At 46.4% G+C, this 46930-nt stretch carries 39 protein-coding genes; 22 read left to right on the plus strand and 17 right to left on the minus strand.

Going from position 1 to position 46930, the window contains the following annotated elements:
• Positions 1-676: 676 nt before the first annotated feature.
• A complete protein-coding gene (locus ACYQ2C_RS15295; RefSeq protein WP_460048074.1) occupies positions 677-1423 on the plus strand; it encodes a DUF1963 domain-containing protein in 747 nt (248 codons plus the stop codon).
• 224 nt (positions 1424-1647) lie between these two features.
• Here the strand turns inward: ACYQ2C_RS15295 and ACYQ2C_RS15300 are convergent, their stop codons facing one another.
• From ACYQ2C_RS15300 to ACYQ2C_RS15315, 4 genes are all read right to left on the minus strand, one after another.
• Complete coding sequence (locus tag ACYQ2C_RS15300) at positions 1648-3402, minus strand: protein kinase domain-containing protein (RefSeq protein ID WP_460103984.1); 1755 nt, start codon at positions 3400-3402, stop codon at positions 1648-1650.
• Positions 3403-3446: 44 nt separating this feature from the next.
• Positions 3447-4922, minus strand: coding sequence for a NarK family nitrate/nitrite MFS transporter (locus ACYQ2C_RS15305; protein ID WP_460048076.1), 1476 nt, complete (start codon positions 4920-4922; stop codon positions 3447-3449).
• A gap of 479 nt (positions 4923-5401) precedes the next feature.
• Entirely contained in the window at positions 5402-6118 is a 717-nt protein-coding gene (locus ACYQ2C_RS15310) for a DJ-1/PfpI family protein (RefSeq protein ID WP_460103986.1), read from the minus strand.
• A gap of 266 nt (positions 6119-6384) precedes the next feature.
• Positions 6385-7344, minus strand: a complete 960-nt coding sequence (locus ACYQ2C_RS15315; RefSeq protein WP_460103987.1) for a GlxA family transcriptional regulator — start codon at positions 7342-7344, stop codon at positions 6385-6387.
• Positions 7345-7688: 344 nt separating this feature from the next.
• On the opposite strand from ACYQ2C_RS15315, the gene ACYQ2C_RS15320 reads away from it, so the two are divergent.
• The gene (locus tag ACYQ2C_RS15320; protein ID WP_460103988.1) at positions 7689-9689 is read left to right on the plus strand and encodes a TonB-dependent receptor; all 2001 of its coding nucleotides are present in this window, start codon (positions 7689-7691) and stop codon (positions 9687-9689) included.
• A 155-nt stretch (positions 9690-9844) separates the two neighbouring features.
• A complete protein-coding gene (locus ACYQ2C_RS15325) occupies positions 9845-11041 on the plus strand; it encodes a DUF1624 domain-containing protein (RefSeq protein ID WP_460048081.1) in 1197 nt (398 codons plus the stop codon).
• A gap of 9 nt (positions 11042-11050) precedes the next feature.
• Here ACYQ2C_RS15325 and ACYQ2C_RS15330 read toward each other — a convergent pair whose 3' ends face one another.
• Positions 11051-11875, minus strand: coding sequence for an AraC family transcriptional regulator (locus ACYQ2C_RS15330; protein WP_460103989.1), 825 nt, complete (start codon positions 11873-11875; stop codon positions 11051-11053).
• A gap of 119 nt (positions 11876-11994) precedes the next feature.
• Here ACYQ2C_RS15330 and ACYQ2C_RS15335 point away from each other — a divergent pair, with 119 nt between their 5' ends.
• Positions 11995-12423, plus strand: a complete 429-nt coding sequence (locus tag ACYQ2C_RS15335) for an organic hydroperoxide resistance protein (protein WP_460103990.1) — start codon at positions 11995-11997, stop codon at positions 12421-12423.
• 515 nt (positions 12424-12938) lie between these two features.
• On the opposite strand, the gene ACYQ2C_RS15340 is transcribed toward ACYQ2C_RS15335, so the two are convergent.
• Positions 12939-13406, minus strand: a complete 468-nt coding sequence (locus ACYQ2C_RS15340; protein WP_460103991.1) for a TolC family protein — start codon at positions 13404-13406, stop codon at positions 12939-12941.
• A gap of 53 nt (positions 13407-13459) precedes the next feature.
• Here ACYQ2C_RS15340 and ACYQ2C_RS15345 point away from each other — a divergent pair, with 53 nt between their 5' ends.
• From ACYQ2C_RS15345 to ACYQ2C_RS15355, 3 genes are all read left to right on the plus strand, one after another.
• A complete protein-coding gene (locus tag ACYQ2C_RS15345; RefSeq protein ID WP_460104007.1) occupies positions 13460-14398 on the plus strand; it encodes an FAD-binding oxidoreductase in 939 nt (312 codons plus the stop codon).
• Positions 14399-14881: 483 nt separating this feature from the next.
• The gene (locus ACYQ2C_RS15350; RefSeq protein WP_460103993.1) at positions 14882-16012 is read left to right on the plus strand and encodes a DUF2855 family protein; all 1131 of its coding nucleotides are present in this window, start codon (positions 14882-14884) and stop codon (positions 16010-16012) included.
• 202 nt (positions 16013-16214) lie between these two features.
• Positions 16215-17027 (plus strand): glutathione S-transferase family protein, encoded by an 813-nt coding sequence (locus ACYQ2C_RS15355; RefSeq protein WP_460103994.1) that lies wholly within the window; start codon positions 16215-16217, stop codon positions 17025-17027.
• A gap of 359 nt (positions 17028-17386) precedes the next feature.
• Here ACYQ2C_RS15355 and ACYQ2C_RS15360 read toward each other — a convergent pair whose 3' ends face one another.
• Positions 17387-18634, minus strand: coding sequence for a tyrosine-type recombinase/integrase (locus ACYQ2C_RS15360; RefSeq protein WP_460103995.1), 1248 nt, complete (start codon positions 18632-18634; stop codon positions 17387-17389).
• 260 nt (positions 18635-18894) lie between these two features.
• On the opposite strand from ACYQ2C_RS15360, the gene ACYQ2C_RS15365 reads away from it, so the two are divergent.
• Positions 18895-19380 (plus strand): hypothetical protein, encoded by a 486-nt coding sequence (locus ACYQ2C_RS15365; protein ID WP_460049341.1) that lies wholly within the window; start codon positions 18895-18897, stop codon positions 19378-19380.
• A gap of 236 nt (positions 19381-19616) precedes the next feature.
• On the opposite strand, the gene ACYQ2C_RS15370 is transcribed toward ACYQ2C_RS15365, so the two are convergent.
• From ACYQ2C_RS15370 to cadR, 4 genes are all read right to left on the minus strand, one after another.
• Entirely contained in the window at positions 19617-20723 is a 1107-nt protein-coding gene (locus ACYQ2C_RS15370) for a three-Cys-motif partner protein TcmP (protein WP_460049343.1), read from the minus strand.
• Between the two features lie 12 nt (positions 20724-20735).
• Positions 20736-22007 (minus strand): three-Cys-motif partner protein TcmP, encoded by a 1272-nt coding sequence (locus ACYQ2C_RS15375; RefSeq protein WP_460049345.1) that lies wholly within the window; start codon positions 22005-22007, stop codon positions 20736-20738.
• Between the two features lie 27 nt (positions 22008-22034).
• A complete protein-coding gene (locus ACYQ2C_RS15380; RefSeq protein ID WP_460049346.1) occupies positions 22035-22778 on the minus strand; it encodes a DUF5131 family protein in 744 nt (247 codons plus the stop codon).
• 195 nt (positions 22779-22973) lie between these two features.
• On the minus strand, positions 22974-23378 hold the full coding sequence (cadR, locus tag ACYQ2C_RS15385) for a Cd(II)/Pb(II)-responsive transcriptional regulator (RefSeq protein ID WP_460103998.1): 405 nt from the start codon (positions 23376-23378) through the stop codon (positions 22974-22976).
• Between the two features lie 73 nt (positions 23379-23451).
• On the opposite strand from cadR, the gene ACYQ2C_RS15390 reads away from it, so the two are divergent.
• The 11 genes from ACYQ2C_RS15390 (at position 23452) to ACYQ2C_RS15440 (ending at position 32614) form a co-directional block, all read left to right on the plus strand.
• On the plus strand, positions 23452-24363 hold the full coding sequence (locus tag ACYQ2C_RS15390; protein ID WP_460049350.1) for a cation transporter: 912 nt from the start codon (positions 23452-23454) through the stop codon (positions 24361-24363).
• Between the two features lie 121 nt (positions 24364-24484).
• Positions 24485-24769 carry a hypothetical protein gene (locus ACYQ2C_RS15395; RefSeq protein ID WP_460049352.1) on the plus strand — a complete coding sequence of 95 codons (285 nt, stop codon included), beginning with the start codon at positions 24485-24487 and terminating at the stop codon, positions 24767-24769.
• Between the two features lie 66 nt (positions 24770-24835).
• Positions 24836-26107 (plus strand): TolC family protein, encoded by a 1272-nt coding sequence (locus tag ACYQ2C_RS15400; RefSeq protein WP_460049354.1) that lies wholly within the window; start codon positions 24836-24838, stop codon positions 26105-26107.
• Between the two features lie 43 nt (positions 26108-26150).
• Positions 26151-27176, plus strand: a complete 1026-nt coding sequence (locus ACYQ2C_RS15405) for an efflux RND transporter periplasmic adaptor subunit (RefSeq protein ID WP_460103999.1) — start codon at positions 26151-26153, stop codon at positions 27174-27176.
• Positions 27177-27188: 12 nt separating this feature from the next.
• Positions 27189-30302, plus strand: a complete 3114-nt coding sequence (locus tag ACYQ2C_RS15410; RefSeq protein ID WP_460049357.1) for an efflux RND transporter permease subunit — start codon at positions 27189-27191, stop codon at positions 30300-30302.
• 35 nt (positions 30303-30337) lie between these two features.
• Positions 30338-30940, plus strand: a complete 603-nt coding sequence (locus ACYQ2C_RS15415) for a methyltransferase family protein (RefSeq protein WP_460049359.1) — start codon at positions 30338-30340, stop codon at positions 30938-30940.
• A gap of 21 nt (positions 30941-30961) precedes the next feature.
• The gene (locus tag ACYQ2C_RS15420; protein ID WP_460049360.1) at positions 30962-31252 is read left to right on the plus strand and encodes a TMEM165/GDT1 family protein; all 291 of its coding nucleotides are present in this window, start codon (positions 30962-30964) and stop codon (positions 31250-31252) included.
• A gap of 24 nt (positions 31253-31276) precedes the next feature.
• Positions 31277-31666: an Hg(II)-responsive transcriptional regulator gene (merR, locus tag ACYQ2C_RS15425; protein ID WP_460049361.1), complete on the plus strand. Its 390-nt coding sequence runs from the start codon at positions 31277-31279 to the stop codon at positions 31664-31666.
• Between the two features lie 73 nt (positions 31667-31739).
• Complete coding sequence (locus ACYQ2C_RS15430) at positions 31740-32093, plus strand: mercuric transporter MerT family protein (protein WP_460049362.1); 354 nt, start codon at positions 31740-31742, stop codon at positions 32091-32093.
• Positions 32094-32103: 10 nt separating this feature from the next.
• Positions 32104-32394: a mercury resistance system periplasmic binding protein MerP gene (gene merP / locus ACYQ2C_RS15435; RefSeq protein ID WP_460049364.1), complete on the plus strand. Its 291-nt coding sequence runs from the start codon at positions 32104-32106 to the stop codon at positions 32392-32394.
• Entirely contained in the window at positions 32387-32614 is a 228-nt protein-coding gene (locus ACYQ2C_RS15440; RefSeq protein ID WP_460049365.1) for a GDCCVxC domain-containing (seleno)protein, read from the plus strand. Before merP ends, ACYQ2C_RS15440 begins: the two co-directional genes overlap by 8 nt.
• A gap of 39 nt (positions 32615-32653) precedes the next feature.
• On the opposite strand, the gene ACYQ2C_RS15445 is transcribed toward ACYQ2C_RS15440, so the two are convergent.
• The 5 genes from ACYQ2C_RS15445 to ACYQ2C_RS15465 all read right to left on the minus strand — a co-directional run bounded on the left by ACYQ2C_RS15445 (position 32654) and on the right by ACYQ2C_RS15465 (position 39887).
• Positions 32654-35860 carry an efflux RND transporter permease subunit gene (locus tag ACYQ2C_RS15445; RefSeq protein ID WP_460049366.1) on the minus strand — a complete coding sequence of 1069 codons (3207 nt, stop codon included), beginning with the start codon at positions 35858-35860 and terminating at the stop codon, positions 32654-32656.
• Positions 35854-37458 carry a FixH family protein gene (locus ACYQ2C_RS15450; RefSeq protein ID WP_460104000.1) on the minus strand — a complete coding sequence of 535 codons (1605 nt, stop codon included), beginning with the start codon at positions 37456-37458 and terminating at the stop codon, positions 35854-35856. The genes ACYQ2C_RS15445 and ACYQ2C_RS15450 overlap by 7 nt, the downstream gene beginning before the upstream one ends.
• Positions 37451-38764 (minus strand): TolC family protein, encoded by a 1314-nt coding sequence (locus ACYQ2C_RS15455; protein ID WP_460049369.1) that lies wholly within the window; start codon positions 38762-38764, stop codon positions 37451-37453. Before ACYQ2C_RS15455 ends, ACYQ2C_RS15450 begins: the two co-directional genes overlap by 8 nt.
• A 108-nt stretch (positions 38765-38872) precedes the next feature.
• Positions 38873-39301, minus strand: coding sequence for a hypothetical protein (locus ACYQ2C_RS15460; protein WP_460049371.1), 429 nt, complete (start codon positions 39299-39301; stop codon positions 38873-38875).
• Between the two features lie 346 nt (positions 39302-39647).
• Positions 39648-39887 (minus strand): helix-turn-helix domain-containing protein, encoded by a 240-nt coding sequence (locus tag ACYQ2C_RS15465; RefSeq protein WP_460049372.1) that lies wholly within the window; start codon positions 39885-39887, stop codon positions 39648-39650.
• A 67-nt stretch (positions 39888-39954) separates the two neighbouring features.
• Here ACYQ2C_RS15465 and ACYQ2C_RS15470 point away from each other — a divergent pair, with 67 nt between their 5' ends.
• The 3 genes from ACYQ2C_RS15470 (at position 39955) to ACYQ2C_RS15480 (ending at position 43242) form a co-directional block, all read left to right on the plus strand.
• Entirely contained in the window at positions 39955-40512 is a 558-nt protein-coding gene (locus ACYQ2C_RS15470; RefSeq protein ID WP_460104002.1) for a hypothetical protein, read from the plus strand.
• Positions 40513-40514: 2 nt separating this feature from the next.
• A complete protein-coding gene (locus ACYQ2C_RS15475) occupies positions 40515-41948 on the plus strand; it encodes a DEAD/DEAH box helicase (RefSeq protein ID WP_460104003.1) in 1434 nt (477 codons plus the stop codon).
• Positions 41949-42444: 496 nt separating this feature from the next.
• Positions 42445-43242: a SprT-like domain-containing protein gene (locus ACYQ2C_RS15480; RefSeq protein ID WP_460104005.1), complete on the plus strand. Its 798-nt coding sequence runs from the start codon at positions 42445-42447 to the stop codon at positions 43240-43242.
• Positions 43243-43251: 9 nt separating this feature from the next.
• Here ACYQ2C_RS15480 and ACYQ2C_RS15485 read toward each other — a convergent pair whose 3' ends face one another.
• Positions 43252-46221 (minus strand): Tn3 family transposase, encoded by a 2970-nt coding sequence (locus ACYQ2C_RS15485; RefSeq protein ID WP_460104006.1) that lies wholly within the window; start codon positions 46219-46221, stop codon positions 43252-43254.
• Between the last annotated feature and the right edge of the window lie 709 nt (positions 46222-46930).

A 46930-nucleotide genomic window follows, 5' to 3' on the forward strand; every position in this document is an offset into this window, starting at 1 on the left:
TAATGAATTATTTATGGGACAGCGAGTTGATTTACTCGCTGCGTTATGAAATTGCAGTTATTACTTGAAACCGCGTATAATTAAACTTTCATAATTTCTAATTATTTTTATTTTTACATTATAAAAATCTATTTTTTTGAGCAATATAAAAAATTCTGTGGAGCAGGATTTTATTTCCTGTCTTAATGCTTGAAATAATCAAATAAAATGTGTTTGAAAAATTAGTCACAATTGAATTAATTTCTTGGCAAATTGTGCAAGAATGCTATCTGATATGGTTCAGAGCCTGATTTAATTTCACTATAGTTTTTATAAGCCTTTCTGGGGTTCTCTACAAGCCGCGCCATTTCTGGCTTTGTGTAATTCTTTGTGCGACATACTGCCAATCTGTGAGCCTTTTAGATAAATACAGTTTCGTAGTAGAATATTTAAAATTTATTTAAAAGTGTTTTTTGATAGCTAATAACTTTATTATCAGCTGTAAGATGGATCAGGTAAATCTTTCTGAGCTATCCCAATTAGAGCTGTAATAAACCTAGTGTTGGCGGCATTGTGTATGTTTGTCTAAAAGTTGCTACAGAAAACGGTCAGGTTTATTTGTTGATATTCAACCGTTTTTTACAGCATTGTGATGAAGCTGTTGGGTACATTAAGTTGTATTTAGGAATTTTTTATCATGGTCAATATTTTTAATATTTTTAGAAAAAAAACCAAAGATCCATCTGAGCTTTGGCAAGAAACCGAAATGTTGTTAAAGCCTTACGAGAAACCAATGTGGGCGCCGAAAGTTGGCAATAGTGAGGTGAGTTATCTCTTTTCTAAGTTTTCGGGTAAAGCCGCTTTGGTTGCTAAAGAAACTTGGCCTGCCTGTAAACGCTGTAAATCACCTATGCAGTTGTTGGTACAGCTAAATGCAAAACAATTTCCTGCTGAGATGAAATCACCATTTGGCGAGGGCATTTTGCAATTATTCTGTTGTGATCAATGTTCTAAAAGTTTAGAAGACATTAAAGAACTCCCTGAGATCAGTTTGGTGCGCGTGCTTGATCCGAAAACTCAAGATTTAACCGGTGTAGAGTCTTTACCAAAAACCTTTTCTACTCCGGAAAAGCCTATTGACGGCTGGGAAGAGAGCGTTGATTATCCAAATACCGCCAAATTAAAGAGTTTAGGTTGCGACTTAAAAGTCGATCAGGCAGCGTTGCTAACCGAAAAAGGTTTTCCAAAGGTTCAAGACAAGTTAATGGGGTGGCCAAATTGGGTGCAGGGTATTAAGTATCCAAAATGCAGCCAGTGTGGCAGCGCAATGAAGCTTGTGATTCAAATTGCGCCGCAAGATAACTTGAATATTGAATTACCGGGTGGCCAATGTATGCACGTAATTCAATGCGATAAACACAAGTCTGAGATTGTGGTTGTTTAAACTTGCGGTTTACGATTGTTATTGAGTGTAGTCGATATTAATTTTGTTCGACATTAATGTCTGCTTGGTATTAATGTCGTTCGAGTTTTTGCTAAAAACAGCTTGGAAACACCCAAGCTGTTTTTCGTTGGCGTAACACATTTACATTTTCTAGGCGGATTAGTTTTTACCGTATTTGTGGGTCGAGTTTAATCAGCGTATTCTTTCTTTATATGCATGTACTACTAGGTGTTTTGTGTAATCCAAACCCATTCTGCAAGCGCAAGTATCGCAAAAAGAGCGCTGCATATTTGCCAGAAAAGTATTGGATTTCTCTCCAGTAATGGTTGTTGTTGGTGTTGGACGATAAATTCTTGATTGGGGTTTTTAAGGTCACGAATTATTTCCGACATTGCACAGTAGCGATTGGCTGGATTGGCATTACATGCCTTTTGCAAGGTTAAATCTAACCATTTGGGTGAATCGGGAATCCATTTAATTAATGGAATGTACTCCCAGTCTGAATATCGTGTGCGAGCTTTTAGCTGATATTCGTTGCCTTGGTAAGGTAATTTTCCGGTTAATAACTCATAGATAATTACGCCCAGCGAAAAAATATCCGATTGATGGTTGCTAACGTTATGCAGTAATGATTCAGGTGCAACATAACCCACGGTGCCGACGGGAACGTCTTCGGCTACATCTTGATTTAATTCGGAAATGCTATCGACTTTTGCCGCGCCAAAATCAATTAGTTTCACTTTATGATTTTCGTCGATCATGATGTTTTCGGGTTTTAAATCACGATGAATAATGTTCAGCCGTTGCAGGGCGCGAATACTTTCTACTAATTCAATAATAATTGGACGTATTTTCGCTAAACTTGGATTGGGATTTTCTCGCATCCATTGGCGTAATGTGATGCCGTGAATTGCCTCGCAAACGTGATATAAAAATCGACTCTCTTGTGACGGATTATGAATTTTCATCACGGAAGAGTGGTTAACCTTTTGGCCAATCCATCGCTCCAGCATAAAACCCTGAAGATAAAGAGTGTCCTCGGCAAAATTCTGTGACGGTGCTTTTAGCACAACCTGTCGTTTTGTTTCTAAATCCCGTGCCCAATAAACATGACTTCTGCTGCCGGAATGCAAAATCTCTTCAATGTAATATTGATCAATTTTATTGCCCTTGTGCATGGCGGGTGGAATTACCAGAGCCGACAGCTTTTTTTGCAGTTCTTCTTGGGTTTCGGTGGGAACCTCGTTCACCTTCACCAATAAGCAGGTGCAATTGTCGTCGCTGCCTTGTTCTAAAGCCTGCGCAATAATGTTGGCTACACACGCGTTTAATGATAGGTGTTGGGTATTTACCAAATTCAGAATTTGCTGATCTTCTAAAAACCCGGTAACGCCGTCAGTGGTCAACAAAAAATAATCATTTGCTTTAATATCGGTCGTTAAATAATCCACTTCTAGCATTGGGTCCATACCCATTGCTCGGTAAAGAACATGCTTTCGGCTCTGATATCGATGTGTATGGTCGCGCGTTAGTTGCTCAATTTCTTGGTTGCGGATGCGATACACACGGCTGTCACCAATGTGAAAAATATACGCAGTGGTTGATTTTAGAATAATTGAGCTGAAGGTTGTAACTAAACTGCTTTCATCGGGGGAACAGTTACGTCCTTGATGATTGAGCCAAGCATTTAACGAAAGTAATACTTGAGCGGCACTTTTTTTAACCGACCAAGAAGGTGGGGTGCTGTAATAATCGTTAATAAATCCGTTAACGCTAACGTTTGCGGCCTCTCTAGCGCGTTTACTGGCGCTTACGCCGTCGGCAATGCAAAGCACGGTACCTTTTACAGTTTGATCGTTATAACTGGGTGTAAATGCCGCAAAAGCATCTTGGTTGTGGGGTTTAATACCGGCTTTGGTAACGCCTGCGTATTCAACTTTGAGTTGTTTTAGTTGAAGTGATTCTGAGAACAGTGCCATAAAGAATTATTGCCAGCACCCATAAAGGTGCTGGCCATGCCGAATTAACTTTTAGCAACATCAATCATGGTGATGCTACCGTCTTCTGCAACTTCGGTAATTTGTCCTTTAGGTTCGTCTAGGAACAATAAGGCAACAAAACCTAATACCGCTGTAGCAGCAATTACGTAGAAAAATTGGCTGTAATCTACAAGGGTTAACACGGTTAAGTAAATAACAGCACCCACGTTGCCGTAAGCGCCAGTCATACCGGCAATTTGGCCAGTAAGTCTGCGTTTAATTAAAGGAACCACCGCAAACACAGCGCCTTCGCCAGACTGTACAAAGAAAGAACAGGTCATTGCTGCAACAACCGCTAACCAAAGTGGCCAGGTGCTATCAACGCTACCCATCAAGAAGTAACCAACGGCTAAACCGGCGGTAAGAATTAAAAGCGTTGGTTTGCGGCCAAATTTATCGGATAACCAACCACCACCTGGGCGCGACATTAAGTTCATGAAGGCATACGCCGAGGCAACCAAGCCCGCTTTTACAGGGTCTAGCTCGAAGGTTTCTGAGAAGAACAGCGGCAACATAGAAACTACGGCTAATTCAGAGCCAAAGGTAGCAAAGTATAAGATATTCAATACAGCAACCTGCTTGAAGCTGTAGCGATGAATTTCTGGTACGGGTTCTTTGAAGATATGGCCGTTAACTTTCCATACCTGAATTAATTCATACACATACAAAATGGCAAGGCCAACATAAATGGCAGTAACCACATTTTGAGACAAGAGTTTTACGCCCGTTGGCGAAAGCTTCCAAGTAAGTACCGCTAGCGCAAAGTACATGGGTAGCTTCATGATAATTAAAAAGAAAAAGTCGCCTTTTGACGTGACTTCCATAGCGCCTAAGTTTTTAGGGCGGAAATAAGTTGAGCCTTTAGGTGTATCAGAAATATTTGCCCAGAAAATAAAGGCATAAAATAAACTGATGAAACCGGTAATGCCCATCGCGTAACGCCAGCCGTCATCGCCGCCGAACATTACCGCAACGGTTGGTAATGTGAATGCCGCCGCCGCCGAGCCAAAGTTACCCCAGCCGCCGTAAATGCCTTCTGCGGTACCTAATTCGTTGTGTGGGAACCATTCAGACACTAAGCGAATGCCGATAACGAAACCTGCGCCGATTAAACCTAAGGCAAAACGAGCAATTGCTGCTTGTACAAAGTTGTCGGCAACGGCGAACATAAAGCAGGGAATAGAACAGACCACAAGCAGTGCGGTGTAGGTGATACGTGGGCCGTATTTATCAGTGAGCATACCAATCACAATTCGCGCCGGAATCGTAAATGCTACGTTTAATATCAATAAGGTTTTAACTTCTTCTGTTGTTAAACCTAAAGATGCTTTAACGGCTTGAAGCAACGGAGCAAAGTTAAACCAAACTGCAAAGGTAATGAAGAAAGCGATCCAGCTGAGGTGGAGAATTTTCATCTTCCCGGAGAAGGAAAAGAGATTCAGTCCTGATGATTGGCTCATGTTAGCTACCCAATAATTTTGAATTACAATTGATATTGTACAATCAAAAATTGAGCCTATTTTTATAACTTATTGATATTTAATGATTTAATATATTTTGCACCAAAATGGAGTTAAGTTTATGCTGTTATTATGACCTTAAAGTGGGCGTTTATAAGTTTAGTGATAATTATTGGCGCCAAATAATAACTAGTAAAATAATTTTTCCATCGATTTATTTTTAAATTTTTCATCTAAATGATTTATTTTGATGCGTTATTTAGACAGATGTACCGCAAAAAATTTAAATTTATCAAATTTTACGATCTATTATGGTGCGTCTGATGAAATCCATGACACCTCCCTGTGTCGCTGAATACTGCTCTTGCTGGGGCAGATTCAGGGTCAATCGAGGAATAACTCTGATGAAGACCCCTAGTCGTAGAGATAGAGTTAGTTATTCATACTATTGTGGTTGCAAGAGAATTCAGTTTGGCCTGCTACAATATGCCCGCCTTTTCTGCGTAAGGGTCCCATTTGCAATCTTGATTGGGTTTATATTCAGTCCACAGCTCTAGCCATGTTCCTACGTCTTCGCCATAAAGCCGCGAAATTACCGCATGAGTCATATCTAAACCGGCAGCAATGCCAGATGAGGTAATAATCTTACCCAAATCAATCCAGCGTGCTTTTTTAACCCAATCTACCTTGGGTCCGGGAGCTGTAGCTTCGCGCCAAAGCAGTTTATTGGTAGTGGCCTGTAAGCCATCTAAAACACCGGCTGCGGCCAGTAATGATGCTCCGTTACAAACAGACATAACAATCTCGGCGCTTTGTGCCTGCGCGCGTATCCAATCTAAGGTAGCTTGATCTTCCACCAAAGGCACTGCGCCCCAACCGCCAGGTACTATCAGATAATCAATATGGGGAGCAGTCTCGTAGCTGTAATCAGCAACAGTTTTAATGCCGCCGTGCGCAGGTATTTGCTCATTTTTTGCCGCAACAGTAATTAATTCAACGCCAACAATATTTTTGTCATCTCCCCAGAGCTGGGCTGGAACTAGGTTGATATTGGACCACATGTCCATGGGGCCATAGAAGTCTAATAATTCAAAACCGGGAAAAATTAATACGCCCACAGTTTTGGTAATGGCAGGTTTAACCACTTTTCTATCGAGTTTGTCGGGTCTGAGGCCAGCGATTTCTGATAATTGCATGAGTATTGTATCCTGTGTGATTTAATGATTAGTGCTTTACGTGAAGATTCAAATTAAGAATGTTGGCGAAATTTGGTTTATTAAATCCAATTGACGCTTTTACAGATTTATTATTAATGCCTGATTTAATCGTGAATAATGGATTACTGACTCTTTCAAAAAATGTGTCTAGTGTTTTTAAAACAGTAAGAGACTGTCCAAACATTTACGCTAATATTTGGGCTGTGTAATTTATATGTTATTGATTTTTTGCTTTTAATTATGGGCTAAAAATGTGCGCGATAATCATTGGGTGTGATATTCAGTTCTCTTTGAAATGCACGACGCATTTTTTCTTCGCTTTTAAATCCACACGCTCTTGCAATCGACTTTAACGCCAAAGCTTCGTTTTCTAATAATACTCTGGCCTGTTGCAGGCGTAAGTTTTCAATAAATTTTGCCGGTGTTTTATTGAATTCTTGCTTAAATTTTCGAGAAAAGTTTCTGGCGCTCATGTTTTCGTGCTGCGCCAATGTTTCAACGGAAATGTCGGTAGATAAATTATCTAAAATCCAATCTATTAATTCGCAAAAATTACTGTGTGATTGCGATAAGATGAATTCACTGAATTGTTTTTGCCCGCCGGGCCTTTTGTAAAAAATAACAAGCTTTCTTGCCACGCTCATGGCGATGTTTTTCCCAGAGTCTTCTTCGACCAATGCCAGAGAGAGATCCATGCCTGAAGTGACACCGGCGGAGGTATAGATATGATCTTGTTTAATGTATAGCGAGTCTGGATCAATACATAATTGTGGGAAAGTAGATTTCATCTCTGAGCAATACGCCCAGTGTGTAGTTACATTTTTGCCGTCCAATAATCCAAGCTTCGCCAGAAAAAAAGCGCCCGTACAAATCGACACTAATCTTCGTACTTTTTTATGTTTAGATTTTATAAAATTTAAAATATTAAGATCAGCCAACGCTTCGTGAACCGTTTCTGAGCCCGGCACAATTAATGTGTCCAATGAACTTGGACAGTTTGCAAACGTGTAGTCGGGGACAAGGGTTAGCCCCGAAGACATTTTTACGGGATTTAGATCTTTGGCAATGAGAAAAACGCGGTATTGCAGCGATGACTGGCCCTTTGCCTGAAAAATTTGTGCAGACGAAAAAACCTCGTGGGGGCCTGTGATATCCAAAGATTGCGCACAAGGAAAAATTATGATGCCAATATTTATTGTCTGCATATCAATTTATGCCTTTTTTATTTTCTAGCTCTTTATTCTTGGCTTTTTATTTTTTTAGTTCCAATCCCACCAGGGGAGCTATCGATCAAATCATGGTGGGCCGAATCAGTATTTCGTAAAGTCTAGCAAGTGTCGTTTCTGTCTTCAAAGACGTAATAGCTGCAAAAACGGACAAACTTAGCTTGATTGTTCAATACAAAAACTGGGTCACTCGCAAGGATTTTGGTTGATGGTGAAGAGCTTGGTTAATAGTTAGGTGCGGCAAAGTGTCACTTCCAAAAAAATTACCGAAATGTATATCATTCTCATCTTTGTATGCTTAACTTGATCTAGGGATTTTTGCAGTGACTTATTCTTCTAAAAGCGTTATTGCTTACGCGCTTATATTGAGTTCGACCAGTATCAATGCACAAACCCAAATATCAAATGAAAAACCAGCATTAGAAACGGTGGTAGTGGTTGGTCAAGCAACACAATCACTAAATACTGGCTTGGCAGGTTCTGTGGATATTATTGGCAAGGACGAGCTTAACTATGAACACGTTAATGACACCTTAGAATTATTTAACAAGGTTCCGGGTGCGTATTTGGCGAGATACAACCAAGGCATTATTAATACCGATGTGGCCATTCGTGGATTTGCCGGTGATGGCAGCACGCCCCATGCAAAACTGATCATTGATGGTATTCCCAGTAATTTGCACAACGGTTACGGCGAGCTCGATCAACTTTTTCCACTGGCGATAGATTCGTTACAGGTGTTTAAAGGCACTAGTGATGCAAGTTATGGCTTGTACAATATTGCCGGTAACTACGAAATAAACACTCGCAATGATGCTGCAAAAGAAATCGAAATTTCTGGCGGCAGCTACGACGCAAAAGAATTAAGCGGTTATTTTGGTTTTGATTCTGGGTTGTTGAAACAAAGTTTCTCTTTGGGGTACAGGGAATCTGGCGGCTATCGGGACCACACCAATCTTGAAAAATATTCCCTTACCGGCCAATGGGCTTGGCAGTTGTTGTCCAACAGTGAGTTTAAAATAATTGCTCGTAAAAGCAGTTATGACGCCGATGCTCCCGGTTACTTATCGCAATCCGTTGCCGAGAGTAATCCTACGCGATCAGAACCCTATGCCAATCAAGATGGTGGTGAAAAAGACACCGAACATCTTAGTTTTCATTTTAGTTCTGCAATATCCGATACGTTTAATTACAACCTAAAAACCTATTATCAACACTTTGAGCGTGAGCGTTGGGTGCGATTTAGCGAGAGCAGTAGCTTGCAAAATCGTTTTGACGATCAAGATCAATTTGGGTTTCGATCCGAATTTGAATGGTTTTTAACGCCGCAATGGTTATTAACTTGGGGCGCTGATTACGAGCAACAAGATATTATCGAACAACGTTTTGGTACTGTTGGACAAACACGAACTCGCGATACCGCAAATGTTCTTCGTAATTTTGATTATACATTTGAAAATTACGGCGGTTTTATAAAAATTCAACAAGATATTGGTGATACGCTGCGTTGGAATCTGGCGCTTAGAGCCGATCGACTTGACGGCGACTTTACTAATAAAAATACCGCAGCGCAAAGCGATATTTATAAGTTTGGTACCATTATTCAGCCCAATTTTAATGTGATCTACGCGATTACTGACGATGTGGATGTTTTCGCTAATCTTGGTCGAAGTTTTCAGCATCCGTTTGGTTCTGCTGCGTTTACCTCTGGCGATCGTAATGCCAGAGACGTTTCTTACAACGATGGTGCCGAATTGGGTTTTCAATGGAATTTAAGCACCTATTTACAAACTCGTATTTCCTACTGGCAGCAAAAAGCTACCGATGAATTTGTGTTGGTAGATGGTATAGCGCAAAACGTTGGCGAAACTAAACGGCAGGGCATTGATGTGTCGTTTAATGGCGAGCTTACACAAACGCTAAATTATTGGAGTAATATTGCGTTTATCGATACCGAAATTCTTAAAAGTTCAGATTCCGACACAAATTTCACCGGTAATGAACTTAGAAGTATTCCTGAATATACGGCATCAATCGGTGTTAATTACCAAGTGAATTCCAAACTAATAACTCGCATTCATGTTGACGCTCAAGGTGATTATTACGTGAACGAAGCCAATATTGGTGGTAAATTCGGTGGTTATGAAACGTTAAATATAAGCGCAGATTATCAACTTAATTACGCTAATATTAAATTGCAGCTCAATAATCTTACCGATGAAGACATAGAGTATGTGTTTGATTTAGGTAATAGCGGCGTTGATACCATTCATTCTCCCGGCAACGGTGTAAACGCGAATATTTCGATCAAATTCGAGCTATAACAAACTTTTGGAGCCTGTGATTAACTGATCCATGAGTTAATCGCAGGAAACTCTAGGTTCATTAGAGTTTCCTTTAATTTTATTAAACCCATTGATTTCTAATTATTGAGCCCTAGTCGGTAATGGCACGGTCTTGATAGCGTAACGAACCTTAAATGAATTCTGCAACAGATCTTAAGTACCAACACTCTGAATTAGCGACATCCCTTAAAAGTCGTATTAACAGTATTGATGCGCTACGTGGCCTAGTCATGCTCATCATGCTTGTCGATCATGTGCGTGAACGTTTTTTCCTCCACCAACAAGTTACTGATCCTATGAATATTCAGGAAACGGGTGACGGATTGTTTTGGAGTCGTATCGCTGCACATTTTTGCGCGCCCACATTTGTATTTTTAACGGGTTTGTCGGCTTGGTTGTATCAGAATTCTGGTAACACAACGCGCCCTTTGCAGAAATTTTTATTTACGCGAGGTCTATTTTTAATCGTACTTGAAATTACCTTGGTGACCTTTTCTTGGTTTGGCGGCTATCACACAATCTATTTGCAGGTTATCTGGGCAATAGGTTTATCGATGATTGCGCTGGCCGTTATGCATCCGTTGGGTAGGGTGCCTGTACTTGTTATTGGTTTGATAATCGTTTGTACGCACAATGCTTTATCGTTTATTAGTTTTAACGAAAACCAGTCGCTTTATTCGATATGGACTATTTTGCATGATCGAGGATATCTACTTAAAGACGGATTTATTAACATAAAAGTAAGTTATCCGTCATTACCATGGATTGGTTTAATCTTTATTGGATACGGCTGTGGAGCTTTGTACGGCAAAAATACCAAACCGCAATCTCGCCAAAAATACTTGTTAGCCATGGCCGGTTTAACATTGCTTTCGTTTCTCATTCTTAGAGGTTTTAACCTCTACGGCGAAGATTATGTGTGGCACACAGGTGAAACCGCTTTAGAAAGCTTAAAGGCAATGGTTAATCTAACCAAATATCCTCCTTCACTGAATTTTTTATTACTAACGTTAACGGGAACTTTCTTAGTATTAAGACTTTTTGAATGCAAATTGTGGATGTCGAATTTGGGCACCAAACTGCAGGCAGTTTTGGTGAATTTTGGATCGGCACCTATGTTTTTTTATTTGCTGCATTTATACGTTTTATTATTAATGTATAAATTGGTTGGACTATTTATGGAGCCAAATTACGGTGATTATATTAGCGTCAGTAATATAACCTGGGTTTGGATCATAGCGCTCGGTTTAATGGTGATTTTATACTTTCCTACGAAAAGGTTTTCGCAGTATAAAAAAATGCATAAAAATAGTTGGACGAAATATTTGTAAATTTACTTATTAGGCTTCTCGTGCCAACCACTCTCGTGGAGATAAGCCAACCTGGGCCTTAAATGCTCGCGATAAGGCAGATTCACTCTGATAACCGGCTTCTTCAGCAATTAATTTAATTGATTGTCCGTTTTTGAGCCATTTTTGCACCAGACCAATTCGCCAATTTTGAAGATATTTCATGGGCGTGGTGCCGAGCGTTTCGCGAAATAAATTTGAAAAAACACTGCGTGACATACCGGCTTTTGTTGCAAGGCGTTCTACAGTCCAGTCTTCTTGAGGATTGTCATGCATCGCGACTAAAGCTTTTCTCAAATTGAAGTCGGCAAGTCCGGCGAGCATTCCGACCTGGGTTCTACCACTTTCCATAAGCTCTCTGAGTAATTGTACTAACAACACCTCAAAAAGCCGATCTAATACGACTTGCCTGCCGCAATAGGCCGCTTCAGCTTCTTCAAATAAGATGGCTAAGATTTTTTCACAATGTACAAGTGAGCTTAGCGGCAAACACAGGCTTTCGGGTAGCGCGTTCGCGATGGGATTGGCTTCGTTACCCACAAAAGCAACATGAGCGCATAACAACAGTGCTTGTTGATCGTTTTCAACAACGAAATGTCGTGCTAATGGCCGCGGATAAAACAAAAGACTGGGTTGGGTGACGGTATAGGCTTTTTTCTTACCATGCCAAACAACTACCTTGCCCGTTCTTATTAAATGCAGTTGCCCACACCCGCTTTGCGGATTAACGACATTACTGCCACAAATATGACCAGTCTGAAATGTGTGGGCTTTTACATGAAAATGTTCGAACAGCGCCGCTAGTCGATCAACCATAAAATACGATCTGCAATGAATATGATATTAATAGTAGCAAAAGGTATTGAATTGACCAATATAATCTCTACCGTCAAACAATGACTCACACACAAACATGAACAAATTCGGAGATTATTGTGAAATTAGAAAAGATTTTGTACAGCACAAAAGTTACGTCAACCGGCGGAAGAGAGGGCGCCTCGGTATCAGAAGATAAAGCACTGTCGGTTAAGCTTTCAACACCACAAGCCTTGGGTGGCGCCGGTGGCCCTGGTACTAACCCCGAGCAGATGTTCGCCGGTGGTTACGCGGCCTGCTTTTTAAGTGCACTGAACTATGTTGCCCAGCAACAAAAGATCAAATTATCAACAGATTCATCGGTAACCGCCGAGGTAGCTATCGGTCCGAATGAAACCGGATTTGGTTTGCAAGTTACGTTATTTATTCAACTTAATGGTCTTGAAAAAGATATCGCTAAAGAGTTGGTTGATAAAGCACATGTAGTTTGCCCGTATTCAAACGCAACGCAAAACAACATCGACGTGCAATTAGTTATTGAAGACTGATACACAGCAAGGCTGTCTAATTGCTGGTTAGGCTTGAGCTCGCTTAAATATAAATACCAGCGCGTTATTAGTTGGGATTTATGAATTGTGTTTGAAAACAAACCAGATGATTTGATCAATGCCTCTGCGGTTTTGATCTGATACTAGCTGAGCTGGTATCAACCGAATTCGCGCCAAATGAGTTGCTTACGTTGGTGAACAACTAATGAAGCCGACAGCTAATTCAATAAGCATACAGACCAATTCAGTTGTGACTTACTGGATTTACTACAACTTGAATCAGCATAGACAAGGACAAGATAACCGGAGCCAGAAACTCCGGTTATCTAACTTCAACAGGAGCTTTTGATTAACTCTGGGATTGCTAAAAACCGTAGGTTTACGAAAGCTTATGGGATTACTGGAAATCTAGATTGATCAAGGTTTTGTAAAAGAAGAACAAAACACCGTGTAAAACCGTTATATTTCGCTAAAATCACTATGTCGAATACTAAACAGTATAGGAATTAGGGGTGCTAGCCACTTCTTATCACTTTATTTCGTGAAACAGTTTGTGAAACATTTCTTGAGGCGTAGAGCCATCTAATGTATTGCCAGCTCACATTTAGCGAACCGCTGTACTGGCTATCGGCTTGCTCGCGTTTACTGCCGCTGATGGTGGCATCCACACTGGGGTAACGGCTGCCTTTGGCCTGCTGCAGCCGCTGCTGGCTTTGCTGAAGGGCGAAGAAAGTTTGCTGCAGGCTGGGGTTATGGGCCAGGGCTTCGGCCACCAGTTGCTGCAGCTCGGGGCTGTCGATTAAATCGGTCATCGCCAGCGTGTCGCTACCGGGCGCGGTTTCTGCACTGGCCTGTTGCGGCCAATCTACGCTGGCGGCCAGCTCACCGGCCTGAACAGAATAATCCGCCTCCCGCCCGCCGTGGCTGGCGCAGCCGCTAATAAGGCAGAGGACAAGTAAACTGATTACAAGGGGTTTGGCCATACTCTGAAATCACCTGTTGGGTGTGGATTCAGAGTAGAGGTTAGGGAAGCGCGCTGCCACCGTTCCAGGCCGGCCAGTACATCAACCTGTTCGTCGAGATCGACGGAGTGAAGACGGCGCGGCCCTATGCCATCTCGTCCTCGCCCACGCAGTGCTTCTTCTACGACCTGACCGTGAAGCGGGCCCGAGGCGGATTCGTCTCCGGCCATTTGCTGGACCGCGTCGAGGTCGGCCAGCGCCTGCAGAGCTCCGGGCCCATGGGCACCTTTCACCACAACCCGCTGTTCCACGGCGATGACCTGGTATTCCTCGCCGGTGGCTCGGGCTCGGCACCGGCGCGCAGCCTGCTGCTGGACATCCTCGACCGTGAGCTGCCACGGCGTTTTCACCTGATCTACGTAAACAGCCATGTCGACGACGTGATCTTCGCCGAGAAGTTCCGCGCCCTGGCCAGCCGGCACTCGAACTTCAGACTAGCCGAGCTGATCACTCGTCCGCCTGAGGGCTACAGCGGGCGCAGTGGTCGGTTGACGCGTGAGCTGCTGCAGCAGGAACTCGGTGAGCTGGACGGCAAGATGTTCTACATCTGCGGGCCGACGCCCTTCAACGATAGCTGCGTGGAGTTGCTCACCGCGCTGGGCGTGCCGCGGCGGCGCATCCGCGTCGAAGCCAACGGCGCGCCCAAGGCACCGGATCAGCAGCGGGGCTGGCCAGTGGGCGTGGCGTTGGACGACGAGGTGCAGATCACCGTGCGTGGGCGCGGCAGCTTCCGCAGCAAGGTCGGTGAGCCGTTGCTCAATGCCTTGGAACGCCATGGATACTTCGCCGAGAACGCCTGTCGCTCCGGCGAATGCAGCCTGTGCCGGGTCAAGCTGGTCTCGGGAAGCGTGTTCAACCCGCAGGAGGCCCATCTGCGCAAGTCCGACCGCGACTTCAACTGGATCTACTCCTGCGTGGCCTTCCCGCTCGGCGATATCGAAATCCAGCTTTGACGAAGCATGCGGCACGCCACCCAGTTGGGGCGCGCCCACACCTACAACAAGAAAGTGGAGAGCGAGTGGCTCGCGAAGTATTCCTGCTGCAGCACAAGCAAGGCCAGGGTCGGCGATGGTCTGGGCAAGACCACCGGCTGGATTCACCGCACTGGCTTGCACATACACACCGCCGAGGGTGAGCCGCAGGTGCTGCCGGTCAGAACGTGCATCTGATCGGTGGTGCTGATGTGGCTGCTGAACTGGATGCCAAGCGCGCGATTAACTAGGGGTCGCGGCTAGCAGTACTGTAATGAATTATTTCCACGAGGAAAGCCAAATGTCTGAACTGAAATTTTTTCCCCTGGCTGCTGCCAGCCTGCAGCGGTGGTATGCGATGGTCGCTACTCGCGACCTCAGTGCTTTGCCCGAAATACTCGACGCCAAAGCTGTATTCCGTTCGCCTATGGCGCATAAGCGCACAGAAGTAGGGAGGAGCAGATCATGTTAGGCATTCCCGTCTTGGACTTCCAGATCGACCGTAGCGACTGGTCCCGCTACGAACTGCAGGAGAGTACGCTCGACATGGACGCCCTGGCTCCAGGCCAGGTGCTGCTGCGGGTCGATCGGTTCGGCCTGAGCGCCAACAACATCACCTACGCCGTTTTGGGTGATGCACTGCGTTACTGGCAGTTTTTCCCGGCCCCTGAGGGCTGGGGGATTCTGCCCGTTTGGGGTTTTGCCGAGGTACAGGCGTCGCGCTGTCCGGGTGTCGAACCGGGCGAGCGCTGGTATGGCTATTACCCCATGTCCAGCCATCTACTGGTCGAGCCGACACAGCTGAAGGCGGGTAGCTTTATTGATGCTACGACGCATCGGCAGTCTCTGCCGTTGCTCTACAACCAGTACCTGCGCACGTCTAAGGATGTGCTCTACACCGTCGAAAGCGAAGCGGCACAGATACTGTTGCGGCCGCTATTCACCACCGCATTCGTGCTTGATGATTTCCTCGCCAGCAACGGTTTCTTCGGTGCCGGGCGTTTGCTGATGACCAGTGCATCAAGCAAGACGGCCATTGCTACGGCGACTCTGCTGAAGAGTCAGCGAGGCAAGCGTGGCCTGGACTATGAAGTTGTCGGCCTGACTTCGCCGGGGCATAGGGCGTTCGTCGAGGGACTGGGTTGCTACGACCACGTTCTCGCGTATTCGCAGTTGGTCGATCTCGACTCTGCCACACCCACGTTAGTCGTCGACTTCTCCGGCAATTCCGAGCTACTGGAGCGCCTGCATCGCACTCTCGGCCCACAGCTGCAGTACAGCTGCCTGGTCGGCGCAGCCCACTGGGATCAGCGGGGTGGACTACCAAGCGATCTACCTGGGCCTGCACCGAAACTATTTTTCGCTCCCGCACAGGCGGAGAAGCGCTTGAAAGAATGGGGTGGAGAGCGCTTTCAGAGCAGCATGATCGAGCACTGGAGTGATTTTCTCAGTGGTGTTGGTCACTGGCTGAGCTTTGAGGAAGGGCATGGCCACGAAGCCGTCGGGCGAGTCTACGCGGCTATGCTCAAGGGACAGGCGAACCCACAGCTTGGCTACATCCTGTCGCTGTCCAATTCGCAAAGTCCGGCTCCATGAATTGGCAGCGCTGAAGGAGTTTCGGGGAAGGCTTCGGTGAGCCCGTCAGCACAGCTCACTTCATTTCCCGGCCTTGCGGGGTGGCTTAATCCCAAGCTCGGTCATCCCGTTTTTTTCAATCTCTGCGCGATGCATGTCCGACTACCTCCTCCGCGTTGTGGGGAGGGCATTGCTAACGCGTTTATAATCAGGAGTAAGTTCGATGTTTTCCAATAACGTTGCAGAAGTTAGCGAGCCGCGGAACCTCTATGGTTTCTGGCTTTCGCCTTTCATGGCGCTGGTGGCACAAATGCTGAAGGAGGCAGGCCTTGAGTTTCAGTATCAACGCGTGTCTCCCTTCATCGGTGAGACGCTCTCGACCGAATACCAGCGCCGTAACCCGTTGGGGAAGATTCCGTCACTAACGGACGTCAATGGCGTGTGTATCTCGGAGAGCCAGGCAATCTGTCGCTATCTGGCCAGAACCTATCCGCAGGCGGCCAAGTTCTACCCCTGTGACGATGCGCAGCGCTGTGCCGAAATCGACACACTGAACGACTACATCACCTTCTCGCTGAGCGGGCCCTTCTTCAACTGGCTCTTCGTGGGTGGCTACTTCCCCAAGACGTTGGGCTTCCAGACCGAACGTGAGTCCGGGGTGTTCAGTGTCTGGTCGATGCTGATGATCAAAGGCGCTCTGACGCGGCTCGTGGGACGCTCGCGTCTGCAGCCTTTCCTGCTGGGAGAGGAACCCTACCTTCCGGACTTTCATCTGTTTCATGTGCTGGAACTCAGCCGTACCTTTTCCGAGCTTTTCGAGATTCCCTTCATGAACTTGGTGGAGGGCAACAAGGAGCTGAGCAGGTTTTACCAGGCCATGGCGGAGCGCCCTATGACGCAGGCAATCCTGGCAGCGCAGGCCCATGAGTTTCCTGTGACACGACGTGAGCTGCTGGAAGAGTTCGGTACCACCTACGCGCAGTTACTGAAACCGGCCAGGGGAACACTGAGCGCCATGTTCGGGCATGAAGTTTGAGAGTGCTGGCCTGACGATCCTTCGACCCGAATGAGGATGTGAAATGTCGATCTGGACCAATGTCTTGCCCCTGTTCGCGGCCGCCGGGCTTGGTACGTATTAGGGGTGCTAGCTACTTCTTATAACTTTATTTCGTGAAACAAGCATGTAAAACCATGGCTGGCATCATCGTATTGATTTTGTTACATATTTTGCTAGCAAATGATGTTCAAACTCGAATTACTGGAATGGTTTTAATATTAGGCCTGGCGACCGGATATGAGTTCATCCTCATGTAAAACAGTAATAGAATTTGCTAAGCGCCCGAGGTGGCCAGTTATAAGAGCAAATAGACTGCAGAGATTGAGAACAACAAGTCATTAATTCACTTTCCTATTTTTCCCGCTTTCAGCACGAACACGATTTTCTGTTTGGACATAGACGGTATCAGTCGTCGCCATACTAGAATGCCCCAGATCTTCGGACAGATCCTTCAGAGCGCGACCACGTTCAATTTCCATACTCGCACCAGTGTGTCTCAGCCAATGGGAAGAGGCTTCTCGCAGCTTACGCGCATTGTCTTCGCCTTCAGCTTCCTTCATTTTGTCGTAAGCCAAATCAAAAACTTGTTGGACAATGCGAATAAGCTGCCTGGATGTCATCCCGCCTTGTCCACGAATTTTTTCGACTATTGGATGGTTTTCACCTGAAGACGGTAGGGGGCTAAGGCCGCGAAATTGGCGGTATCTTTTGAGATAATCGATAAAGCTGTTCGGGACTGTGATGTCTCGAAGTTTTCGACCTTTGCCAAATATCTTTAGCCACCAGTTGCCCTCAGAATCCTGCCAAAAATGGCTCATCACAGGCGTCCAGTTTGGGCGGTCAGACAATTCAGAAATGCGTAAAAACAGCGTTTTCAGCGCAGTTATGACAAACAGACTGCGCTCGTAAATTCTGTCTTGATTCGCAAGCTCAAGTGCAACATTAAAGACGTATTGCCATTGAGACTCGGATAAACGCCGAATTTCCTTGACCTGCACGTCTTTTATGAAATGACGGCAATCAGGTTTGGCGATTTGAGCCGGGTTACCGTATAAATGCTCTTCGTTCATTAAATATTTGTAAAACGCAATCACTGCCGTGAACATAGCAGCAAGTGTTTGCTGAGATGGCTTGTATTTCTTTTTATCGAGAACCTGGTCGTCCGACGCATCCTTAGGCAGCTGTAGCTTGAATGGTGCCCATAACTTATTCTGCGTGTAATACCCACTATGGAAAACAAACTTTTCATGGTTCGCCGTGCAGATCCAAGAAACTGGCGGCTGCCAACAAAAGTCAGCGTATTCCAGAATATCAGCCTTGCGCAGTTGCTCCATAGGCATGGTTTTGAACAGAAAAACCCACAACAAGAATCGCTCGGTTTCGTTCCTGAATCGTGTGAATGTGTGTTCGGATTTGTTTCGGCCGATATAACTGAGGAATTCTAGACCCCAGTTCCAATGAGTCAGCCACCAGCTTTCTCCGGAGTCCAAAAACTGCTTGAGGTCCTTGTATTCACCGAAATTCAGTGACGTTAGCTCTGAGAACGCTGGAAATAAGGCGACTGGCTTTGGATTGTTTGTGGCCATACGAAGTACCGATATTATTGGAATAAACTTAGTTTAGCCGCTTTGATATGTTATGTCGAATACTGAAGCGTATGTGAAATAAATTGGTGTTAATTAATGGTCATGCTAGCACCTATCGGTTTGGACGACTCCCTGAAGTCTTCAGTTTTTTGCGCTAAAGCTTTCAGTTAGTCTTCGGAAGTAATAAGTTATTAGCTGCGATTACATATAACGTTTATACGTATATACTGGCTAGCTTTAACGGAATCTTATTCTGAAGTATGTGGGTTATAGATTTTGAAGCAAGCGGCCTGTCCAAATGTAGCTACCCCATAAAGGTTGGCATAACAAACGGGCTTATAAATTATCACTCGCTAATTAAACCAATGCCTTACTGGCAACACTGGTCTCGTGAAGCTGAGGCAATTCATGGGATATCCCGAGCCCAACTGAAATTGAATGGGCTGGAATCGAAGCAAGTGGCTCACACTTTAAACGATTTTTTATCTGGACAAACTGCCTACTGCGACTCCATCCAATGGGATGAATTTTGGTGCAAAATACTTTTTTCAGATAACGGCATACATCAACGATTTGAAATACAGGACATCAAGGAACTTATTAAGACTCCAGAATGTCGCTTGGAATCTTATTTTGATTTTAAAAATAAGCTGGAAAAAACGGATGATTTTACGATACATAGAGCGCTTGATGACGCCCAACTAATTTGGCTTGCGTTACGGAAAACCCTCGAGAGCTTTTCGTAACGTAAATATATTAAATGGCAATCCTATAAAAACAAACAACATACAAATAGACTTACTCTTATTTAGACAAGGCAAGTACCTCTGCTATAGAGAATTTTGAGGTTTTGTTTAGAATTTCCCTATTAAATATGACCATTTTTTAATGAGTTGATCGTGAACGCTTAGCTAACTAACTAACAGATTGGGGTAAAAATAGTTTTCAATCTGTCTGTCAGTGTAGTGTCAGTAAGTTAAACTCACGTGAATACGCACAAAATATTGTCCGCAAAGCCTCTTTTCGAATTCCTGCCACTTGTTATTATCAAACCTTCTTCCTCCATTTCCTTTAATACGGTTTTATAATGTTTATTTAGAAATGGCTTATCAATGCTGTGTTTACGATAAATATCTATCATCGTTAATGACTGGCCAGCAAAGTCCAACAAGAGCTGATCTTTCAGTGAATCCAATGGCCGATTAAGCTCAAAAAGAAGTCCTTGTGAAAGGGTTGCTGCAGGCATGTACTGAAAGGATGCTACTCCCTGACAGTCGCTAGAACTTTCTTTTGCCATGATTTCCTTCATCACCTCATACCCTTTAAAGTGTTTTGTCACAAATACGAGGTGATGCGTTGTCCTCTTGCCACTTTCATTTTTAAAACAAAATGGCAAAACATAACGGTGCCCGTAGGTTTTTAGCGCATTTGCGATGCTTTCAACAATCTGTGATTCTCGTTCATCGGGGGGCAAACCTGTAATTTGATCAATTAAAGTTTGTGTATGCGATTCGAACAACGCATCCATGTGACTTCGAACTTTTGGATTCGAAAGACCCGCATTAACTCGAGCGTAGTTAAAGAAAAAAAGGCAGTCACAGCCCCAATCTTTTAAAAAAGCATTTACAAGCCTAAGTGATAACCCTTTGTACCCCCATGGGTCGATGAAGGCGAGTATAGGTATGACGCTCATCTTCTCGAACTGGAGTGCAATATTGTCCCCTACTTCTTCATTCCAGATCTGAGGAGTGTGCTTCAACAGCTTGATTTGATCTAAATCTTCAATTGCTTCGGACAACGTTCTTGCATGGTTTTCGTCTTTGTCATTAAATATTGTGACGAGGCGATCATGCAGTTGCTCATTCTGTAATGCGGTGTTTAAAACTCGTAGAGGAGTTGATATGACGCCATCTTTGTATCGGCCAGGGCCAGCAAATAAGTCAACATAACCTATCTTCTGAACATGTTGCTGGTAGCGCTTTTGTGCCCCGGTAATAATCTGCGACCAAGCTCCAAAATATTTTTCTACGATGGTCGCTTTAACCAACGACTGCTCCCGGGTTTCATCAAAGAATCTTTCGTCTTTCATATTTTCATCCTTTTAAAGAACAAAAATTGATTTTTGATTGTAAGAGATCAGGTCTCCTGATTTTGCTTGATTAGCAGAGTTAAGGTATTTTCCCGATGAGTTCAATATTTTTAGCTCTTTATTCTTTAGGCTGCTAGTAAGTGCTTGTCGTATCTGATTTTCGGCGGCAGGAGTGTAGCTACCGATCTGATCAACCAAACAAGAGAGCGAGATTGGTTCATTCAAATTGAAAATGTGCCGCGGTATATCTTCGGATAAACGCCTAATACACCTCGTTTCGGCATCGGTACTAAAATCAAATTCAGTAACCAAGTCGAAACTACTCTGACCGGGTGTTTCCGTGGAGGTATACCCGAGTGAAAAAATTCCCTCTGCCATGTGATGTGAAAAAGATGAGTTTGAATGCTTCCAGTGTAGTGACATCATAACATCGCGTGCCCTGTAGACCTTAGATAGATGGACAAGCCAGTATGTGAGTCCGCTTTTGGGCGTCACAAAAAAAAGAGTAATATGCTTTGCCCCTGATGCTCTATAAATTGCGTTTGCAAGCTGCTCTTGAACAGCCGCCCTGCCTTTTCCGGCTTCCTTCAGAGCAGCTATGCGCTTCCAATCTATGTATTGATCAAGGTGAATATTCTCCAATGCTTTTCGGTTAGCATCGCATTCTGAAAAGTAATTCATAAGAGCGTTTACGTTAAACGTCAAAATTACTTCACTACCTTTTAATTTTTCCAATATGTAACGTACCGTATTAAAAGGAACATCTTTATAAGCATACTGGTCAAGTATAAAGAGACATCTCTGGGCTTTATTTCTTTTATGAATTGCGTCAATTACGGAGGGTGCTGCGCGGGCAAAGATATCTGTGTGCAAGAATATGTTTTCGTCTAGCTCTTTTTTGAAGGCCGACTGCTGAATTTCATGTTTCAGAAATTCAGTATGTTGCTTGATATAATCAATAAAAAAGTAGTGAGCATCGATGGAGCGTCGCTTAATGCGATTTTTATTAATGCGCTCCTCGACTTCCTTAATTGCATTTAGAATGACAAATGGTGAACCATCAATAGTCTCATTGGTTAAAATATCCCGGTACTTTCCACCACCAGAAAAACCATCAACAATTGATAGTCTCAAACCTTCAATCGAAGTGTTGCTCATGTACACTTCAACATAGCGCTGAATGTAGTCCGAAATAATACGGTGCTTCGCCTGGCTATGTTCGTCTAAATAAGGTAACTGCTTACCGATAGCCCATGTATATTTTTCCTTTTTCTTTTTGGGCACGTTGTTTCCCTTTTGTTATTTTAGAATTTATATAGCTATAGCAGGTATTTGATTCCAGGTTTTGCCTTGTAGGGTTCTTCCGTTTGCTTGTTTTGATCTTTTGATCCCATCCTCACCCCAGGCGCCCCACTGCTTGAAGAAAAAACTGGTTCCAGCGCGTTCGCATTGTGATTTTATTTTGAGAACCCAAGATTCCTCCATGGGCCTAGCTTTGCCCCCGGACTCGCCGCCAACTATAACCCAGTGAATACCTCGAAGACTAATTCTTCCAACATCTTCCAAAAGTGGTTCGATTGACAGAAACCGGGTCTTAGCTCTAATCCGCTGTAGCTGAGCTATCCTCGGTTTCCCGTATTGTTTGTCCTCAACTGATACGCCTAGCCAAGCATTATCTGGTGCTCGCCTCGTGTCAAAATACTCCCTCATGCGTTCAGCTCTTTTAGTCAAAATTTGAAACGCATGTTGAGTGGCTTGGTCAATAACCGCCATCACTTCATCTATATAGTCGAAGGGCACGTCTTCATGAAATAAGTCACTCATTGAATTGACGAAATATACTGTGGGCTTTTTTCTCTGCAGAGGCTGGTCAAGTCGCTCTCTCATCAGGGATATAGTCGAGAACCCTCGCTCATAGCCACTTACACTCATTGCTTGCAGACGCTTACTCATGACTTCAGCGTAACAATACTTACACCCCGGTGACACCTTGGTGCAGCCTGTGACTGGATTCCAGGTTTGTTCTGTCCATTCAATTTTACTTTTAGTAGCCATTGCTAACCCTCCACGTTACACTGTATGTATAAACAGTGTAACACTCTGGTCGTTTGGTTTATATGATCGTGAAATAAAATCATTTGCAAGTTCCGAGGGAGGCCCGCAGCTGTACTAAGTGACCCTGAAGTATTTGCTTTCTCCAACGATAATGGAAAAATTGGAGTTACACATTCGAAAGGCATGATCGACCGATTAGTTCAAACCTTTTTTCTGCGCCAGACTCCTGATGATGCCGCAATCCTCTACGGTTCGGTTTTCCGAGCAGTTGTTCCGGAGGTCGTGTAGTTGGCGATGGAGGCTTTGAAGTTCATCTATCCTTTCTTCGGCCTGTTGAATATGCTGATCAACCATCTCATTGACCTTACCACACCTGGACCCGGGTGCTTGGCTGAGCGTGAGTAAATATCTCACTTCGGACAGAGAAAGATCAAGACTACGACAACGCTTTATGAACATTAAGCGCTCTTCTGCGTGATGGTCGTACAGGCGAAAGTTGCCACCACTCCGTGTGGGAGAACTCAACAACCCTTCCCTTTCATAATATCGGATGGTTTGAATGGAACACCCACTGCGTTTTGCAAGTTCACCAATTTTCATTGGCGCCGCCCCTTGACTCTATAGTTACTATAGAGTGTACGCTTGCCTTCTTCGATAATTCAAGGGCTATTCTATGACATCTGACTTCTCACAACGCTGTGGTTGCCAGAGCAATGAGGCGGGCGCACCGTTTTCTCCATCAAACCCGAAATCCAATAGCGCTTCGACAACTCTGAATACCATGAGCACGTTCGAAGTGCCTCAGATGGACTGCCCTTCTGAGGAGACTCTCATCCGCACAGCATTCGCAAGCTTTGGGGAATCAGTCACCTTCGAGTTCGATACCCCGAATCGGAAAGTGCATGTTTATCACGCCGATTCGCCTAACTTGATCGAAATCACCATGAAATCCGTGGGGCTCGGAGCACGTCGCTTATCGCTTGAACAGGTGGATGTTGAAAGTGCGAAGAAAATACGAGAAGAGACAAAGCTTAACGATTCACGAGAAGCCTGGGTTCTGAAGTGGTTGCTCGGAATTAATGCCATGATGTTTTTCTTTGAGCTTGCTGTGGGCGTTGTGGCCCAATCTGCGGGGCTGATAGCGGATTCAATGGACATGTTTGCCGATGCTGCGGTCTACATCGTAGCGCTCTATGCAGTGGGCAAAGCGGCACAAGCCAAGCTTAAAGCCGCGCATTTATCCGGCTGGCTCGAAGCCGCCCTGGCAATGGGTCTTTTAATTGAAGTGATCAGGCGCACCTTTATGGGAAGTGAACCGGCCTCCCTGATTATGATGGGGGTTGGCAGTCTGGCATTAGTGGCTAACGTCGCGTGTCTCCTGTTGATTTACCAGGTGCGAAATCATGGCACTCATATGAGGGCCAGTATGATTTTTTCGGCTAATGACGTGCTCGCCAACGCGGGGGTTATTCTTGCCGGAGGTCTGGTCGCGCTCACGGGATCGCAAATTCCGGATCTGGTCATTGGTGTTATTATTGGGCTTGTGGTGTTAAACGGCGCTCGACGTATTCTTATGTTAAGGTAGTGTGATCGCCATGACTCAGAAAATAGATAAATAGACTTCAATGCTGAAACGTGTCCTGACATACTTTGTGCTGTCGCTGGTTGTGCTGCAGTTTTCTGTAGCCATGGGCGATGCACATCAGTTGCACCAGTCCGGCGCTGAGCATCTTGTATTTGATGACGTCCATCAACACGATGACGAGCACGTTTCCAGCACATTGGACGATCAAAACTTGAACCCAGAATTACCAGCTTCCGAAAAATGGGATTGCCATCACTGTTGTCATTGTCATGGCCATCTTTGTCCCGCAATCCTGATTTCCATCGAGTATGTTCATGTAGCCAAGTTGTCTTCTCCGGTCTCCGATTACGCTGAAAGTACGTTTCCCGAAACCTACGAAACCTTCCTGCGCCCTCCCAAAGCCTAAGTCCCTTTAAGTTCTATGCAGTAACACCCGCACGCGCGGAAACACGACTTAATGCAGGATTTTTTCATGCGAAATACCCTATTTTTCAGGTGTAAATGCACCTGGCTGTGGCTTGCGTTTCTACTATGCAGCACGGCGCCATCAGCGCTTGCAGAAAACGTCGAGTCCTCACTCACGTTAAAAAAAGCGTTGGCTTCGACGCTCGCACAAAACCCTCAGCTGTACCAATACCGCTTCACCGCAGAAGCGTTGAGTGCCCAAAGGCAAACCAGTGCCTTGCGCCCGGCGCTAGCACTTGAGCTGGAGGTCGAAAACTTTGCTGGCTCGGGAACCAATGAAGGCTTTGATGCCGCCGAAACGACTCTTGCGCTCTCTTCTGTGATCGAGCTTGGAGGCAAGCGCCAGGCACGCATGCGTTACGCAGATGCCCGACTCAATCAGGCGGAATGGGAACAACAAGCAGTGACTCTGGATACGCTCGGCAAGGTCACCGGAGTGTATATCGAAGGTTTAGCGACTCAGGCAAACCTTCAACTGGCAGAAGAGTCGCTGGAATTGTCCCAATCCATTCTTAAAACCATCAAAGCACGCTCCGCTCGTGGGGCTACGGCTGAAGCGGAAGTGATGCGGGCTCGGGCAGCACTCACACGTGCTGAAATTCGTTTGGCGGCACTTCAAGCGCAGCTTGAACGTCAGAAAGTATTAATCGCACGATTTTGGGGTGAAACAATACCCGGCTTTCAATCACTAACAGGCAGTCTGTTTGACTTCGGCCCCACCCAAGATTTCGATCAGCTGTACACTCGTGTTCAAAGCTCACCGGCCCTTCAAGTGCTCGCCAGTGAAGCCCGTATTCGAGATGCCGAAGTCACTCTGGCTCGCGCCGGTGGCCGCAGCGACTTAAGCTGGCGCGCAGGCATTAGACGTTTTGAAGAAACCGGGGATTCTGCCTTCACTGCCGATATCTCCTTCCCCTTGTTCGCCGATAAACGTAGCAGTGGCGACGTCAAAGCCGCGTTATCCAATCGCAATGCCGTGGATTACGCCCAACAGGATTTGCTCCTGGTGTTGCACGCACGACTTTTTGAAGCATGGTCGCTCAGAAAACAAAGTATCGCGGCTGCCAATCTTACCCAAAATGTCGCCATCCCCGCGTTGGAAAAAGCGCTCAAGCTCACCAACGAAGGTTTTGACAACGGGCGTTATCGCTATCTTGATCTCATCGCCGCCCAGGAAGAATTGCTTGCCAGTAAACAGTCGCTTATTGATGCCGCCACCACAGCGCTAATTAGCCAGGCTCTGATTGAACAGCTCACCGGCGAAGCCCTTAACCCTTAATTTTTGTTGGCCGGACCAGGTCTGGCCTCCGGAGTTTATATCGATGAAGAATTATTACTTATTGGTTATTTCGAGTGTGGTTTTTCTCTCGAACACACCCGCGTTTTCCGCAAACGATTATGACCACGAGCATGAAGCGTCCGAACAACATGCCCCTCATCATGAAGAAGGTGATCATGACGAACATTCAGATCTTGTCGACCACGACGAAGACGGACATGATCACGATGAGCATGAGCATGAGCATGAGCATGAGCACGGAGAAGAAACCAGCAGCCGCATTGAAGATAAAATGGCGAGTCAGGTGGGTATCGTCACTTCAGTATCCGGACCACAGGAGCTTCACCAAACGATAACAGTATTTGGTTCCATTGTTTTAGCGCCGGAACAACTGAGCCATGTACGGGCACGTTTTGAAGGCTTGGTCAAAGCAGTCAAGGTCACCCTGGGTGATCGCGTGAAAACCGGCGATGTATTGGCTGAAATTGAGTCCAACGAAAGCCTGAAAACCTACACCATCCGTTCTCCCATTACGGGTCGTGTTGTCCAGCGCCATGCCAATACCGGCGAAGTGACCCAGGACCAAATTTTATTTTCTATTGCCAACTTTGACACGGTATGGGCTGAACTGCGTGTCTATCCCGCGCAACGGTCGTCGGTCAGTGAAGGACAATCCGCCCATGTATTAACCAGTACCGGAAGTGTGGCGTCCACCGTGGATCATATTCTGCCGTCGATAGGTGCACCGTATCAAATCGCACGGGTCAAGTTGGCCAATGATAAGCAATCCCTGCCGCCCGGTTTGATGACAGAAGCCCGTATTGAAGTGGGTCGCTTTTCAGTGGCTTTGGCCGTAGAGAAAAATGCCGTACAAACATTGGGTGGCCGCCAAGGCGTGTTTGTGAAACAAGGCGATGTATATCGGTTTACGCCGTTGGTATTAGGCCGCAGTGACGACCATTTTTATGAGGTCGTTGAGGGGCTTGAGATGGACAGCGATTATGTCAGTCAAAACAGTTACCTGATTAAAGCCGATATCGAAAAATCCGAAGCTGAACACGAACACTAATCGAGGCGCACTATGATTGATTCTATTTTGCGTCTTGCTATGGAGCGGCGCTTACTGATCTTATGTTTTATTTTTATCATTGTCGGTGTGGGTATATGGAGTTACCAAAAGCTTCCCATTGATGCCGTACCTGATATCACAAACGTCCAGGTACAAATCAATACCGCTGCACCAGGCTACTCGCCCCTAGAGTCGGAGCAACGCATTACCTACCCTGTAGAAACCGCTCTGGCTGGTTTGCCCAATCTGTCTTACACACGCTCCTTGTCACGCTATGGCTTGTCTCAGGTCACCGTAGTATTTGAAGAAGGTACTAACATTTATTTTGCGCGCAACCTGATTAACGCCAGGCTGGGCGCGATTAAAAGTGTTTTACCGCCCGGACTTGAACCGGAGATGGGCCCCATCTCGACCGGCTTGGGTGAAATTTTTATGTACACGGTACAGGCGAAAGCGGATGTGCGCATGGCCAATGGCGAACCCTATACAGCTACGGCCTTGCGCGAAATCCAGGACTGGATTATCAAACCCCAGCTTGCGCAAGTAAAAGGTGTGATCGAGGTCAACAGTATTGGCGGTTACAACAAGCAATACCACGTCATGCCAGACCCCGCAAAATTACTGGTCTACCAAGTCAGTGTCGAAGACGTGGTGCTAGCGCTGCAAGCGAATAACGACAATCGCGGTGCAGGCTACATCGAACGCAACGGTCAACAACTGCTTGTGCGCTCACCCGGGCAGCTTGGCACCGTCGATGATATCGGTAATGTCATCATCACGGAACACGATTCTGTTCCGATTAAAGTGAAGGATGTCGCGGACATTGGTATTGGCAAAGAGCTGCGTACCGGCGCGGCGACACGGGATGGGGTGGAAACCGTGTTGGGCACCGCCATGATGCTAATCGGCGCCAATTCACGGACCGTGGCTCAGGATGTGGCTGACAAATTGGTGGACATTCAGGCCTCTTTACCAGACGGTGTAATTGCCGAAGCCGTTTACGATCGCACCGCATTGGTGGATAAAGCCATTGCCACTGTTTCCAAGAATTTGTTGGAAGGCGCACTGTTGGTGATCGTTGTACTGTTTCTTTTACTGGGCAATTTCCGCGCTGCGCTGATCACGGCAGCCGTGATTCCTTTATCCATGTTGATGACGATTACCGGTATGGTAAAAACCGGTGTCTCCGCAAATTTAATGAGCCTCGGCGCCCTGGATTTTGGTTTGATTGTCGATGGCGCAGTGATTATCGTTGAAAATTGTGTTCGTCGGCTGGCGGAGCATCAACATAAAAACGGGCAGCAGGATTCACGCGAACGATTGAATACCGTATTCGACGCAACGTCGGAAGTGATTCGTCCGAGTTTGTTCGGTGTGGCCATTATCACCATCGTCTACATTCCAGTCTTCACCTTGACGGGCGTGGAAGGAAAAATGTTCCACCCGATGGCCGCCACAGTCGTCATGGCCTTACTCTCGGCGATGGTGCTATCACTTACCGTTGTACCGGCAGCCGTCGCAGTGTTCATGAACGGAAAAATCAGCGAGAAAGAAAGTGTGGTAATTGCCAAGGCAAAATCCGCCTATCGACCTCTACTGAAGTTAGCACTTAGATTTCGCTACGCCGTGATGGGCTTTACGTCGGTACTGGTGGGTCTTTGTTTGTGGCTGGCCTCTACGTTGGGTTCGGAATTTATTCCACAGCTTAACGAAGGCGATATTGCGCTTCACGCCATCCGTATTCCAGGAACCGGTTTAGAGCAAGCGGTGGAAATGCAGGAAATACTGGAGCAGCGAATCAAAGCGTTTCCGGAAGTAGAAAAAGTCTTTGCGCGCATTGGTACGGCCGAAGTCGCAACCGATCCAATGCCACCGAATGTCGCGGACAACTTTGTCATCCTGAAGCCACGAAGCGAATGGCCAGATTCGTCTAAGACAAAAGCTAAACTCGTTGAAGAGATGGAACTCGCGTTGGAAGAATTACCGGGAAACAACTACGAGTTTACCCAGCCAATTCAAATGCGTTTTAACGAATTGATTTCAGGAGTACGTGCCGAGTTGGGGATCAAAGTTTTTGGTGATGACCTGGATCAGCTGGTTCTGACGGCGAATGAAGTCCTCAACGTGGTGAATGCCATCGACGGTGCAGCCGATGCACGTGTCGAACAAGTCACAGGTTTGCCCACACTCTCGGTCATTCCAAATCGCACGGCTTTGGGGAGATACGGATTGAACGTGGCTGAATTGCAGGACTGGGTGTCCGCAGCCATCGGCGGTGAATCGGCGGGCATTATTTATGAAGGCGACCGCCGTTTTGAGCTGATTGTACGTTTACCCGAAACGACTCGCCGTGATATTGACCGGCTGAAATTTCTGCCGGTGCCACTAAAAAACGGTGACTACGTTCCTCTGGAAGAAGTCGCAACCCTGGATATTTCACCCGCGCCTGCGCAAATCAGTCGAGAAAATGGTAAACGTAGAATGGTGGTTACGGCGAATGTGCGGGGTCGAGATTTGGGTAGCTTCGTCAAAGAAGTTCAAGAAACGATTCGCGAGAAAGCCGATATTCCTCCCGGCTATTGGCTGGATTACGGCGGCACCTTCGAACAATTGGAGTCAGCCAGCCAGCGATTATCCCTCGTCGTGCCGCTCACGCTACTGGTGATCCTCGGCATATTGGTGATGGCATTTTCATCCTTCAAGGATGCGCTGATTATTTTCAGTGGTGTGCCGTTGGCGCTCACCGGCGGTGTGTTGTCGTTGTATTTGCGCGATATGCCACTGTCCATTTCGGCGGGGATTGGCTTTATCGCACTTTCCGGGGTGGCGGTGCTCAATGGCTTGGTGATGCTCGCTTTTATTCGTCAGCTCTGGCATGAGACCGGGCAATTTAACGAGTCGATTATTGAAGGCGCAATGATTCGTTTACGGCCCGTTCTGATGACAGCGCTGGTGGCGAGCCTCGGCTTCGTGCCAATGGCATTGAACACAGGCACTGGCGCAGAAGTACAGCGCCCGCTCGCCACGGTCGTGATTGGTGGCATTATTTCGTCAACAATTTTGACTTTGTTTGTGCTGCCAGTGCTGTATCAATGGGTTCATAAACGAGATACAACACAGCCTTAAGGAGGAGCCCCTCTTAGCTGGGAGGGGCAAACAATATGAATCAATTGATTAACAATTTTTTGCTAATTTATTTTGTTCTGTTTTTCGGTGTTGCCGTTATTTGGCGAAATTATTCTGTCGCAGAGCGCACTGGCATTAACGCCTTTAAGCTGAATCAGAAAACGGGACCTGAAGCGATCACAGGTGTGTATTTCAAGTGCTTGCCCTTGGTATCAATTTTGGTGTTTGTTGTTTTTGCGCTTTTTCCAAATGTGTATCTATTGCTGGGCCCCATCAAACTTCTTACTTATGCTCTGATTCAATATTCAGGCACGGGAATAATGTTGGTTGCTCTAGTTTGGGTGGTAACTGCTCAATCACAAATGGGCGCCTCTTGGCGGATAGGTATTGATCACGATCAAAAAACGGAATTTGTACAAAGAGGGTTATTTAAATATTCAAGAAACCCAATATTTGTTGGTGTGATTTTTATGTCTTTGGGATATTTATTGGTGTTACCTAATTCGATCACATTCGCTATTTTGGTTCTTAATATCGCATTGATTCAAATACAAGTTGCGATGGAGGAAGATTATCTAACACGGCAACACAAACAGGAATATCGTGAGTATTGCCAGCAGGTTAGGCGCTGGCTGTAGACGAAAAATTAAATACACTTTTTGACAACAGGTAAAATGGTGGACTGGAAGATTTTTGTAACAATTTTTGCCTCAGTATTTATTGCGGAGCTGGGCGACAAAACTCAGTTAGCAACCATGCTTTTTGCAGCAGATAAAGAAGTCAGTAAATATACTGTATTCCTCGCTACTTCTGCGGCACTTATCGTAGCATCTGCAATCGGCGTTTTGGCAGGAAGTTTAATATCCGAGTATATAAACGAAAAGTATCTTCATTATATCGCTGGAGTTGGGTTTGTCGGGATCGGGATTTTTACTTTATACAATGCATAACTAACGCTGATCGAAACAAAAGACATGAAAAGAACCATCAGCCGCGTAGCTAAAGAGCTTAACGTAAATGTAGAAACCATTCGCTTCTATGAGCGAAAATCTTTAATCGAACAGCCTCCGAAACCGAAGGATGGTTACCGGCATTACCCTGATGAAACGGTAGACCGAATCCATTTTATCAAGCGCGCACAAGAGCTTGGTTTTACACTGGACGAAGTGTCACGCTTGCTCAGCCTTGAGGATTCCCCATGCAGTGAAGTACAAGAACTTGCTGAAAATAAACTCGAGGCTGTCCAAGCAAAGATGAAGGACTTGAGGCGATTAGAAAACGCACTCAAAGCTTTGCTGGCCCAATGCAACGAGAATGAAAATCAAGCTCACTGTCCAATCATCAATTCGCTACAACCGAAGTGATACTTAGCCTTGACTCCGTACCTTGGTACGGAGTTTATACTTCAGCTATCTTTCGCTTTTCTTGAGGTGTACTGTGCCAAAAACATCATGGTCACTTATTGCTGGTATTGTTGCCGCTATTGGAGCGAGCCTTTGTTGCGCTGGCCCCCTCATACTTTTGAGTGTTGGCATCAGTGGCGCCTGGATAGCCAATCTGACCGAGCTTGAGCCCTACCGGCCACTCTTTATTGCCGTTGTCATTGCTGTGTTCGGGTGGAGTGGATGGCGAATATTTAAGCCTGAACTGACAGGTCGAGATTCCTGTATAACAGGAGAAGCCTGCGCAGACCCCACGGTGCAGCGAAACCGTAAGCTGCTGTACTGTGTTGCAGTGCTAGTAGCAGCAATCTTAATTTTCAGCCCGTATTGGATATTATTTTTTGCATAGAGGTAAAGTCATGAAAAGAGCAATGCTATTGATACTCTGTTTCCTGTATACCAGTTTCGCGTTTGCTGGGGAGCAACAAGTCACTTTGAGTGTACCGACGATGAATTGTGCGACCTGTCCAATTACGGTCAAAAAGGCGCTTAAAAGGGTAGATGGTGTTATATCTGCAGATGTGAGCTATAAAACCAAGTTGGCAATTGTGATTTTTGATGATGAAAAAACGGAAGTTGCCTCATTGATAGAAGCCACTACCAACGCAGGTTACCCTTCGAAGTTAGGGTTGAGCGACACGAATGAGTAAGGCTGTCGTATTAGAATCTGTACTTACTTGCCCAGAGTGCGGACATGAAAAACAGGAAACAATGCCAACTGATGCCTGCCAATGGTTTTATCAGTGTGAAAGCTGCCAAACCGTGCTGCGGCCTAAGCCAGAAGACTGCTGTGTATTTTGTTCCTTTGGAACTGTTCCATGTCCTCCAATACAACAAGATAAAGCTTGCTGTTCGAAAGCAAAGGGTTAGAAGACACAGATAAAATCATCTGTGTCTTCACAGCAGCAATCAGTTTTCAGGTGATGTTTCAATGATGGGACGCTTCCACACAACAAACAACGCAGGAAAGACCAATAACACGCCAATTAGCGCCGAAGCCGTCCCCCCAATCATGGGCGCGGCAATACGTTTCATGACATCGGCTCCGGTGCCATCGCTAATTAAAATGGGAATCAACGAAATCAGTAAAGTTAGGCTGGTCATTAGCATCGGCCGAATACGTTGCGCGGCGCTTTGCGCGACTTTTTCGTGAAACTCATCCAGTCGGTTTTTTGAATCCAGTGCTTCCGGTTTTTGCAACGCATCGTCCAGGTAGTGCAGCATCAATAAACCCAACTCCGCCGCCAGACCGGCCATCGCAATCATGCCGACCCATACCGCCACACTGAGTTTGTAATTGAGCAGAAACAGCAGCCAGATCGAGCCCATCAAGGCAAAGGGCATGGCCGACAGTACAAACATCGTGTCACTGAAACGACCACGGTGTAGATAGAGCAATAGAAAGACAGCCAATAAGGTTGCCGGTATCACCCACTGCAATTTGGCCTTGGCCCGCTCGAAATACTGGAACTGGCCCGCCCATCCCAGGCGGTAACCTGCCGGCAATGCCACCTGTTCGGAAACGACCTGCTTGGCTTGCGTGACGTAGTCGGCTACACCCAAGTCGCCTTTAAGGTCAACGAACACGAAACCAACTAATTGGCCGTCCTCGTTGCGGATCATGGGCGCCCCGGAGCGAAATTCGATATCCGCCACCTCCGTAATTGGTACCTGCGTGCCGGTTTTGGTGGGCACCAGTACCTTCTCTAGTGCTTCAATGGAGTCACGATAGTCCCGTGCGTAACGCACCATCACCTCATAGCGTTCACGTCCCTCCACTGTTTGCGTGGCGGGCATACCACCCACAGCCGTCATCAATACCTCTTCGACATCCATCACATTCAAGCCATAACGCGCAGCGGCGTCCCGATTGATATCAAAATCCAAAAAATAACCCCCGGTCGAACGCTCGGCGAACGCGCTGCGGGTATAGGGTGCGGTGCGTGAATCCGCTTGCAAGGCCTTCTCTATCGCCACGGCGGTTTCTTCAATCTGGCTGAGATCGTCACCAAAGACCTTGATACCAAGGGTGCTGCGAATCCCGGTCGCCAGCATCTCGGTGCGTGTCTGGATCGGCATCCACCAGATATTGGGCATGCCGGGATAGCGCAGCTTTTCATCCATCTCGGCAATCAGGTCATCCCAGGTCAGCCCCTCACGCCATTGATCCTTGGGCTTCAGGGTGATGACGGTTTCCACCATAGACAGCGGCGCCGGGTCGGTCGCGCTGGTCGAACGGCCGACTTTGCCAAAGACCCGCTCCACTTCGGGAAAGCTTTTGAGCTGCGCATCCATGCTTTGCAGTACCTTGCCGGCTTCAGTGATGGACATTCCCGGCAGCGCTGTGGGCATGTAAAGAATACTGCCCTCATTTAAAGGGGGCATAAACTCATTGCCCAACTGCCGGGCCACCGGCCAGGTCAGTACCAGAGACACCACGGCCACCGCGACGACCGGCCAACGAAAGCGAATGCAAAAGCGGATCATGGGCAGGAAGAGAGCGAGCAGCCATCGGTTCAGTGGATTGCGCTCGGCGTGAATTTTGCCCCGCACTAACAAGACGGCGAGTGCCGGGATCAAGGTCACCGATAAAATTGCGGCAAAGGCCATGCTGTAGGTCTTGGTGAAAGCCAGCGGTTTGAAGAGTCGGCCTTCGGTGGCTTCTAAGGCAAACACCGGGATGAACGAGATAGTGATAATCACCAGAGAAAAGAAAATACTGGGTCCGACGTCCTGCATCGCACGGATGATCACGGCTTTTCGGTTGCCACTATCGCCATTTTTATCCAGCCGTTTGTGAATGTTGTCCATCATCACCACGGCGGCATCCACCATTGCCCCGATCGCTACCGCAATACCGCCCAGGGACATGATGTTGGCCGTAAGCCCTTGGAACGCCATAGGGATAAATGACAACAGAATGGCAATCGGTAAGGTGATGCAGGCCACCAGCGCCGACCGGACATGTAGTAGGAACGCCATGATAATCAGCGTCACCACCACCATTTCTTCGATCAAGGTGTTTTTTAGGGCATTGATGGCCCGTAAAATTAAATCGGAACGGTCATAGGTGATCACCACTTCCACCCCGTCCGGTAAACCAGCTTCGACGTCCTTCAGGCGTTGTTTGACTCGGTCGATCACGTCAAGGGCGTTCTCACCGTAACGCATGACCACGATGCCTCCGACCGTCTGACCTTCGCCATCCAGTTCAGCCAAGCCTCGCTGCATGGCAGGGCCCAGCGTCACATCCGCCACCTGGGACAGTTTGATCGGAACATGGTTGTCATCCACGCCGATGACGACTTTTTCCAAATCCGCCGGGGATTTCAGGTAGCCGCGGCCGCGTATGAAATGTTCGTGGCCTGCGATTTCCAGCACCCGACCGCCGACATCGTTATTGGAACGGCGTATCGCTTCAATGACCTTGGGGAGGTCAATACCAAAGCTCGCCAGGCGGTGTGGATCGACCTGTACCTGATATTCCTTGACGAACCCTCCAATAGACGCGACTTCGGCAACACCATCTATAGCCGTTAGCCAGTAACGCAGTTTGAAGTCCTGGATGGCTCTTAACTCGGACAGGTCATGCTGGCCTGTTTTGTCCACCAGTGCATACTGAAACACCCAACCCACGCCTGTGGCATCCGGCCCCAGGGTGGGCTGGACATTATCGGGGAGCTGACTGGACACGGTATTCAAATATTCCAATACTCGGGAACGCGCCCAATAAATATCGGTACCATCCTCGAAGATCACATATACGAAGCTCGACCCCAGAAAACTCTGGCCACGCACAAAACGCACGTTAGGGGCGGAGAGTAAGGCCGTGGTGAGCGGATAGGTAATTTGATCTTCTACCAGATCGGGACTGCGGCCTTGCCATTGGGTATAGACAATGACCTGGGCATCCGACAAATCCGGAATGGCGTCCAGTGGGGCCTGGAAAAAACTGCGATAGCCCCACACGGCGGCGATCAGCACCAACAGAATCGTAATGCCGGGTTTGTGAGCACAATAGGAAATCAGCCGCGCCACCCAACTGCTGGGTTGTTGATGCTCTGGCGGCTTTGTCTCGGCATCGTCAACTCGCGTGGCTTCGTTTGAATCTACCATTGATCAATCCCCGCCTTGAGTTTACTTTCCGCCGCAATCAGGAAATTGCCAGAGGTGACAATCTTGTCGCCTTCCTCTAATCCTCTCCGCACCACCACATACTCATCGTCACTGTAACCCGTGCGCACCGTTACCGGTTTTAATCGGCCTTCTCCTAAATCTTTAAATACGATGCGTTTTTCGCCGGAAACCAGGACGGCATCTTTGGGAATCAGGCGCATCTCTCCAAACTCCGACTTCAGTGTGACGCGCGCAAATAACCCCGGTTTTAACTGACCTTCGGCATTGTCCACCTGAAGCCGAACACGGGCGGTACGGGTGTTTTCACCGAGAAAAGGATCGACCTGCATCACCGTCGCCGTACATTCGTCACCTGGAATATTGGTGAGACGCACCGAAGCTGACATGCCCGATTCGATTAACGGTAAATCCTGTTCGTAGGCGAATGCCTCTATCCATAAGGAAGACAGATCCGCAATTTTAAGGAGGGTTTGTCCTTGGCTAAAGGCGGCACCGGCAATGATATTTTTCTGTATGACCACCCCATCGACGGGCGCAAACAAGGGAACATAGTCCTGAGCTTGGCCTTGCTTTTCCAGCCAGTCAATTTGCGCGTTGTTAAGCCCCCACAAAGTTAAACGCTTGCGACTGGCGCTGACCAACGCCTGGCGCTGGTTGCCTACCGCGTCTTGACGACTGCGCTTCACGGTTTCCAGGTATTCTTCCTGCAGGGATAGCAAGTCCGGGCTGTAAACGGTAAAAAGCTTGTCGCCCTTACGAACGGGTTTACCTTCAAAGTCTGCATACAGTTCACCGATCCAGCCGTCAAAGCGCAGGCTGATCGCCATCAAGCGTGTTTCGTCGTAGGTGATTTGCCCTTGCAAGCGGATGGGAACCGCAAAGGGGGCGCGAATTACTTTGCCGGTTTTGACGCCTATCGTTTGCCTGCGTCCTTCGTCAACCATTACGCTACCGCTTTGCAACTCTTCGCGGGTAACCGGTACTAAGTTCATTCCGCAAATGGGACAGGTGCCGGGTGCTGCCGATTTCACTGAGGGGTGCATTGAGCAGGTGTGGTAGGCCACATCTCCCGAAGGGGTAGCTGTTGTGAGTTGGATACCCCTACGCCCGGTTGCCATATCAAAAGCCAAATCCACGTGGTGCGCCTCATCCATCGCCACATCGACCGCCAGGGGCCAGCTGCCGGCCATTATCAGTTCAAAATCACCCTGGTAGACGCCCGGAGCGTTTTCTTGAATGTCGGCCTGGGCGTACATGGCAGGCATAGTACCCATTGCGAGCATCTCGCCAACGGCCCGAACCTTAGCGCCTGACACCGGCTTGCCTTCCTGATCTTTCACCTGGACGGTGATGCGGTTTTCACCCACTTGAGGGGTTTCAGGTTCCACGCTCACCGCAACCTGCCAAGGCCCCGCTTGAACAAAGTCCGGATTCGCTGATGATATCGAATGACCTGAAGAGGAAAACTTTGAACCCCAATCAACCTGCACGGCCACAAGGACAACGACCAAGATAGCGACCAGCGCGGATATGCCAATGACATATTCTTTTGTTATTCCGTTTGATGGATTAATCATGATGACTGACCTCCAGATCGTCGGCATTTAGCTCGGTTTTGAAAACCACGCCAGATGCGGCCAAAAGCTGGGAAAATTGCACATATTGATCGCGCAGGGCTTTTTCAGCCGCACGTCGAGTGGAAAGCAGCTGACGTTGGGCCGTGAGTATTGTTAAAAAATCACCGCTTCCCGATCGGTATTCGTCTTGTGCGGTGGTGTGAGTTTCTTCGGCAAGCGGCAGAAGTTCTTGCTGGTACAAGGCATAGACATCTTGTGCTTGCTGCCAGTGGCTGTGCGTTTGAATCAACACTTCTCGTAGCTGGGTATGCAGATCCTGTTGTTCCCAACGTAAGGCAAGTTGTTCGGCCCGCAGGCTATCTTCGCGCCGACTGCGCTTGCTAAACGTAAACGGCAAGCTCACACCTACACCGACTACCCAACGCTTCTCCTCATTGATCCATAAACTGTTATAGCGGGCCATGGCGTTGAACGAGGGATAGCGATCTTTTTCGGCTAAAGAGAGTTCGACGTTTTTTTGCTGCTGTTGCGCGTTTAGCATCTGCATACGCGGCTGCTGCTCGAGCTTGGCCATAGAACTCCGCCATTGCTCGTCTGGAAAATCTGTCAGCGGTAGGAGGATGTTCAACTCAATGGGCGTACCTTGATCCAGATTGCCCAATCGCTTCATTTCACTGAGATCACGCTCAACACGTGCTTTCAGTTCAATGGCTTCCTGCAACAACAAATGATATTCATGCGTCGCATGCAAGACATCGGACTTGGCGGCTGTGCCCGCCGCGTACTTTGCGCGCACGACGGTAAGAAACTCCTGCCAGAGCGCCTGATGGCGTTGATTAATCAACAATAATTGCAGGTGGTATTGCCATTGGGCGTAGGCCAGTCGGACCTGTTTGGCGAGATTTACCCGCCCCTGCAGTTGCATGGCCCCTAGAGCATCGGCCTGGGCGCCTGCCGCTTGTTTTCGCAAAGACAAAACGCCCGGCCAGGGCAACGGTTGGCTGAGTTCAACGATATATCCATCGTCAAATCGCTCATCGCCCAGGGTTTGTGGGGCAACGCCCACCGAAAGTTTTGGGTCATCCAGGTAGCCAACCACCTCGGCGCGAAGCAGTTGTGCTTCCCAACGGGCATCTATGGCCTGTTGAGTGCCGTTACATGCCAGCGAATGCCTCACGAGATCTTCGATTCTCACAATTGTGGGGATGCTGCACTCAGCTTCTTCCGAAGCTGTAGCAGGAACGGGCCAGACCCCGGCCACTAGTAGTGCCAATCCAAATGGCACCAGAAATGTGTAAAAATTCACGAGGAACTCCTCTAAAAATCAAGGTTTAAGCGTCAGCCATTCAAAGCTGACGGTGTTAACAAAAACGCTGAATTTTTATCCCGAGCGAGTCAGGATTGGAGGAGTGTCTTAGATACGTAAGCGCAAGGTAGACATCCAGGTTTCGGTTCCTGGATGGGCGGGTTGAGAGTCCAGATCCCAAAGGGCTGGGGCCGGAGAGGTTTGTTCAAGCTCGGGCCATAAGGCGGCCAGTATAAAATAGACAGAGATCGGCGGTGGATCGAGAGAGGAATGCGAAGTGAGAAGAACGGGGTGCTCTTCATCAATATCCACGTCCATGGAAACTTCCAGTCCATAATCGCAGCATTGCATCGCAGAATTTTGATTTTCACCTACTGCCGCAGGTGAGCTTTCATTGTCACAGCAGCACTGCTCAATAGGGCCGCTGTGATCCATCATTTGGCAAGCAAAAACCGACTGTACCTGCAGCAATAACGCGCAAAGCATCAATACGGTTAGAGCCCTTTTGGCCCAATGAGTAGATCGTAACTTATTCACATCTAGTTTAACTGTTATTTATGCTCTGCAATTTAATCGACACTCAGAGCGAAGGTTAAGAATATAGTTCCATAAGTTTGATCTATCGATGAGGGGCTGAAGTATAATTCTACCAGCTTGCTGCAAAAAGAAAGTCCTTCAGTCGCTTGAGTTGGCGTCGTTGCGACAATGTCCAAGTCTTAGGTTTGGCTGCGTGTTGTGGGTGTTTCACTATGGATTGGATAGATGCATTTGTCACACTTATTTGGGATGAGCATTATTTTGGTGGGGTGGAATACCTCTGAATTATAGATTCGGTATTCAAATAGAGCTTACCGTAGTTTGCACTGTCTTGTTTATAATAAGATTACTTCTTTGAAATGATAAGACCGAGCCCCTCATGCGGGTCAGCGCCAATAGCCTCACAGTATATAACGAACTCCATCAATTCAATTTTCCGCCGATCTTGTTCCATTTTACCTACCACTGAGTGATGGCGACCTACGATATTTGCCACCGCCCTTAAAGACAAACCGCTCTCCTCCCGTTTTTGCTTCATCCAGGTGCGCAGTTTGTCGTAGTGAGGTGAGTATGAGGATGGCTTCATTGTCTCGATGATAGAGACAAGGTAGAATGTCGCGAAATTCGAGACAATATACGCGTCAATTTACGTCATGAGCATGATCCATATAAAACCCGAACTCCTTCACGCACTTAACGAAATCCAAGGAGAGTCTTTCACCGTTGCCGAATTAACGACACACTATTTGGAACATCCGGAAAGCCTGCATAAAGGTAAAAAGCCAGCGAGGCAATTCATCTACCGGAATATAGTACGGATGATAAATACGGGATTCATGGAGAAACTGCCTGACAATGGTGGGTGGCCAAAGTACCGACTCACCCAGAAGTTCAGATCGCATCGCTCTGGATTAACCGAAAAAGAGGCACTCACCTCCCTTCCCTCCAAGCCGAATACAAGCGTCAAAATTCAATCGGCTCCCCCCAGCAAGCCCATCACCGCGTTAAGAGAGCGGCTCAATAAACACCGATCCGACATGTTATGTGCGTTGGGTGAGGCGGAGGAATACGAGTCTCTATGTAAGGAGTTGCCTGAACTTAGCGAGGAAGCACAAGCTCTCTATTCGGAAGCCAGAGAACGGAGTGCTTTACTGTTGGGAAAAATCAAAGCGCTGGAAAGTCTTCTGTCATCCCGCGGCTCCAGGAAATAGACATGGAACTGCGACGCTGGCAGCGCGAAGCTGTGTCACGCTGTATATCCCGTTTTCGCAACGGCCAAAGCCATTTTCTATGCTTGGCCACTCCTGGTGCCGGTAAAACGTACATGGCGTCTACCGTTGCCAAAAGGTTGCTTGAAAACGGAGATATTGATTTTGTTTTCTGCTTTTCCCCATCGCTAAACGTCTCTCTTTCCTTTCAGTCCACATTGGAGTCTGTACTTGGGGTTCGTTTAAACGGACTGCTCGGTGCGAAAGGCAATGTAATAACGTACCAATCCATGCTCAATCTTGGCCGATCATTCTGGTTATTGATGAAGACACATCGCACCTTGGTAATCTTTGATGAAATCCACCATTGCTCCGGCGATCATCTCGGCAATGCCAACGCCTGGGGTCAAAAGATCATTCAGCACATTCAAGGTAAGGCGACCTATAGTCTCGCTTTAACCGGCACACCCTGGCGCTCGGATCGGATTCCCATCGCATTGACGTCGTATTGCCGGGAAGGAAAAGTTCATTGCGACTACAGCTATGGTTTGGCTCAAGCCATCAAAGATGGCGTTTGCCGTACGCCCAAAATCACCGTAATAGACAATGAAAAAATCACCGTACAAAATAATGGGAAAGAAAAGGTCTATGGATCCATTGGTGATCTACTGAAGTCCTCTCGGTGCACATACCAGCAACTCCTTGAAAACCTCACACTCATTCGATATTTGGTTGAGCAAAGCCACAAAGCCCTCAACACGTTAAGACGGGTTCAACCAAATGCAGGCGGACTCATCGTCGCAGCTTCAGTGGAACATGCGGTTCTTATCGCCACAATATTAGAACGCATTTGTGGAGAATCTCCGACGGTGGTGACATATCTGCATGACAAGTCTCAACAGGCAATTCAACATTTTCGTGATGGACAGACCCGATGGATCGTCTCGGTCGGCATGATCAGCGAAGGCACCGATATTCCTCGTTTACAGGTATGTTGTCACCTCACTCGCGTTAAAACGGAATTGTATTTTCGACAAGTACTAGGCAGGATTTTGAGGGTACAAAATAGTGGCAATGAGGAAGCGCTACTCATCATGCCAGCCGAGCCCAAATTAATCGAATATGCACATCGGGTCGCTGAAGATATTCCTTCTGCCAATACCGTATCACTCAAGACAATGGAGGGAAGTCTGCAACCGCTGTTGACCGACCAAGTAGAAGCAGAGGTCGAATCCGGCACCAATGAGATAGATACAATTAAAACGAACGATTCTGGTGAAGATCAAGAGCATCAGCCTGGCCTGCTATCTCTGGGGGAACCTGAAGAAGACATTACCGCTTTGCCCTTCACCACGTTAGCGGAAGCTTACGAGTCGACTCTGGGCTTATTCGGTCGTTTTCGAAAACGCATGATCAACTTTTCGCCGGTGAATGGATGAGCACCACCACGTACCGTGAACTAATGACTCGAATGGCCTTTGAGCAGAAGCGCAGGATCGCCAGTTTGACGTTCGCTGCGATTCGAAGTGGAAGCTGGACAAAAGAAGAGTCCGGACACGACCTTTCGTTACACGTGCTTCAGGGGCTCTCTGATGGAACGTTTGCCCAAACACTCATCGTCCCTCGTCATCAACTCTGAAGAACAACCTGATTTAGCATCCCGTTTTCCTTCCTTCATTGAAAACAGACAACCACTCGCACCGGCACTAAGCCAGCGAGGTCCTGTTGGTCCGTTCTTGTAACTTGCGTTTATGAGTAACAAATCTTTTTGGTACGAATATGAATCAATGAGTACTATTAAGCACATAGTTCTTAGTAAACTTTATGTATCATCGTACTGAAATCAGTGTGATATTTCCGAAAGGAATAAATATATTTTTTTTATAACCAAAATTGGAGATTTGTGTATCGTACGATACGCACAAATTTTAACCAATGGCTGAGATCAGCGAAGAAACGTATAAAATATTCGAAGTGGCCTACGCGTTTTTTAATGCGCGGCTGTTTGAAAATGCTTTGCCCAAATGTCTCATCACTTTCCAGAGACAAAGCCGACTAATGGGCTACGTCTCCTTTAATCGATGGAAAAACAAGCGTAACGAATCAATCGATGAGCTTGCGATCAACCCGGAATATTTTGCAAACTTCCCATTGACGGACATACTCCAAACATTATGCCATGAAATGGTCCATATTTGGCAAGCTCACTTTGGCTCACCCACGCGAAACGGCTACCACAATCAGGAGTGGAGCCAAAAAATGATAGCCATTGGTCTAATGCCATCGTCCACAGGCAAACCAGGTGGAAACACCGTTGGCCAACGAATGATGGACTATGTTATCGAAGGTGGGCCATTTGAATCGGCTGTCGAAGACATTATTCAACAAGGTTTTGAGTTGATTTGGTTTGACACCATTTCCATTTCGCCAAAACCATCAGCAACACTGTCTTCAAAAAATGTTCCCATGTCTGCCTCAACGTCAGAAACATTGAGTGTTAGCTCCAGCCTGGTGAAAGAAATCGATTTGGGCGTGGATATGGATGCCTTCACCGCAGCGATTGAGGCATCTTTGCTCGATAACTTTCCGTCTGAAAATGTGACTTCTCGACCACAGAAGCCTTCAAGCAAGACCAAGTACTACTGTTCAAGCTGCTTTTCCCAAGTCTGGGGAAAACCGGGTTTAAAAATTGTCTGCGGGACATGTATCAAGCCCTTCATACAAGATAACTAATGAATGCCTTTACTCGTTTAGAATGTTTAGAGACAAATCCAAAATTGAGGGCAGTTCAACAATATCGTCAAGTGGATACTCCCCATTAAAAACAAGATGCTCCCATGCAACCGGTGAAATCTTTTTTAGAGCATCTGCCAAAGGTCCTTTATTTTGTTCCTCCAATCTACTGAGCGCATTAGACATGAGTGCAGAATTATAGAAGATAGTACAGTTCGCAAGAAGCCGGGCACACGAATACCATATGTCAATCTCCCTGTCGCTTTTGCCGCGAAAGCTCGATGGACCATTTACTTTAGAAATGGCTTTTTGCAATTGATGATAGGCCTCTCCCCTATTAAGCGCCCTTTGCACATAGCGCTTTAGGTTGTCATCATCAACATACTCCAAGAGATAAATCGCCTTGACCAGCCTGTCATACTCACGCAGCGCATCCAGCATCTTATCAGATTCAGTAGAGCGCGAAATCTTCTTGACGATTTCGTATTGCTTTACTTCTTTTTGATGCAATGACACACAAATCCTTTGAGTATGCTTCCAACCATCAATAATCTTGTGATCATCAATGGGTTTTGATAGCTCAATTGAAAGCCCTTTTTTTGATTCAGAAACGAAAAACATTTTGTCCAGCTCACTAGCAACATCCCGGTATCGCGGCGCGAAAACCCAACTAAACAAATCCAATAAAGCGAAGTTACACTTATTAGTGCCATGGGTATCCGTAGAGACTATATCAGGTTGTAACTGGCTGGTATTATTGTAGAGAAGATCAAATGTATAATGAGACTCATGATGATTAAGAGGCATTATTTCAACGTTTACCGGCACGTGATTTATTGATAGTGTGAGTGCTGACAATCCTTTCCCCTTGCCAAAGTCTTTACTTGAATAACGGGTTCTTACAGTATTTCTTTTGGATCGAAATTTTTGACCATCAATACTCCCGTGAATAACATCTGGTCGAAAATTGTAATACTTGAAAATTCCTAATTTTGCAATTTCATCGCTGATGCAATCAGCCGCATTTTCGAGGGCAGACGCTCTCAAGTAATTGGATTCGAAATTTTTGAGTTGATCATACGAAAAAGGGCAAAGGTCTGCCATTTTATGCACACCGAGCCGGGTCGCATTAGCAATTAGACACGATATAAGCTTTCCTGAAAAATTTGGATCTTTTTGTCGATATTTAATGTGTCGAATTCGTTCGTAAAAACCAGTTTCTCTTGCGACGATAGCAATAACCGATGAAATACCGCGCTTGGGCAGGTTTAAAAAGATACGGTCATTAACCTCAGCGTTTCCCTTCATTTGTTTTACGGTCCAAGTTTTCTTACCACTTGTGGTGGATAAAATAACCGATTCGTTTTCCCTGCTGATGATTCGCTCCACTACCCTCTTCTTCAATTTGCTAAATTGCTCATGCTTCAGAGCCAAGAGCGTTTCTATAGGCATGTCCAAATTGACGGAGTTAATCGCCTCTATCATGGTGTCACCGTCTTTTTCAAACACATCAATGCCTACGAGGGATTCCTCCAGTGGAGAGAATTCGGAACTGTTTTCAACTCCCCAATGTGTTTTGCTGAGGCGACCAGAGATTAAACGATAGATATAATATTCAGCCCTATGGGATATTAAAGATTTCTCCTCGTCGTATAGATGTACTCTGTTTTTCTTGTAAATTAGTCTATCGTCAAACGTTTGACATATCCCATCTGCGTCCAACTCTGATTTCAATTTCATCGCTTGAACAAACAATGACAACTTACTGGACGGTTCCACAAATTTAAGGAACCTGAAGACTTTTCTAAGAAGCTTAAGGTTGCTGTCTTTTATCGAATCAATGTACTCCCAGTAATAGGCCTCTTCGTCAACATTTATTGACTTAAGATATTTGGCAACGATTACTCTCTGATCGGATGGCAAAATATCTTCTGATTTTTTTCTTAGATCTAAATCGGATACCTTTGCACTGCCGTGAAGATCCAACACTTCGCCCACCTTGATTAATAACTCAGCCATCCCCTCCCGCTCGCTAATAATTCTTTTTTTTACAAATTCCTTCGCAGACGCATGCGTATTCTTATAGTGGTAATCGAAAGCCAATACGAAATAGTCCGTAATTTCCGTAAATCTCAAGTATATAAAACACGAAAAATACAGGTAGAAATTCAGAGGGTCAGATCTTTTATGCTCCCACGCATCATGGTAGTTGAACAAAGTGGCATAATATTCAACAACGGACTTCGGCAACTTAAGTTGACTGACCATATCTTTAATTTCTGCGTATATTTCGCTTAGACAGAGATAAGCTCTCGTCTCTTTGTTAACCTGGGACGGTCTAAAGTCGGTCGATTGATATCGAATCGCATCGAAAACATCTTTTGATTTTGCGTCCTGGAGCAGGCTCGTCAATATGTCCTTCGTGTTATCCGAAAGAATATTTTTTACTAACTCTTTTACTCGGGAATTTTCTGAATAGATAACGCTTGCGATAACCTGGCTAATGATTCTGTAGGACGGCCTTTCGATATTGCGGTGATCAAGCCAGTCTAATGCTTGATCAAGCAACTCACGTGGATCCAACTTGGTCCTAACCTCCTGGTAAAGGTATTTCTTTAGTTGTTCTTCTACGTTTGTATTAAAAGGCTTAACTCCTACCGCTGCAAATATCCGGCTGTAAATATTCGATTTTCTTAGCGAAGTGAGTGGTATAAGTTCTCGCTTCAAATTTGGAAAATATTTCCCAACGATAAATTTCAGATCCAGTTCGGACCTAATTGGATCAAACCGAATTTTAATGGGTTTTATTCTGAAATAGCTTAGTAATAGCCGATAGTAAATTTGAATGTCCTCCGACTCGCGCTTCTTGATGAAGGACTGCTCTTTGTCATTTAACGAAAATTCATAATCTTGGCTCTCGGAGCTGATTATTGGGGAGGCGTGGTAATCGGCGATTTCTTCTTCTGTTAGGATTTTCACAATACACAACCAAATCAATATTGGATACCGCATTAGGACTACCCTGAAGCGTGTCGACCTATGAGATCACGAATTGTATAAAGCAAATGTGGAAAAAACAGCGATATGCGGCTGATAAATCAAGGAAAAGCTAGTGATAACATCACATTAGATGGCTCTACGCCTCAAGAAATGTTTCACAAACTGTTTCACGAAATAAAGTGATAAGAAGTGGCTAGCACCCCAATTAGAGATATGGGCTCGCAAAGTCACTAATGACGCGGCATCGGCTCATTTATCGAAGCTAAGTATGTGGATTTTAAACTTTAGGCATGCTCCGCAGGCTTAGGGGCTCTGCCCCTAAAAACCCCGCTCTCACCGCCGAGAGCTCGGGAGCTGGAGACGCTACGCTTAACTCCAGCACCCGTACGAGCTTGTTTTTGAAGTGTCATCAAGTATTAAATCGGAACCCCATAAATAACCATGGGGCCCCCTCGATTTAATCCTTGACGAGGAAAGAATTGAGTTAGTTAACGCGGTTTTTACGTCGAGCACAAGATTTTATTTCGAAGTGATTTAATCGTTTGAAGTCTCATATTGAGACAAAAGTCCGGTATCACTATACCGGACCCTGCTGCGCAGGGAAGTTTTTAAGTCAGATAAACGTGACGCCATTTTTTCGCAATGCTCAAAAATTGGCGTTACGTTTTAACCTGGCACCCCTTCTACG

Source organism: Sessilibacter sp. MAH3 (assembly GCF_054658275.1).

Excerpts from the sequence above, each read along its gene's own strand:
- ACYQ2C_RS15295 (WP_460048074.1), top strand. The coding sequence starts at position 677 with ATGGTCAATATTTTTAATATTTTTAGAAAAAAAACCAAAGATCCATCT.
- ACYQ2C_RS15300 (WP_460103984.1), bottom strand. The coding sequence starts at position 3,402 with ATGGCACTGTTCTCAGAATCACTTCAACTAAAACAACTCAAAGTTGAA.
- ACYQ2C_RS15305 (WP_460048076.1), bottom strand. The coding sequence starts at position 4,922 with ATGAGCCAATCATCAGGACTGAATCTCTTTTCCTTCTCCGGGAAGATG.
- ACYQ2C_RS15310 (WP_460103986.1), bottom strand. The coding sequence starts at position 6,118 with ATGCAATTATCAGAAATCGCTGGCCTCAGACCCGACAAACTCGATAGA.
- ACYQ2C_RS15315 (WP_460103987.1), bottom strand. The coding sequence starts at position 7,344 with ATGCAGACAATAAATATTGGCATCATAATTTTTCCTTGTGCGCAATCT.
- ACYQ2C_RS15325 (WP_460048081.1), top strand. The coding sequence starts at position 9,845 with ATGAATTCTGCAACAGATCTTAAGTACCAACACTCTGAATTAGCGACA.
- ACYQ2C_RS15330 (WP_460103989.1), bottom strand. The coding sequence starts at position 11,875 with ATGGTTGATCGACTAGCGGCGCTGTTCGAACATTTTCATGTAAAAGCC.
- ACYQ2C_RS15340 (WP_460103991.1), bottom strand. The coding sequence starts at position 13,406 with ATGGCCAAACCCCTTGTAATCAGTTTACTTGTCCTCTGCCTTATTAGC.
- ACYQ2C_RS15350 (WP_460103993.1), top strand. The coding sequence starts at position 14,882 with ATGTTAGGCATTCCCGTCTTGGACTTCCAGATCGACCGTAGCGACTGG.
- ACYQ2C_RS15355 (WP_460103994.1), top strand. The coding sequence starts at position 16,215 with ATGTTTTCCAATAACGTTGCAGAAGTTAGCGAGCCGCGGAACCTCTAT.
- ACYQ2C_RS15360 (WP_460103995.1), bottom strand. The coding sequence starts at position 18,634 with ATGGCCACAAACAATCCAAAGCCAGTCGCCTTATTTCCAGCGTTCTCA.
- ACYQ2C_RS15365 (WP_460049341.1), top strand. The coding sequence starts at position 18,895 with ATGTGGGTTATAGATTTTGAAGCAAGCGGCCTGTCCAAATGTAGCTAC.
- ACYQ2C_RS15370 (WP_460049343.1), bottom strand. The coding sequence starts at position 20,723 with ATGAAAGACGAAAGATTCTTTGATGAAACCCGGGAGCAGTCGTTGGTT.
- ACYQ2C_RS15380 (WP_460049346.1), bottom strand. The coding sequence starts at position 22,778 with ATGGCTACTAAAAGTAAAATTGAATGGACAGAACAAACCTGGAATCCA.
- cadR (WP_460103998.1), bottom strand. The coding sequence starts at position 23,378 with ATGAAAATTGGTGAACTTGCAAAACGCAGTGGGTGTTCCATTCAAACC.
- ACYQ2C_RS15390 (WP_460049350.1), top strand. The coding sequence starts at position 23,452 with ATGACATCTGACTTCTCACAACGCTGTGGTTGCCAGAGCAATGAGGCG.
- ACYQ2C_RS15400 (WP_460049354.1), top strand. The coding sequence starts at position 24,836 with ATGCGAAATACCCTATTTTTCAGGTGTAAATGCACCTGGCTGTGGCTT.
- ACYQ2C_RS15405 (WP_460103999.1), top strand. The coding sequence starts at position 26,151 with ATGAAGAATTATTACTTATTGGTTATTTCGAGTGTGGTTTTTCTCTCG.
- ACYQ2C_RS15410 (WP_460049357.1), top strand. The coding sequence starts at position 27,189 with ATGATTGATTCTATTTTGCGTCTTGCTATGGAGCGGCGCTTACTGATC.
- ACYQ2C_RS15415 (WP_460049359.1), top strand. The coding sequence starts at position 30,338 with ATGAATCAATTGATTAACAATTTTTTGCTAATTTATTTTGTTCTGTTT.
- merR (WP_460049361.1), top strand. The coding sequence starts at position 31,277 with ATGAAAAGAACCATCAGCCGCGTAGCTAAAGAGCTTAACGTAAATGTA.
- merP (WP_460049364.1), top strand. The coding sequence starts at position 32,104 with ATGAAAAGAGCAATGCTATTGATACTCTGTTTCCTGTATACCAGTTTC.
- ACYQ2C_RS15440 (WP_460049365.1), top strand. The coding sequence starts at position 32,387 with ATGAGTAAGGCTGTCGTATTAGAATCTGTACTTACTTGCCCAGAGTGC.
- ACYQ2C_RS15445 (WP_460049366.1), bottom strand. The coding sequence starts at position 35,860 with ATGGTAGATTCAAACGAAGCCACGCGAGTTGACGATGCCGAGACAAAG.
- ACYQ2C_RS15450 (WP_460104000.1), bottom strand. The coding sequence starts at position 37,458 with ATGATTAATCCATCAAACGGAATAACAAAAGAATATGTCATTGGCATA.
- ACYQ2C_RS15465 (WP_460049372.1), bottom strand. The coding sequence starts at position 39,887 with ATGAAGCCATCCTCATACTCACCTCACTACGACAAACTGCGCACCTGG.
- ACYQ2C_RS15470 (WP_460104002.1), top strand. The coding sequence starts at position 39,955 with ATGAGCATGATCCATATAAAACCCGAACTCCTTCACGCACTTAACGAA.
- ACYQ2C_RS15475 (WP_460104003.1), top strand. The coding sequence starts at position 40,515 with ATGGAACTGCGACGCTGGCAGCGCGAAGCTGTGTCACGCTGTATATCC.
- ACYQ2C_RS15480 (WP_460104005.1), top strand. The coding sequence starts at position 42,445 with ATGGCTGAGATCAGCGAAGAAACGTATAAAATATTCGAAGTGGCCTAC.